The following is a 53,098-nucleotide window of genomic DNA, read 5'->3' on the forward strand; positions in this document are numbered from 1 at the left end:
CCAAGAAACCCGGTACGGTTCAATACAGGCGATATGCGCCATCATGAGGAAGTACCTGACCGGTCTGTGGAGCTGTATAAAACACGGTCAGGACTTCGATGCAACGAAACTGTTCAGCGAAAAACACCGGCAATCGTTTGACGCTTAACAGAGTATCTACGGCATGTTACATAACCTACCCACGACGCTGGAGCAGTTGGGGGTGAGGGGGGAGATTAACGGCCACCATACCATCGGAAGGGAATACGATGCCTGCCTTTATCGTTTCGTTGTGGCACCAGATAGTGCTGTCTTTACCGTTATTTGTGCTGATCGTGCTGGGATATGGCCTGATTCGTTGGGGAAAGTGGCCTGCCACCATTACCGACGGTCTGACCCGCTTTGTGTTCTCCCTCGCTCTGCCCGCCATGCTGTTTCGTATGATGTGTGACTTCTCGCAACGCCCGGCGGTGGACGCTCGCCTGCTAATTGCCTTCTTCGGCAGTTGCCTGATCGTGTTTGTCATTGGCCGCGTTACCGCCCGGCGGATCTTCAAGCTGGACGGCGTCTCGGGGTCGGTGTTTGCTCTGGGCGGCATTTTCTCCAACAACGTCATGCTGGGCTTGCCGATTGCTACCGTGATGCTGGGCGAGGAGGCCATTCCGTCGGTGGCCCTGGTGCTGGTATTTAACGGCCTGATTTTATGGACGCTGGTGACCATTTCCATCGAATGGGCGCGTAATGGCTCACCCACGTTGCAGGGCTTTATCAAAACGGCCCGTAGCGTGCTGACCAACCCGCTGATTATTGGCATCCTGTCTGGCACGCTGTTTAGCCTGACCGGATTGCCGCTGCCGGTGTTTGTCGATCAACCGGTCAGCATGCTGGGCCAGGTGGCGGCTCCGCTGTCGCTGGTGGTACTTGGCATGGGGCTGGCCGAATACCGCATCAGCGAAGGCTGGCAACTGAGCAGCGCCATCTGCTTCCTCAAACTGATTGTCCAACCGATGGTGGTCTGGTTGTTGGCCTGGTCAATGGATCTCCCCCCGATGGAAACCCGGGTGGTAGTCCTGCTGGGTTCAATGGCGGTGGGGGTGAACGTCTACCTGATGTCGCGTCAGTTCAACGTGCTGACCGGCCCGGCCGCCACCAGCTTGGTGATGTCTACCGCACTGGCGGCGATCACCACACCGTTAATCCTCACGATTATGGGGGTAAGGGTGTAGCGGGAAGCTGTGCCTGCGGGATTGCCGGAGCCGTCTGGTTAAAAGGATTTACAGGCTGACCGCCGTTTTGCAGCATCTTGCCATTGTTCATCTGTGGCTGCATGGGGTTGGGCGCGCCATTATCGGGCAGCATCTTTGGCTGGTTGGCCTTGAGCGGATAACCCTGCTGCTGGCGCTGCTCCATCTGTTGATTGTTCAGCATGCGCTGTTGCTGCCCCTGCTGGTCGCGCTGGTTAAGAAAATGCTGTTGCTGGCTGAGCGTAGTGACGCCGTTTTCCGCCATAGCCAGACAGGGCAGCCACAGCAGGGTGGCGATAATCAGCTGACGTTTCATGTTGGGACCTCCGATTCAATGCTTCCTCTTAAGCCTAACTCAGCCGGAAAAATTTGCTCGTTAGTTTGTTTTTTGTTCACACGTAAACCGCCTTTTCCCTACGTGGCTTGCCGCCTTCCGCTACAATCGCCCTTTCGGATCTTTTAGGGTGAATTTGACGTGCTGCTTCTGGTTATTACCACCATTTTATGGGCATTTTCCTTTAGCCTGATCGGCGAATACCTGGCAGGCAATGTCGACAGCTGGTTTTCAGTGCTGATGCGCGTTGGGCTGGCGGCGCTGGTGTTTCTGCCGTTCCTGCGCTGGCGTAACATCAAGCTGAAAGTGATCCTGCTGTATATGCTGGTGGGCGCATTCCAGCTTGGCATCATGTATCTGATCAGCTTCCGTGCCTTTATCTATCTGACCGTGTCGGAATTCCTGTTGTTTACGGTACTGACGCCGCTGTATATCACGCTGATCTACGATCTGATCAGCGGCCGCCGCCTGCGTTGGGGCTACCTGTTCAGCGCGTTGCTGGCGGTACTGGGGGCGGCGATTATCCGCTATCACCAACTGAGCGATCACTTCTGGTGGGGGCTGCTGTTGGTACAGGCGGCGAATATCAGTTTCGCTATCGGCATGGTGGGTTATAAGCGTCTGATGGAAGTGCATCCGTTGCCGCAGCATACCGCGTTTTCCTGGTTTTATCTGGGCGCGGCGGCGGTCGCGGTGGTCGCCTGGTTCCTGTGGCGTAACCCGAACCAGCTACCAACCACCAACCTGCAATGGGGCATTCTGGTCTGGCTGGGCGTAGTGGCTTCCGGGCTGGGCTACTTTATGTGGAACTACGGGGCGACGCAGGTGGATGCCGGGACGCTGGGCATCATGAACAACATGCATGTGCCTGCGGGCCTGCTGGTTAATTTTGCCGTTTGGCACCAGCAGCCGCATTGGACCAGCTTTATTATTGGTGGCGCGGTGATTGTGGCTTCGCTGTGGGTACATCGCCGTTGGGTCGCGTAACGGGCGCAGCATGCAGCGCCCCTACATTGTGAGACCGATGATGGAATGCCTGTAATTTAAGGGGCCCGTTTGCGGGCCCCTGTTGGATCTACCTGCGGCCTCCCATCCCGCCGTGGAAGCGGGGCTCATAGTTACTGCGATCGAACTGATGCTGCTCCGGCGCTCTTTGCTGCATGCGCTGCTGCATCTGTTGGTGCTGTTGCTGGTTTAAGCGCGGTTGTGCCTGCTGGGTAGGCGTTCTTTGTTGCAACCGCTGCTGCGCCTGTTGACGTTGCTCTTGATTCAGGCGCGGCTGCGTTTGCAAGGTCTGCGCCCGCTCGGTCTGGCGCTCATCGCCGCGTTGGCGGGCCTGCTGTGCGCTGCTGACCTCTGCCGGAGGTTGGCTTTTGACAAACTTGCCGCTGGCGTTCATCTGCTGCCAACTGCCGTTGTTGTACTTATAGACTTTGCCATCGCGCCCGGCGTACACGTGATCGGGGCCATTAACCACGCCACCATGCGTCACCTGGCCGGTTTCCTTGTTGTAATGCACGTAACCTGAACCCTGTGTCACCCCATTTTTCCCGACGGTGGTAAAGCTGCCTGCCTTGCCTGCCCCCTGCGGTGTGGTGCCACTGATGCTTTGGCTGTGGGTGACACGTCCGGTTTTGGTGTTCACGCTGTTGCGCTCTCCACCGGCGATACCGTTGCCGGTATTGGGGTTATATGCCCCGGCACCGTTGGCGGCGACGGCTCGCCCAGTCTGCGGATTGAAGCGTACGCCGCCCGCACCCGCATGGGTGATGCCGTTATTGCCGTTGGTATCGCGCCAGGCGTAACCAGCCCCGTGGCCGCCAGTAGCGTTGTTGTAGAAACTGCCGCGTACGTTGCTGCCGTAATGACCGTTCCACGGATTGCTCCAGTCGCTGCGCACGCCTTGCGCCACGGTGTTACCCCAGTGGTTATAAACGTTATACACCGACACGCCACCACCCCAGTAGCCAGGGTGATAGGGCGGGTAGTAACCGTACCAAGGGCCCCACCAAGGCTGGCTCCAGGCGTTACCCCAGATCCAACCGCTGACAAAGCCAAAGCTCCAGCCGATCGCCGGGTCCCAGGCAAAACTGCTGCCGTAACCGTAGGTGGCCGGGCAGCTGTACCAGACGTCACCCACCCAGGCGTTGCAAGGATAACCGGTGCCATAAACCACCACGCCGTTGCTGGCTACGGTGCCGTAATACCCCGGCGTATAGCCGACGTACACCACATCGTCGGTGCTGCCGTAGACGCGAACGTAGGTCACGTAATGCAGTGGGGAATTGGCAGGAATGGTGTAAATCACCGCCGGAACGTTGGCGGCAACGACCCACGGGCCTCTGGCGTACCTGGGATTGAGGCCAACACCGCGCTTTTTGGGCTATCGGATGGGATACGGCTGAAGTCTGCTGGCAGAGCGCTGCCGGCAACGTATTGCCATGGGCCATTGGTGGAGTCGGCACGGAACCAACGGCCAGACACCAGCACATACCAGCCGTTATTTTGCTGGGCATCGATAAACACGTCCGAAGGCGTATTCACCACGTAGGAGAGCTGGGTGCCGTCAATCGGCATAAACTGCGGGTCGCCGTCGATCTGGATCAGTTCGGCCGCTTCGGTGGCGACATAAATCTCTGCTGGCTTGGTAACTGACGTTTTTTCCTGTGGGCCAGTGGTGACCAACTTGCTTTTCACTGCGGCCTGCATGGCCTGGGTCAGCTCGATCGGCACCGTGAGCTTTTGCGTCCAGGGTCCGTTGAGATCGGGTGCGGTATACCACTGGTTGGCAAAGTAGATATACAGCGTGCCGTCTTTTTTCAGCAGTAATGAACGGGTATTGATAGCTCGTTCCACGCCCGCTTGCCCGCTAGCTTGCCAGGCAGGTTGCCCATCAAGTAACACCAGCGTTGCCGGTTGGAAAGCAAACAGGATTTTTGGCGGGGCGTTGTTCACCTTCACGTTCTGCTGTGGAGCCTGATCCTGAATGGCCAGATCGGATTCCAGCTGATCGAGGCTGACCAACAGGGTTTTAGCCGGAAGTTGCCGCAATAATGCCAGATAATGGTCTTGATTGGCGCTATCTGTCGGGAAGTTGACCTTTTCAATATTGAGGTTGTCCAGCGTGACTTGTCGTTGTTTCTTGTCGGTGCTGGTGCGTGCGCTGATCCAGGCGACGCCGTAACTGATTTTGTCCTGCTTTTTGCCGTTGGCATCGGTCAGGGTGCCGGTTTTCACCGCGACCACCATGCGGCCTTTCAGCAGGTTATCTTGCCAACTGTCGAGCTGCGGCTGGTGCAGCTCCATGGACGTACCGGAAAGGATCACGCTGTGTGGCCAGGGAGCCACCGCTTCTGCCGCCCATAAAGTTGGGCAGGCTAACAGCGTCAGAAGAAGAAACCATTGAAACAAACCACGCAGTGTTCGCATAAGCGCCTCGGAAAAGCCGATAATTTGTAGAGGGAATTGTCCCAATGAAATTACTGTAACCGCTTTTGCCGAATTTGCATGGTGCAGAGTGTGTGTAAAAATAGACTGCCAATCTACCCTAAAGGTTAGCTCAAGGATGTTAAGGGCTTGGCGTCTGCAATCGTACCCGCAGGCCTGGCGGCATCACGTACGAATGGCAGATGGTCGCAGGCGTGTTGGCGTGCCGAACGGATAAAGGCTTCAGTAACCGTCTGGCGCTGCTCGCCGTCGCGCGTGGCAGCATACAACCGGCTCCACAGCCCATCTCCGAGGGTTTTGGTCACCACCAAACCTTGGCGTTCAAAACTCTCCACTACCCAGTGCGGCAACGCGGCGATCCCCATCCGGGCTGACACCATTTGAATCAATAAAAGCGTGTTATCGACGTTTTTCAGCGCCGGGCTGATGCCTGCCGGTTGCAGGAAGTGGCGCCAGATATCCAGCCGCTGGCGCTGCACCGGGTAGATCATCAGCACTTCATCACTCAGATCTGCTGGCTCAATGTGCGGCTTATTGGCCAACGGATGATCGGGGGCCAGGATCAGCCGGACTTCAAAGTCGAACATCGGCGCATAGTGCAGCCCGCTGCGCGGCAAGATATCTGAGGTCAGCACCAGGTCCAGCTCCCCTTGCTGCAAGGCCGGTTGCGGATCGAACGTCACGCCGGATTTGAAATCCATCATCACCTGCGGGAAGTAGGAGCGGAAGTTGTCCAGCGCCGGGGTTAGCCATTGAATACAGCTATGGCATTCGATCGCGATACGCAGCGTGGTTTGGTGCGGTTCATGGCAGGCTTGCAACGCCTGTTGGATCTGCGGCAATACCTGCTCTGCCAGCTGTAACAGGATCTCCCCCTGGGCGGTAAAGCGCAGCGGCTGGCTTTTGCGAACGAACAGCTTAAAGCCCAGGCGCTGCTCCAGATCGCTGAACTGATGCGAAAGGGCAGATTGCGTCTGATGAAGCTGCGCGGCGGCGGCGGCCAGGGAGCCGGTATTACGCAGAGCTTGTAGGGTCCGTAAGTGTTTCAGTTCGATCATGAGAGTCCTTCACAGTGACAGTGAAAATATTGCGCTTGTGGATCATACAGTACCTGCGGATTATGGAAGTGTAAACATCTGGACGGCTAAATGGGAAATATGACGATGACAATTCTGAATCACACACTGGGTTTTCCACGCGTTGGTCTGCGTCGTGAACTGAAAAAAGCGCAGGAAAGTTACTGGGCAGGTAATTCAACACAGGAAGAGCTGTTGACGGTTGGCCGCGAGCTGCGCGCTCGTCACTGGCAGCAACAACAGCAGGCCGGGGTGGATTTGGTGCCGGTTGGCGATTTCGCCTGGTACGATCACGTGCTGACCACCAGCCTGCTGCTGGGCAACGTCCCGGCGCGTCACCAGAATAAAGATGGTTCTATCGATCTCGATACCCTGTTCCGTCTTGGCCGTGGCCGAGCACCTACCGGCGAGCCTGCGGCGGCGGCGGAAATGACCAAATGGTTTAACACCAACTATCACTACATGGTGCCTGAGTTCACTCAAGGCCAACAGTTCAGACTGGGCTGGACCCAACTGCTGGATGAAGTTGACGAAGCGCTGGCGCTGGGCCACAAAATCAAGCCGGTATTGTTAGGCCCGGTAACTTATCTGTGGCTGGGCAAGGTGAAAGGCGAGCAGTTTGACCGCCTGTCGCTGCTGAACGATATCCTGCCGGTCTACCAGCAAGTGTTGGCGGAACTGGCCAAGCGTGGCATCGAGTGGGTACAGATCGACGAACCTGCGTTGGTGCTGGAACTGCCACAGGCCTGGCTGGATGCCTTTAAACCGGCTTACGCCGCGCTGCAAGGCCAGGTCAAACTGCTGCTGACAACCTATTTCGACAGCATTGGCCACAACCTCGATACCATCCGTGCGCTGCCAGTACAGGGGCTGCATGTGGATCTGGTGGGGGGTAAGGACGATGCTGCTGCCCTGAATAACGCTTTGCCGAAAGAGTGGGTGCTGTCTCTGGGCGTGATCAATGGCCGTAACGTCTGGCGTGCCGATGTCAGCAGCTGGTTTGAACGTCTGCAACCGCTGGTCGGTAGCCGCCAGCTGTGGATTGGCAGCTCATGTTCGCTGCTGCACAGCCCGATCGATCTCAGCGTGGAAAGCCGCCTGGATGAAGAAGTAAAAAGTTGGTTCGCCTTCGCCCTGCAAAAATGTGCTGAGCTGGCGTTGCTGAGCGGTGCTCTGAATGCGCCGGGGGCAGATAAGCAGGCCGAACTGGATGCCTACAGTGCGCCAATCCGCGCTCGTCGCCAATCCAGCCGGGTGCATAATACCCAGGTAGAACAACGCCTGGCGGCCATCACCGCCAAAGATAGCGAACGTCAACGCCCGTATGAACAACGTGCCCAGGCTCAGCGCGATCGCTTTAACCTGCCAGCCTGGCCAACCACCACCATCGGCTCCTTCCCGCAGACTACTGAAATCCGCGGCCTGCGCCTGGACTTCAAGCAAGGTCGTCTGGATGGCAGCAACTATCGCACCAGTATCGGCGAACATATCAAGCAGGCCATTGCCGAGCAGGAACGCCTGGGGCTGGACGTGTTGGTGCACGGCGAAGCCGAGCGTAACGACATGGTGGAATACTTCGGCGAAAACCTGGATGGCTTCGTGTTCACCCAAAACGGTTGGGTACAGAGCTACGGTTCCCGCTGCGTGAAACCGCCGGTGATCATTGGCGATATTAGCCGCCCGGAAGCGATTACCGTGGAGTGGGCCAAGTTCGCCCAGTCGCTGACCGACAAGCCGGTAAAAGGCATGTTGACCGGCCCGGTGACCATTCTTTGCTGGTCATTCCCACGTGAAGACGTGACCCGTGAAGTGATTGCCAAGCAGATTGCACTGGCACTGCGTGACGAAGTGGCAGATTTGGAGAAAGCGGGTATTGGTATCATCCAGATCGACGAACCCGCGCTGCGCGAAGGTTTGCCGCTGCGCCAGTCCGATTGGGCCGCGTACCTCGACTGGGCGGTGGATGCCTTCAAACTGAACGCCGCCGTGGCGCAGGATGATACCCAGATCCACACCCACATGTGTTATTGCGAGTTTAACGACATCATGGATTCCATCGCGGCGCTGGATGCCGATGTGATCACCATCGAAACCTCACGTTCCGATATGGATCTGCTGGAAGCGTTCAAAGAGTTCGATTATCCGAACGAAATCGGGCCGGGCGTCTACGACATCCACTCACCGAACGTGCCAAGCGTCGAATGGATTGAAGCGCTGCTGCGTAAAGCGGCACAGAATATCCCGGCAGAGCGCCTGTGGGTCAACCCGGACTGTGGCCTGAAAACCCGTGGCTGGCCAGAAACCCGCCAGTCGCTGGCCAACATGGTGCTGGCTGCTCAGCGCCTGCGCGACCAGGTTGCCTGAGGTAACTATCAATAAATCGAAGGGCGCCGCGGCGCCCTTTTTACTGTAACAACTATTTCTCGGTGACCGCTCGTTTGCTTTGGGTCACGATGGCGCCGCTGAAGGGCAGCCCATCAATCGCATCGTGCATACGCAGACTCGATGGATGGATCCAGCGTTGTACCCGTGATGGCATATCGAAGCCGATCAGCAGGATGACCACAAACGTCAGGCTGAACGAGAGCGAACCCAGTGCGGTACCCAAACTGAAGTGTTGGGAGAACGCTGCCCCGAGGATCGGAGCCAGCGCGCCACCCAATGCCCCCACGTTGTAGGTGAACCCCAGGCCAGCGGCCCGTTGGTCGGTATCAAAATAACCGCCGAGCAGTTTTGGCAACAGGCCGGCAATGCCTTGCCCCAGCATCTGTTGTAAAAATAACAGGCCGCCCAGGAACAAGATGTTAGAGCCCTGGATGGCAAACAGCGGGATGATCAGCAGTTGGGAAAGCAGTAGGCTGGTCACATAGGCTCTGCGGGTACCCAGCCAGTCGCCAAGGAATCCGCCGACGCAGCAGCCTACCGCCGCCCCAAAGCCGCTAAAGAACAGCACGTTGCCCACGGTTTGCGGATCGTAGCCCAGATCGGTTTTCAGATAAGTGGGCAGCAACGCCTGGATTGGCCAGGAATAAAGGAAGGCGCAAAACACCACCAGCATCAGCATCACGCCCGTTGGCCAGCGTTTGCCGCTGGTTTGCACCATAAAGTAGATAAACACGGCGGCACACAGGACGCCGAGAATAGCCACGACCGGAGCCGTTACCATGCCGGTAAAGCACAGATAGAGCGCAGCGGCGGCAAAGATCGTCAGGCCAATGTTCAGATAGTTTTTAGCGCCGCGATAGAGAATATCGACCATGTTCTGGTTTTTCTGTTGTTTGGCTTCTTTATGCCGTAACTGCGATTGCTCCCAGTCCTCCGCTTCGGGCAGGTTTTTACGCAGCCACAGCGCAAAGATGATCGGCAGCAGGCCAATATAGAACAGCATGCGCCAACCAAACACCGGCACGATATGGCTGTAGGCCTGCGCCGCCACGACGGCACCGATGGAAAAGCCCGAGATTAGAAAGCCGCTGGCCTTGTTACGCATGTTTTTCGGCCAGCTTTCCATCACGTAGGTCGAGCTGGAGCCATACTCTCCGGCCATGCCGATGCCGATAATCAGGCGTGCGATAAACATCGTGGCATAGCCCGGAGCCAAACCGCAGGCCAGGGTTCCGCAGGAAAACAGCACAATGCTGGTGATCATTGCCAGTTTTCGGCCATAACGGTCGCCCATCGCCCCTAATACCAAACCGCCGAACCAGCGGGAGATAAAGGCCGCCGAGATCAGGCTGCTGGCTTCAAGCAGCGTCAGCCCGAATTCGTGTTTAATTTCGGTGAGCACCAGAGTGATGATGACAAAATCAAAGCCGTCCAGGGCATAACCGACCCAGGCGGCAATAAACGCCTTCCATTGCGGAGGGGTCAGCTGTTTGTACCAGCGGGGAGATTGGCCCCCGCCCGGCGAATATTTGGCTCCACGAGATGGTACTGAAGTGCTCATATCGTCGCTCTCTCTGTGCTCTGCCCGCTTGGATGACTGACAGAAATGGTTTCCCACGGCTTAGGTAATCATGGCATCTAATTGTTTATCATCATGTTATTACTTATTTTTTGATGATCCCTGCCACGCTCTGGATTTTGCTGTTTTACTCCAAAATAAAAACAATTTAGAAGTAAAGCTCCATTTGAGTGTATAAGATCATTCAGGCATTACAATCACCAAGTATCAAAAACGTGACTAACACGGCGAAATGCGGAGTTCGGCAGGAAAAGCAGCAGAATGCGCAGGCGATCTTCAGGATCGGACGAAGATCACCGCAATATGAGCGGTGATCTGGGGGAGATAGGGCTGTTAGCCCTCAGTTTGGCTGACGGCTTGGGTGGTTTTACGTTTGATATTTTCCGCTTTGGCCGGATCGGCTTTCACCACCAGCGCGTAAATCAGATCCAGCACAAACAGCTGAGCAATCTTGGTACCGATCGAGTCCCCTTGCAGTTGCCCCTGCCGGTTGCCGTTAATCAGCACGTAGTCGGCTAACTCGGTGATCCGCGACCCCATATTGTGCGTCAGCGCCACCGTGGTTGCACCGGCCTCTTTGGCCAGCTTCAGCGCTTGTACCGTCTCGGGGGAGGTGCCGGAATGGCTGATGCCGATAGCGACATCCCCAGGGCGCATCAAAGAGGCCTGCATGTACATAAAATGGTTATTGGTAGCGGCGTCCACCCGCAGGCCGATACGCATCAGCTTGCTCTTGGCATCTTCGGCGGTGATGCCGGAAGACCCCACGCCAAACAGGCAGATGCGATCCGCCGGGCGTAACAGTTTGACTACCTGTTCCACGCTCTCGAACGATAGCAGGTTGAGCGTTTCCGTCAGGACGTTGTTAATGGCCGATTGCAGCTTGCCGCCGATGGCCTGCGCGTTATCGCCGTCCTGCACGTCGCCGTCCAGCAGGCTTTCCCGGCTGGTTTGATTGGTGGCCACTTCGATGGCCAGATCCATTTTGAAATCCTGGAACCCTTTATAGCCCATAGTCCGGCAGAAACGAATGATGGTGGCTTCGCCAGCCTGGGTCAGCGCGGATAGCTCGGCCAGCGATAACTGAGTGACCTTGGCCGGTTCCGCCAGAATATATTCGGCAATACGCTGCGCGGAACGGGTCAGGCTATTTTGCATCGCCCCTAAGGCATCAAGAATTTTACCTGGCTTAAACAGGGGACCTGTTTTCACGTTAACACCTCAAGGGAAAGGAGACGGCTGACAAACCCACGCGGGTCTTACACGTAGGGGGCTGCATGCTGCGCCCACCTTGTTAATCAGTGGGTTGGCCAGGGTCGAACATGTTCGACCCCTACAAATTCAGCAACATCGCCACTTTGTCAGCAATCTGAAATGATAATACACAGCGCATTATCATTACATAGTTGCCCCGCCCAGTGAAGCGTCGTACTTACGCTCAGGATTGAGCTAGCAGGCTGTGATGGACTTTGACTACCGCCTTTTTGATGGTGCCTGAACCAGCGATCTGGCAGCCGGGTTTATGCGGCTCGCCGGGGAGAAAAATGGCAAACATGCCGGGCAACATGCGTAGTTGGCTCTTGTCCGGGATCTCGGCAATCAGCTGATAGTCGTCCTCAGGATGATAGTCTTCCAGCCCAGTCGTCGGCGTCAGCACCGAATATTCAATTCCTTCGATACCGCTGATCAACAGCTGTACATCGGCATAGGTTCGGTGCAGCTCTGCCTTTTTGTTCTCGGCAGGTTGTGCCTCAAACTCCATGACGTTCATAAACAGCAAATCGCCCTCGATCTCATGGCGGCCGCAGGTGAGTTCTGGCAGTGACAACCCGGCCAGATAGTCCAACACCCGTTGCAGGCTGGCCGGCAGGCTGCTGAAGCTGGCGGTTTGTGTCAGGGAACCGTTAATCATAAAGACCTCTGTTAACTTTGGGGAAGATGTTAGAGCGTGGCTCTGGCCCATAACGCGGCGCCGAGCAGGCCGCTGTCCTGGCGGTGATAAGCGGCCCGCACGGGAAGCCGATAGATGGCAGGCAGCAGGCTTTGCGCATGGGTCACCTGCTCCAGATAGCCTGCGGCCAACCCGACGCTGCCACCGAGAATGGCGGTTTCCAGATCCAATGCGATGGTCATGTCTGCCAGCAGATGGGCGATGGCCGTAGCCGAACGCTGCACGATGGCCTGTGCCTGGGTATCGCCGTCGCGTGCCAAGGCGAAAACCGTTGCCGCTGGGGCCGGGTGTGTCCACTCTTGGGTCGCCGTTCCAATTGCCGTACCTGAAGCGACGCTTTCGACACAGCCCCGGCGGCCGCAGCCACACCAAGGGCCGAGGGGATCGGACAGCGTATGTCCGATATGCCCTGCCAGCCCGCCGTTACCTACCAGTAGTTTTTTATTCAAGATGATGCCGCCGCCTACGCCGGTGGAAACCGTCACGAACACGGCGTTATCGCTGCTCTCTTTAAGCGGCTGATATTCCGCCCAGGCGGCGGCTTGGCCGTCATTAAGCAGCACACAGGGCAAATCGGCGATGGATTGCAGGCAGTCTTGCAGTGGAAAATCCGCCAGACCACCCAGGTTAGCCGGATTGAGTGCCGTGAGGCGGCCCTTGGCGATAATGCCCGTTGAAGCCACGGCGATAAAATCAACCTGATGACGATACGGGGCAATCAGCGTTTCCAGAGTGGCTGACAGCTGTTGGGTACCGCCGCGTGGCGTGGCAATCTGTTGACGTTGGATCAACGTTCCCTCTTCGGTGACGATGGCCGCCGCAATTTTTGTCCCGCCGATATCCAGTGCTAAACCTTTTCCCATGGTGCGTTCCTCAATGCTGCTAAAAAATGTCAGGGCGCTGCGCAGAAACTATGGCAACTCCTTAGTCAAAACTCCATTATTATTTTTATTTTGGAGTTTCGCTCCCATAAGTTATCCATAACCTTGAGCAGCCGCACAGATTTACGCTTGGACTGCGTTGCATAACCCGATCAAAAGTTTTACCATAATGGAGCAATGCTTCATTTTGTTTTAATTTCTGGAGTTTAAAGTCATGCGCAGTCAGACCGTAAACAATCAGGGCCATCTTCGCCATCAACTGCAAAATGGCCTTATCGTCTCATGCCAACCGGTGCCCGGTAGCGCGATGGATAAACCAGAGATCGTTGCGGCAATGGCTAGCGCAGCCGTCGATGGCGGTGCCGTGGCTTTACGTATTGAAGGTATCAGCAATATCTGCGCCGTACGTCAGGTGGTCAAGGTGCCGATTATCGGTATCATCAAACGCGATCTGGCCGATTCGCCGGTGCGGATCACTCCCTGGCTGGAAGATATTGACGCACTGAGCGAGGCTGGCGCAGACGTTATCGCTTTTGATGTTACCCGTCGGGCACGCCCGGTGTCGGTGGAAGAATTGTACCTGCGGGTGCGTGCCACCGGCCGTTTGGCGATGGCTGATGCCTCTTCTCTGGAAGACGGGCTGTTGGCACAGCGGTTAGGCATCGATTTTATTGGTACCACCCTGTCGGGCTATATTGACCCGCCGGTACCCAACGAGCCGGATATCGAACTGGTCAGGCAGTTGGCGCAGGCCGGGTGTCTGGTGATTGCCGAAGGGCGCTATAACTCGCCAACCCTGGCGGCGATGGCCATCTCAGCGGGGGCGTGCGCCGTCACCGTAGGCTCAGCCATTACCCGTATCGAACATATTTGCGGCTGGTTTCACACGGCGATTGCCCAACGTGAAGCCACCAAGCTGACAGAATTCTGATTGCGGCCTGACGCGGCCACCCACTATGCAAAGTCCTAAGGATGTACATGAAAAAGCTTACAGGTTTGATTGCTGCCCCCCATACGCCTTTTGATGAACAAGGTGAGGTCAACTACCCGGTTATCGATCAAATTGCCGAGCACCTGGTCAACGATGGGGTCACGGGCGTTTATGTTTGCGGCACCACTGGCGAAGGCATTCATTGCTCGGTTGAAGAGCGCAAAAAAATTGCCGAGCGCTGGGTCAAGGCCGCTCAGGGCAAACTGTGCATCACGCTGCACACCGGCGCGCTCAGCATCAAGGACGCGGTTGATTTATCCCGCCATGCGGAAACGCTGGATATTTTTGCTACCTCGGCCATCGGCCCTTGCTTCTTTAAGCCGGGCGACCTCAACGACCTGATCGCCTACTGCCAGGCGATTGCCGCTGCCGCACCGTCAAAAGGCTTCTATTACTACCATTCCGGCATGTCGGGGGTGAATCTGGATATGGAACAGTTCCTGATCAAAGCCGAATCACAAATCCCCAACCTGTCAGGGATTAAGTTCAACAGCGCCGATCTGTATGAGTATCAGCGTTGTCTGCGCGTCAGCGACGGTAAATTTGATATCCCGTTCGGCGTTGATGAGCATCTGCCCGGTGGTCTGGCCGTGGGGGCGATCGGCGCGGTTGGCAGCACCTATAACTATGCGGCTCCGCTGTTCCATAAGATCATTGCCGATTTCAACGCAGGCGACCAGGCTGCGGTAAAACAGGGCATGGACCAGGTTATCGCTTTGATCCGCGTTCTGGTTGAGTTTGGTGGCGTGGCGGCCGGTAAAGCAGCGATGCTGGTACACGGCATCGATGCGGGTAATCCGCGTCTGCCACTGCGCACACTGACCAAAGAACAGAAGCAAACGGTCGTTAGCAGAATGCGTAGCGCTATCGCGATCACTGCTCACCAGTAAGTAAAAACGTGGAGTTGGTTAATAAGGGCGCTTTGACGTCCTTATTCTTGGCTGATAGGTGTTACCATACTTCCAGGCCAAATGTTTTTTATCTGTTGTGTCAGCACCTGACTTAAAGCAGCAATGTCCGCTGTTGCCGTATCATGCATCGCCTCCATCACAATCAGTGCTTGGGTGGTGTATTGACTCACCGCAGAGTAACCACTTTGCCGATGTGTCCAGCGCCTGGCATGAGCATAGCCGGCAGCATCGGCAAAGATCACTTCACCCACCGAAGGTGACTCGGTGGTACCAGAGAACGTTTGGTAAATCTCATTCCCCTGCGCATAGCACACCTGGAGGTCACCGTTGATCTTCTGTCGATCGAATACGGCAATTGGAATGGCGAAGGCCAGTGAAAGCGCATTGCATAAATCGATCAGTGGAAAAATGGTTGGTAACAATCCCTCTTTTCGTAGGCGGCGCAATAGTGATTCCGCCGCGCAGCGATACTGGGTTGGTTTTAGTCCCATTAGCACGAAGGCGTGTCGCCAGGCTTGGATCTCTGTAAGGCCGCTTTCGGTACCACCACTTAAGCGGGCCACTGCCTGGCGGCTGAAGTCGATGACCGGCAGGCTGACATCTGCTTGCTGGTCGATCCCTTCAACCAGCAGGCAGCAAGATGCTAGAGCTGGGAAGGAGGAGCGTAGAGAATTGGCATAGTTAAAGTTCATGACTCACCATAAAAGCGTTAAGGTTATTTCCGCTACTCTGAAGCTCATTGTGTTCGGAGTCTTGAACGAAATTGCAGCCGTTCAGCATTGGCGTAGACGGCGGGCATAGAGGCCAGGAGAAATTCCCAGTGTGCGGGTAAACTGGCGTGTCATATGGCTTTGGTCGGCAAAACCTGCCGCTACGGCACTCTCTGCCAGTGAGGTGCCATTGGCAATCAACCGTCTGGCGAGCTGGATCCGGCGCTGGATCAGGTAAGCATGTGGGGTGATGCCGATAGTTTGTTGAAAGCTGCGGATCAGTTGATAACAGCTGATGCCGCAGAGCTGGGACAGCTCGCCAAGGGAAACCGGGGTGGCGGGATCGTCGTCAAGACGCTGTTGGGCCAGACGTAGCGTTGGCATGGTTACCATCGGTTCACGATGGTGAAATAACCGAGCTAACAGCAGGAACAGGGACTGCTCTTGAGCCAGTGGACTGCCCGGTTGCGGTTGGGTGATACAGCTAAACAGGCTGTGAAAACAGCTGGCGACCCTGTTATCGCTCAGGACAGGTAATGAAAACTCACTACCTGATAATTTGCCTGTCCCCAGTTCGCTGGTGGCTTGCGCTATCAGCTCTGGCTCCAGATAGAGCATGCGCCATGAGCGAGGCCCTTCACCCATGGGACGACCATCATGTACTTCACCGGGGTTGACCGTAATGATGTCACCCGATCCGGCTTCAACCAGCCCACGGCCACTGAGTGATTTTTGTGCCCCAGAGATGATCAGCCCGATGCCAAACTGGGTGTGAAAATGCTTTGGGTAACTGTGGCGAGTGGTGGCTATTACCGCTTCGATGCCCGGCACAGAAAAGGATGGCATACTGAATTGGGATGGCAATCGCTAGCTCCTCTGTGTCAGGTGTTTTAGCGCAGTATTGACAGCCTATCACCCTTCATGGCGACTGGCAGCGCCTTTTCTTGTTCTGCCCCCGCGTTTTCCTGCCCGCTATTGGTTATCATCAACTATCGCTTTTCACTTGGTTTGAAGGATTATCCCCGATGAAACATCCGCTGGTGGCCGTGTTGGCTCCGCTGCTCGATGATGGGCAGGGGATCCGGCAGGTTTATTTTGCCGGTAACCAACATCCGGCCCCGGAACTGGCCTATCAGGTAGGCTTTCCGCGCCTTGAGCTGGTGGTGGACGGGGAGCAGGAAATGGAGTGGGAAGGCAGCCAGGGGGCGCGGCATCGGCAGATATTGCTGCCGGGGGATGTGCTGTTTGTCCCAGCGCAAGGTTGGAACAGCCCGCGCTGGCAGCAACCCACTACCACGCTCAGCCTGTTGTTTGGCAAGCAGCAACTGGGATACAGCCTGCTGGGTTGGGACGGGGAAGGCACGCTGCTGCTGGGTAAAGACAATGTGGCGCGTCGCGGCCCGCGCGTAGGGTCGTTTATGTTGCAGGCGCTGAACGAACTCTCCTGGCATCAGAGCGATCAGCCCACCGCACGCTTTCTGGTGAAGGGTTTGTTGAGTCATGCGCTCGATCTGTTTGGCACCTCGGTGAGAACTGCCTCGCGTAGTCAGGCGCTGTTTGATGCGGTGCGCAGTCATCTGGAAGAGCATTATCGCGAGCCGTTAACCCGCGAGTCGGTGGCTCAGGCGTTCTATATCTCGCCCAATTACCTTTCTCACCTGTTCCAGAAGGCCGGTGGCATCGGTTTTAACGAATATCTTAATCACGTGCGGCTGGAGCAGGCCAAGCACCTGCTCAAACGCTATGACATGAAGGTGAAAGAGGTGGCGCACGCCTGCGGGTTTGTCGACAGTAACTATTTCTGCCGCCTGTTTCGCAAGAACACCGAGCGCTCCCCGTCGGAATACCGTGGCCAATACCACAGCGAGCTGGGCCCCTCTCCCACAGAGAAAGGGAATTAGTCCAGCGTCGTTGGCGGGTAATGCGGCACTGCGTAGGGGCAGCTGCATGCTGCGCCCGTGTTAAAACCAGATGTGGGAGTAAAATTTTGGCACGGTCGGTCCCCTCTCCTTGGGGAGAGGGTTAGGGTGAGGGAGATTACACCACGCGGATATGTGTTTCCTGGGGGGAGGCTGCGGCCTTGCGTACCGCACTGAGCGCCTTCTCCGGCGTACGCAGAAAGGTGTTGATGCCGATCTGCACGCAACGGTGATGCTCAAAACGCTCGCTTTCCGCCAGCAGGATGTCGCTGATCAACAGCACCACGTCGGCCTGGGCCAGATCGTCCGCCGTCAGCGAGTTTTCAATACCTAATGCCCCCTGCGTTTCTACTTTGACCGGCCATTTCTCCTGCGCACACAGTTTTTCCAGCCGTTCGGCAGCCATATAGGTATGGGCGACCCCGCTGATACAGGCCGTAACCGCTACGAGTTTTATCGTCATACCAGCCTCTTTATGTTCTGTTCAACCGCCAATGATGACCCGGTAACCCGCCTGCTGTGCCATCGCCTGCAAGGGGGCAACCTCTTGTTCTGTCGGGGCCGCGACCCCGCGCATGGCATATTCACGCCCTAAAAGAGTGTATTTTGCCTCGCCATACTGGTGAAAAGGCAACAGGTGGATCTCTTGTAGCCCAAAAGGTGCCAGGAACGCCAGCACCTGCGCCATATTCTCCGTGCTCAAAGTGTAGCCGGGTATTAACGGCAGGCGAGGGATCAGATTAACTCCGTGCTGTACCAGCGCGGTAAAGTTTGCCAACACCCGTGGCAGATTGATGTTCAACTGACTTTTAGCGGCGTTGGCATCCATGATCTTCAGGTCAAACAGGATCTGATCGCAGTGTTCCGCCAAGGCCAATACGTGGGCTTGCGAGGCATCCCCGGCGGTTTCGACGGCGGTATTGATACCTAGTGCCTGTAAGCGCTGCAATAGCTGGGTAGCAAACTCGGCCTGCATCAGCACTTCACCGCCGGAGAGCGTCACCCCACCGCCGGAAGTGCGATAAAACACCTCATCCTTGAGAATTTGCTGTAACAGCGCCTCCAGGGTAATGTTTTGGCCGATCAGCTCCATCGCTCCGCTTGGACACTCTTGCGCATCGTTCAGGCAGGGCTGGCAACGCAGGCACTTGGCCTTGCGCCGCACGCGGTGGATCTTGCCCGACATCGACTCTGGGTTAGCACACCATGGGCAGCTATGCGGGCAGCCTTTGAAAAACACCACGGTGCGGATGCCCTGCCCATCATTCAGCGAATAACGCTGAATATTGAAAATGCGGGCCTGCGGCTCGGTGTGAGTTGCCCGGGAAAACCCGGGCGTGATCAGGCTACAGTTGATGCGCTGTACGGCGGATGATGTCATCCTGGATCTCCTTCGACAGCTCCACGAAGAATGCGCTATAGCCGGCGACACGCACCACCAGCCCGGCGAAGTCCTGCGGCCTGGCCTGCGCTTCCTTCAGGGTTTCGGCATTCACGACGTTGAACTGCACATGCTGCAACTTGAGCTTGGTAAAGGCGCCGAGGAAATCCGCCAGTTTGTTCAGCCCCTGCTGGCCTTCCAGCGTGCTTGGGGTGAACTTCACGTTCAACAGCGTGCCGTTGGAAAGCAGGTAGTTATCCAGCTTGCTCACCGACTTCAGTACCGCCGTTGGCCCTTGGGCATCCTGGCCGAGCATCGGCGATAGCCCGCCGTCCGCCAACTGTTCCCCGGCATAACGTCCATCCGGCGTGGCTCCCACCACCGCTCCCAATGGCACGTGGGCGGAAACGGTATAAGACCCAGGCGTAAACTGCCCCCCACGCGGGTTGCGGTACTGCTCCACTTCTTTGCAGTAAAATCGCAGCAGATCGGCGCTGATCAGGTCGACTTCATCGATGTCGTTGCCGTATTTGTCGAAGCGATTGATCAGCCGTGCGCGGATCTTTTCCCCTTCCGGCGTGGCGAAGTTGGCCTTCAGCGTGGCCAGCAGTTCGTCAAAACTCAGGCGCTGCTGATCGAAAACCAGGCCTTTCAGGGCATACAGCGAGTCGCTCAGGTTGGCGATGCCGATGCCTTGTACGCCGGAGAAGTTATAGCGTGCGCCGCCTTCGGTGATGTCTTTACCGTTTTGCAGGCAGTCATCGATAAAGGAGGACAACAGCGGTACCGGAGCCCAGTCGCGGTGGCCGATATCGCAGATATTGCTGCCTTCGGCCATCAGCCGGACGTAATGACGGATTTTTTCGCGGATTTGATCCAGCAACTGCGGGTAGGTGAGGCTGGTATTGCCTTCGTTATCCAGCAACGTCAGTTCCATCACCTTCAGCAGGTTGAACATGGCAATGTCGTGCAGGCCGTAGGTACGCCCAGGGATCGACAGCTCAACGCAGCCCACCACCGCATAATCACGCGCATCTTCCAGCGAGACGCCACGGTTGAGGAACGCCGGAACCACCACTTCGTCGTTGAAGATTTGTGGAATGCCGGTGCCGAGGCGGATGGTTTCGGCGGTTTTCAGCAGGAATGGGCGATCGATAAATTCATTGACCCTTACGCCCAGGTTTGGCTGCGGCAGGCGGATATTCTGGTAGGCATCCAGGCACAGGAAGGACAGCACGTTGACCGCGCTGCGGCCGGTTTCCGTCAGGCCGCCCAGCAAAATGGTGTAGCCGGTCGGAAAGCCAGCGAAATAACGCGCACTGGAGGTAGAGCGCAACAGCACGATGTCGTTGCACTTCACCCACAGGCTTTCCAGCAGTTCCTTCAGGAAGGCCGGATCCTGTCCCTGATTGAGGGAGGCTTGATAGAACGGCAGCATGTACTGATCGAAACGGCCGAGCGACAGTGAGCTGGCGTTGGATTCATACTGCAAAATGATGTTCATGTACCAGAACAGCTGGCAGGCCTGATAGAAGTCCTGCGGCTTATGGCGGGCGTTGTGGCTGGCGATCTCGGCGATCCGCAGCAGCTCGGCGCGGCGAGTTTCATCGTTGCACTGTTGCACCATCTGACGGGCCAGGCTGGCATAACGCAGGATGTGGCGCTGCGAGGCTTGCAACAGCAGCAGTGCGGCGGTGTAGAACGCATTATCTGGTTGTTGCTCAACGTGGCTTTGCAACTCGGCCAGCAGGCTATCCAGGCCGTTATTCAACAGGCGTGGGTAATCGATGATGATATGTCCCTGACCCTTGTCCGTCTGGTTGACGCTGAAAATCTGGGTCTGGGTAGCGGCTTTAACTTCTTCGGACATCTGGCCGTTGATGAAATCCTTCATCGAGCGCTGTTCCCAGTAAGGATAAAGCTGCTCGCGGTACACCTGCTTGTCGGCTTCGGAAATGGTGAAGCGATCCTGCGGGCGCGTTGGGAAAGCATCCAACTCTTTCAGCAGCCAGTAAGGGTCCATCTCTGGCGAGACGATCCCGGCACGCGGCTTCACCGTGCGGTTACCGGCGATCAGCTCGTCTTCCCGCAGGGTAATTGCTACGTGATCGAGGATATAGGCGGTGGCCTTGGCACGGCGGATAATGGTGGGTTCTCCCTCGGTCTGCCGGTGGCTGGCGGTATAGAGCAGTGCGCGTTCGAGCGAAATTTCACGCGGGGCGGAGAACAGGGCGGCTTTGAGACGTTCGATCCGGGAGATCATCACATTTTCCTTTTGTGCGGTAATGGGGGCGGGAAAACCCGGCACGTGGTGCCGGGCTAGCCTTACGGTCAGGCCTTTTGCGCTAAATGAGCGGCAATTTTTTCCATGATGGCATCGGCACGTTTTACCGCGTCGCTGATGGCTACGCGCACCACGGTTTTCCCTTTAAAGCGTTCTTCAAACTTGATGCCGATATCCTTGGTCAGGATCACCACGTCGGCAGCGGCCACGTCTTCGGCCGTCAGTTCGTTTTCCAGGCCGATAGAGCCTTGGGTTTCCACCTTGCACTGCCAGCCTTGAGCTTTGGCGGAACGTTCAATGGCTTCGGCAGCCATGTAGGTATGGGCAACGCCAGATGGGCAAGCGGTAACAGCGATAATCATAGTCATGGCAAATTCCTCAAAAGTATTCGTTGTCTCTCAGGCCGTAGCCTGAGGGCGTATTGATTCAGTTAATTTCGAAATCCAGATCCAGATCGTCCTGGGCGGCTTTGGTGGCCTGTTTCTTGGCGGCAAAACTTTTCAGCAGGTTAACCAGCAGGGCGGTGACTACCATGCCGACCAGCAGCGCAGCAACGTAGCCGAGCTTGCCTTCAACCACTGGCAGCACAATCAACCCACCCCAACCGGCGTAGCACTGGGCACCGACCAATGCGGCGGTCACGGCGGCACAGGCGGAACCAATCATGATGGAAGGGATAACGCGCAGCGGATCGGCGGCGGCGAACGGGATGGCCCCTTCGGTAACGCCGACGCAGCCCATCAGCAGCGCGGCTTTACCCGCTTCGCGCTCTTCCGGGGTGTAGTATTTACGGCCAATCAGCGTGGCGAAGCCCAGACCGAGCGGTGGGGTGGCGATGGCAACGGCCGCGATGGCAACCACGGAGTAGACGCCCTGAGCGACGCAGATCAGCATAAAGGCGTAGGCCACCTTGTTGACCGGGCCACCCATGTCAAACGCCAGCATCAGGCCCATGATGATCGCCAGCACCACGATGCTGCCTTGCTGCATACCTTGCAGCCAGTGGGTCAGACCATTGGTCAGTGCGCCAACCGGTTCGCCCAGCCCCCACATCATGATGCCCGCGGTGAGCAGGGTACCAATGATGGGGATCACGAAGATCGGCATCACCGAACGCAGGATCTTCGGCACCGGGATCTTCTTGAGATAGAACACAATAATGCCGCCCAGCAGGCCAGCTATGATCGCCCCGAAGAAGCCAGCCCCGAAGGATGCGCCCACCCAGGCACCAATTGCCGAAGGAGCCAGCGCGGAGCGATCTGAAATGGAGTAACCAATATAGGCCGCGAGGAAAGGCACCATCAGCGTTAACCCGGCCACGCCGATATCGAACAGTTTTTTCAGGTTAGGGTCGGTTGCGGCATCGGGTACTGCCCCTTTACCGTACAACATCACGGAGATAGCCAGCAAAATGCCACCGGCGACCACAAACGGGATCATATGGGAGACGCCGGTCATTAAATGCTGGCGTGTGTTTCTTAGAATATTGAGTAGGTCTTTCATCGTTCACTCCCTGGCCGCGACCAGCGTGCTTCTGAGATAAAACCACCAGGGAATGACCCTTGATGGATAAAGGTTGTTGGCTATCACAATAGGCATCCGTCGCCACTATCAACAGTGGATAAAATTGCCATTTACTGGATTTTTGTATTGTCAGGAGAAAAGTGCGATCTAACTCAAAGTGTGCGACAGAAGAAACCGGGCTTGAGGGCGCAGGCTTTGTGAGCGACATCGCATTTATGCCGTCAGGATACATTTGTCCAGTGTTTGACATTTTTATCCGATAGCCCTGGGCCGCGCTGCGCTTCTATCCTTGTGACAAACCGGTGTTGTTCACCGCTGCTTTGGTATGAGGAAAGAGTGATGGCGAAAATTGTGACGTTTACCTGCGTGCTGCCCAACGGGGTGCATGCCCGCCCAGCCAGCCATATCGAAACCCTGTGCAACGGTTTCCGTTCCCGCTTTGAATGGCACAACGCGCGCAGTGGCCGTTGCGGTGATGGCAAAAGCGTGTTGTCGCTGATCGGGACCGATACTTTGCTGGGCGACGAGTGCCGGATCACCATCGAAGGGGAAGATGAGCAGGCCGCATTTGAGCGCCTGACCCAGTTTATCGAACATGAATTCCCGCACTGTGACGAAGCGCTGCCGCAGGTGAACGACCAGGCCGAGCAGGAACCTATCCCGCAGTCTTTAGCTAATCTGAACCCAACGTTGGTACGGGCCCGTTCCGTCAACCAGGGCACTGCCAATGGCAAATTGGTGCATCTGGCGCGGGTCGATTTAAACGCTCTGTCTTTGCCGCCCGCTCACTCTATTGAACAGGAGCAGCAGCAACTGGCCGAAGGGCTAACGCGCTTTGGCAAGGCGTTGGATTTGCAACTGATGGGCGGTAACGGTACTACCACGGCGGTGCTGGAAGCGCACCGTTCATTACTGCGTGACGGCGGATTCCGTCAACACCTGCTCGACGGTGTGCTGTCAGGGGAAAGTTGCGCCGCCGCGATTGTGGCCACCGCAGCCCACTTCAGCCAACAGTTGGCGCAGTCTGCCAGTGCCTATCTGCGGGAGCGCGAACTGGATATTCGTGATGTCAGCTTCCAGCTGTTACAGCAAATTTATGGCGAGCAGCGCTTCCCGGCACAACAGGCGCTGAGTGTCGACAGCATCTGTATCACCGATGAGCTGACGCCCAGCCAATTCCTGGAACTGGATAAACGCTACTTGAAAGGCCTGTTGTTGGGCAGCGGTGGCAGCACCTCGCATACGGTGATCCTGGCGCGCTCGTTCAACATTCCTACCCTGGTTGGCGTTGATGCCGCAGCCATGCTGCCATATCTGCATCAATCGGTGCAGATCGACGGCGATCTTGGGCTGGTGGCCTGCGATCTCAGCGAACCGGTACGTCGTTACTATCAGCAGGAGCAGTGGCTGAGTGAGCAGATCCGCAGCCAGCAAAGCGCCTATCTGGATCAGCCGGGGCGCACTGCCGACGGCGTAAGAATGGAAGTGGCCGCCAATATCGCCCATGCGGTAGAAGCAGAAGCCGCCTTCAGCAACGGTGCCGAGGCGGTGGGCCTGTTCCGTACCGAAATGCTGTATATGGATCGCCTGACCGCGCCTTCCGAAGATGAGCTGTACAACATTTATTGCCAGGCGGTGGAAGCGGCCGCAGGCAAGACGATTATCGTGCGTACCATGGACATCGGCGGCGACAAGCCGGTGGATTACCTGAACATCCCGGCCGAAAATAACCCGTTCCTCGGCTACCGGGCGGTACGTATCTATCAGGAATTCCTGCCGCTATTCCGTACTCAGTTGCGCTCGATCCTGCGTGCTTCGGCACATGGTCCGCTGAAGATCATGATCCCGATGATCTCCTCGATGGAAGAGATCCTGTGGGTGAAGGATCAACTGGCCGAAGTGAAGCAATCGTTGCGTGCCGGGCAGATCCCGTTCGACGAAAAAATTCCGCTCGGCATCATGCTGGAAGTGCCTTCGGTGCTGTTTATCATTGACCAGTGCTGTGAGGAGATCGACTTCTTCAGCATCGGTAGCAACGACCTGACGCAGTACCTGCTGGCGGTGGATCGCGACAACGCCAAGGTCATCAAACATTACAACAGCCTGAACCCGGCGTTCCTGCGTGGGTTGGATCATGCGGTGCGTGAAGTCCACCGCCACGGCAAATGGATCGGCCTGTGTGGCGAACTGGGGGCCAAAGGCTCGGTGCTGCCGCTGCTGGTGGGTATGGGGCTGGATGAGATCAGTATGAGCGCCCCTGCTATTGCCGCCACCAAAACCCGTCTGGCCAAGCTGGACAGCCGCGAATGCCGTTTGTTGCTCAACCGGGCCATGGCCTGCCGGACGTCGCTGGAAGTGGAACACCTGCTGGCTCAGTTCCGCATGGAGCAAAGCGATGCTCCGCTGATCACGCCGGAATGTATCGCCCTGGGGGCCGATTGGCGCAGCAAGGAAGAGGTTATCAAAGGCATGGCGGATAACCTGCTGCTGGCTGGGCGCTGCCGCTACCCACGTAACCTTGCCGCCGACCTGTGGGCGCGTGAGGCGGTATTTTCCACCGGGCTGGGTTTTGGCTTTGCCATCCCACATACCAAATCTGAGCATATCGAACAGTCCACCATCAGCGTAGCCAAGCTGGCGCAGCCGGTCGTCTGGGGCGATGAAGAGGCCCAGTTCGTCATCATGCTGACCCTCAATAAACATGCCGCCGGGGACCAGCATATGCGCATTTTCTCCAAGCTGGCGCGGCGCATCATGCATGAAGGTTTCCGAGACGCCCTGGTGAACGCGGCATCGGCCCAACAGGTAGAGGCGTTGCTGAAACAAGAGCTTGAACTGTAATTCATTCTTGGGCGCTGCGGCGCCCTTCATATTTAGTCTTGAGGAGCAATTATGGAACTCTATCTGGATACTGCTGATATCAATGCGGTGAAACGTCTCGCACGGGTATTGCCATTGCAAGGGGTGACGACCAACCCAAGCATTGTGGCCGCATCACGCACGTCACTATGGGAAGTGCTGCCTGCGTTGCGCGATATCATCGGTGGGGAAGGGAAGCTGTTTGCCCAGGTGATGGCCGCCAAGGCCGATCAGATGGTAGAAGAAGCGGTATTGCTCAACCGACGCGTTCCTGGCCTGGTGGTGAAAGTGCCGGTAACCGGTGAAGGACTGGCCGCTATCAAAACCCTGCGTGGCATGGGCATTCCAACGTTAGGTACGGCGGTTTATGGGGCGGCACAGGGGCTGCTTTCTGCTCTGGCGGGGGCGGAGTATGTGGCACCTTACGTCAACCGGGTAGATGCTCAGGGCGGCAATGGCATTGCTACCGTGCAAGAATTGCAGCATTTGCTGGAACTGCATGCTCCGCAGGCCAAAGTGCTGGCAGCCAGCTTCAAAACCCCACGGCAGGCGCTGGAGTGTCTGCTGGCAGGTTGTGAAGCTATTACCTTACCGGTCGATGTTGCCGAGCAGTTTATCAGTGCTCCGGCGGTGCAGGCGGCGGTAGAAAAGTTTGAGCACGATTGGCACGGCGCGTTTGGTACCTTGGCGCTGAGCTAAGCCCCTCACCCTAACCCTCTCCCACAGGGAGAGGGGACAGAATGAGCCACATCTTGGCTACGAAACTCTACATATATATCAAGGTAATACAGGCAGACTCTAAACTTGAATTCAGCACGGTACGGCTCCCTCTCCCTGTGGGAGAGGGTTGGGGTGAGGGGAGATTGTTACTTCACACCCGGCACACCATGCTGGCTGAACCACGCCAACATACGCTGCCAACCGTCGGCGGAAGCCTCTGCGTTATAGCTTGGCCGGTAATCGGCGTGGAAAGCGTGGCCCGCTTCGGGATACACCACGATTTCCGCATCGGCATTGGCCGCACGGATTGCCTGGCGCATGGTTTCCACCGTTTCTTGTGGAATGCTGCCGTCCTGACCCCCGTATAAACCGAGTACCGGCGCCGAAAGACCGATGGCGATATCAACCGGATGCTTGGGCGAATTCAGGGTTTTCTCCCCCACCAGCTTGCCATACCAGGCCACCGCCGCCTTCAGTTGCGGGTTATGCGCGGCATACAGCCAGGTGATACGTCCACCCCAACAAAAGCCGGTGATCGCCAACTTGCTGGCGTCGCCGCTGTGGCGCGTTGCCCAATGCGCAGCGTGGTCCAGATCGGCCAGAACCTGGCTGTCTGGCACTTTGCTGACCAGGTTTTTTACCAACTCACTGACTTCGCTGTACTCTCTGGCATCTCCCTGGCGGAAATAGAGTTCTGGAGCGATGGCCAGATAACCCTGTTTCGCCAGGCGACGGCACAAATCCTGAATGTGTTCATGCACGCCAAAGATTTCCTGCACCACCAACACGATCGGGAATGGCCCCTGATGGTGGGCCGGTTTGGCGATATAGGCTGGCAGATCGTCCCCTTGCGATGGGATGGTGGTTTCCCCTACGTGAATATCCTGTTCATCGGTCAGGATAGTCGAGGTAGCCAACGGTGCGACGGCCGGGGTGAATCCCCCTTTGGCCTGTTTTAATGTCATTTGTTGTTCTGTTTTCATTGATTGCAGGCTCCATGCGTTAGAGAAAAAAGCGCGGCAGTTAACTATAGGCAGATTACCGCTTATTGGCACGGCATGGCGAATTTTTGCTCAGGGCGGAAGCATGCCAGCATGAGCAGCATGCAGCGCCTCTACGAAGTAATTGGGTTAAACTTGGTGGAGATTTAGTCTCTTACTGAATTTTGATGTGACCTTAATCACACAAATAATGTAGATGAATGTCTGTTTCTTTGTTCAAAGTGATTATCGTCACGAAATTTGCCAGCAATTTTCAGTAGAGTAGTTATTTGTTCCTCCCAAAAACCGTATCTATGAGGAGTCCCCATGTCTCAGTCTGACGTTTTCCACCTCGGTCTCACTAAAAACGATCTGCAAGGCGCCACTTTGGCCATCGTCCCTGGCGATCCGCAGCGTGTAGAGAAAATCGCCAAGCTGATGGAAAACCCGGTACACCTGGCTTCCCACCGCGAATTTACCTCTTGGCGTGCCGAACTGGATGGCAAAGCGGTGGTCGTGTGTTCAACCGGTATCGGTGGCCCGTCTACCTCTATTGCCGTTGAAGAGTTGGCACAGCTGGGTATCCGTACCTTCCTGCGCATCGGTACGACCGGCGCCATTCAGTCCAATATCAACGTGGGCGACGTGCTGGTCACTACCGCTGCCGTCCGTCTTGATGGTGCCAGCCTGCACTTTGCCCCGATGGAATTCCCGGCAGTGGCGGACTTTGCCTGTACTACGGCGCTGGTTGAAGCCGCCAAGGCCAGTGGCGCGACCACGCATATCGGCGTCACCGCCTCTTCCGATACCTTCTACCCAGGCCAGGAACGTTACGACACCTATTCCGGCCGTGTAGTGAACCGCTTTAAAGGTTCCATGGAAGAGTGGCAGTCGATGGGTGTGATGAACTATGAAATGGAATCCGCCACCTTGCTGACCATGTGTGCCAGCCAGGGCCTGCGTGCGGGGATGGTTGCCGGTGTGATCGTTAACCGCACCCAGCAAGAGATCCCAAATGCAGAAACCATGAAGAAGACCGAAAGCCAGGCGGTGCAAATCGTCGTTGAGGCGGCTCGCCGTCTGCTGTAATCCTAGTTAAAAGTAGGCCGTTTGAGACTACTGACAAATCTTCGCTGGTCTCACATGTTGGGGCGTTACATGCTGCGCCAACCTTAATAATCAGTGGGTTGGCCAGGGTCGAACATGTTCGACCCCTACAAATTCAGCAACATTGCCACTTTGTCATCAATCTGAAGCGGGCCGTTTGACGGCCCGTTTCTCCATCTGTTACGGTTATCCCCCCCTACGTCATACTGCTGGCCTGCCGTTGTTGGTGTTTTCCGATTACCGGCTGGTGTGGCGGTCTATCCCAAGACAATCAATATAAGGACGTCTAATGACCACTCAGATTTCACTCCATCCCTCACTTGCGCCGCTAGACGGTGGTATCAATTTCCGTGATTTAGGCGGTAACACCGTGGCCGATGGTCGCCGTATCAAACGCGGGCTGCTGTTTCGTTCCGGCGCTCTGGATCGGTTGAGCGAAAACGACTGTAGCTACCTGGCCAAGATGCCGATGCGCTCGGTGCTGGATTACCGTGATATTGACGAAGTGCAGGCCAAACCGGACGTGTTATGGGCGGGAGCCGATTATTATCACGTGCCAGCCAACCCGCTGAGCAGTGAAGTCAACGCCAACCTGGATAAACTCACTGACGAGACGCTGGCCAAGTTTGATGCCCGGGCCTTTATGCTGGAGCTGTATCGCCGCTTGCCATTCAATAACGCTGCCTATCGCCAACTGGCGCAGCTGTTGGCCCAGCCTGAAGGTGGTGCGATTGTGCAGCACTGCGCAGTAGGCAAAGACCGCACCGGCGTCGGTTCTGCGATGGTACTGCTGGCTCTGGGGGCGGATGAGGCCACGGTGATGGAAGACTATCTGCTAACGCAAATCACGCTGGCGAGCTTCCGTGATCATATGTTGGAACAGCTCTCTAGCCGGTTGAACGACGCCTCGGTAGCGCAGTTTGCCTATGTACTCGGTGCTCGTGAAGAGTTTCTGGTCACCGCGCTGGGCTGCATTCGTCAGCAATATGGCTCTGCCGATCGCTGGTTGGAGGCCGAATATGGGCTGGGGCAAAGCCAGCGCGAGGCAATCCAGGCGTTCTATCTCGAATAATGGCAGCATGTTTAGCTCAGGTTTAACCCGCGCAGCAGGGCATTGCGTATCCTTGGATCAGGATCCATTCCCTAGGGGAGAAAATCATTGAGCCTCAATGACATCATTGACTGGGTTGGGGAAGTGGTGCGCCAGCATCAAGCCTGGGCGATACCGATCGTCTTCTTCCTGGCCTTTGGCGAGTCGTTGGCATTTCTTTCTTTGCTGTTGCCTGCAACGGTTATTCTGCTGGGGCTGGGGGCACTGATTGGCGAGAGCGGCATTGCTTTCTGGCCGATTTGGGCGGCCGCCGCTGCGGGTGCCTTCTTTGGTGACTGGCTCTCCTATTGGGTTGGTTATCACTATCAGCAGCGTGTAGCCCATATGTGGCCGCTGTCACGTAATCCACAGTTGCTGGTACGTGGCCATGCGTTTTTTGAGCGCTGGGGCGTGCTGGGCATCTTCTTTGGCCGCTTCTTCGGGCCGTTGCGTGCCGTGGTGCCGCTGGTGGGTGGCATTTGTGCCATGCCGCAAGCCTCGTTCCAGATTGCCAACGTGGCCTCGGCGATGGTCTGGGCCTTCGGCATCCTGGCTCCAGGAGCCTTTGGCATCAAATGGCTTACCCAGTGGATAGGTTGAACCCATTCTCAATAGTAGGGGCGCTGCATGCTGCGCCCTTCTTTATCTGGCCACAACCGGATGCTTTTTAAATTATTTGGGATAGAGTGAGAAATTGATCACGAATTTATCCTTATCTGGCGATTTTTAATTCCCTTATTTTTTCAGCAGTGTTACTTTCCTAACAAGTGGATTGTTACTGTGAATAAACAGGCAAAACCCAAACCCGTCGACAAACTAATGTCATGGGTTTGGGTTTTTTTTTGCCTCTAATTTACCGGGCGATCGACAAATGATTAAAAAATAGTCCTGTAGGCATCATTTTTCACTAAGGAATAGTCAATGAAAATTAAAACCTGGTTGCTGGCCTCTGTCCTTGCCGTTTCCTCTGCTGCGGCCTTCAGCGTATCTGCGGCGGAAAGCGACAGCGTGGATATTTATTTTGCCCGCCACGGTAAAACACTGCTCAATACCTACGATCGGGTGCAGGGCTGGGCTGACTCACCGCTGACACCGGTCGGGATCGAAACCGCGCGCTATCTGGGTGCCGGGCTGAAGGGGATCCCTTTCGACAGTTTCTACACCAGTGATGCCGGCCGCCAGCGTGAAACCATGCAGGTGATCCTCAAGGAAATGGGCAAGTCGGATGCCAAGGTCACGGAACTGACCGATCTGCGCGAAATGTTCTTCGGCGGTTTTGAAGGGCGTGCTAACGCCGAAATGGCCGGCGCGGCTGCCAAGAAAATGGGCCTGGCCTCTGGCGCCGAAATGTTCAAGCAGATGGGCGAAGGCAAGATCAGCCTGATCCCGATGGTGGATGCCATCACGCAAAGCGATGACAAAAAAGAGGCGGAAAGCGCGCTACAGGTGAAAACCCGTATGCAGCGTGCACTGAATACCATGGTGCAGAATGCCTTGAAGAACGGTGATAAAAACATCCTGGCGGTCTCTTCTGGGCTATCGATGCAGATGATGATTTCCGATATGACCGATAACCCGAACAAAAATAAGCCACTGACTAACGCGGCGGTGGTCAAGATGACTTATAAAGATGGAAAATATACCGTAACCGATATTGGCGATATGACTTATGTCGAAAAAGGGAAAACGTTATTAAATAAAGCACCTTGATTATTACCCAATAAAAAATAACTAACCCCTCTGCTGGGGGATATTAGCCGAGGCAATAATAAATTGCCTCGGCAGGGATTCTCTATACCCGTCGTCTTTCAAGCTGCAGCGTTGTTACCTGCACTTACTCACCCCAGTCACTTACTAAAAGTAAGCTCCTGGGGATGAGTAAGTTTGTCGCCTAGCTGCAACTTGAAATCCATAGGGTAAATACCTTTTTCGGGGATGAAAATAATGAAACCTTCTGTATTAAGCTGCTTAGTCGCTATTTCGCTATTATCCACCACGGCCCAGGCCAGCGTTGATGATGTGCTGGATTCGTCCTTTTTCAGCGACAGTCATGCTGAACTGTCGCTGAAAAACTACTGGAAGTATCTCAAGGAAGATGCCGCCAACCCTAAGGAAGTGCATAACGCCTGGGGGCAAGGGCTGGCACTGGGCTATCAGTCTGGCTATTTTGCTGACTTTATCGGCGTGAATCTCGATTACTACAGCGCGGTGAAACTGGGTGCCAGTGATTACTTCAATACCCGTGGGGTGTTGTATAACAATGGCCCAGGCAACAGCAAAGAGAATGCCGCCGGCTACAGCAAGGTGGGCCAACGCTATATCAAGCTGAAAGGCGATGTGGGTGGTGCAGCACTGAATGCCCAGGCTGGTTGGCAGGTGTTACGTAACTACGGCGTGATTTCCACCTCCACTCGACTATCCCCTACGACTTACCTGGGATGGTCCGGTGGAGTATCCGGTGCCGGGCTGTCTTTACGCGGCGCGTATGTTGAACGTTCTATGGATCGTAACTCACCCGACAGCCTGCGTTTACAGACCAGCGATGGCCGCTATATCAACCATCTCGCCAGCGCTGAGTTGGGCTATGAGAATAAAGCATTTAACGGCCAATTAGCCTACGGGGAATCACAGGATTATCTGCGTCGTCAGATCTTGCGTGTGAACTACAAAGCCGATGAGAAACTCACCCTGGGCAGCCAGATTTATACCACTCAGGCGCTGGACGACTATAAACAGATGGCACTGAGCAAGCGCAACTTCGATCATAATGCCAACCACTATGCGCTGGATGCCAAATGGCAGGAACCACTATGGAGTGTCAAGGTCGGGATTGCCCACACGCGGGCACCGAAGGGGGATGGTCAGCTTGGCTTCTACCCGCGCCATATGTCCAAAAACTCACGCGGTACCTTTACCTCGATGGCCTATGCCGGTGAAGACTATATGCGTGATGGTGAAACCATGCTGGCAACCATGGCCGAATACCGCATCACGCCGGAATTTACTGCCGGACTGGCGGGCAACGTGGGCCAGTTCAGCTATCAGGGCGCAGCGGTGCGTACCGGTGAAATCAACGTCTTTGGCCGTTGGGCACCCTCCCATCCCAAGCTGAAAAATCTGACGGTGTTCGCCATGGCCGGACCGGGCTGGTCCTATAAGAACAGCAATAAAACGCCAATACTGGTGGATGGCCATTCCCAGATCTCCCATTCGCTGTCCGGTGAGTTTATCGCTGAATACCGCTTCAAACTGTTTTAACCTGTCTTATCAGCGCGGTACTGTTGAAGATACCGCGCTCACTTCATCATAAAAACAGACTGGACATCCATACAGGCTCCCTTTAACGTGGCAGGCAACAGGCGCAAAACGCGCCGGAACCGCATGTTTGACAGGAGGCAGGGTGGATACCAGTTTGGTTTACGGTATTGGTGGCGTGGCGATAGGCTTACTGCTGGGGTGGCTGATCGCCAGCCTGCGCGCGCAACAGCACGCTGCGCAGCATGAAACCGACATGCGCCTGCTGGAGCAGTCTTTGCAGCAGGCCCAGCTTGAAACCACTTCCCGCCAAGAGACGCTGCAACGCCACGAACAACTGCTGCGGCAAAACGATCTGGAACTGCGCACCCTGCACAGCCAACTGGCCGCCGGGCAGGAGAGGCTGCAACAGCTCAACCACTGGCGCAATGAATGCGAACTGCTGAACCAGGAGCTACGGGCACAGCGCGAAGTCAACAGCGCTCAGGAAGCCGAGCTGCGTGAGGTGACCATCCGCCTGGAGGAAACCCGCATGGCCGCAGAAGAGAAGCAGCGGCTGCTGATCAGCAGTGAACAACGCTTGACCACCCAGTTCGAGAATCTGGCCAACCGCATTTTTGAAAGCAGCGGCCGCAAGGTGGAAGAACAAAATAAACAGAGCCTTGATAGCCTGCTGCTGCCGCTACGCGAGCAGTTGGACGGTTTCCGCCGCCAGGTGCAGGACAGTTTTGGCCAGGAAGCACGCGAACGCCATACGTTGACACATGAAATCCGTAATCTACAGCAGTTGAATGCCCAAATGGCTCGCGAGGCGATCAACCTCACCAAGGCACTGAAAGGCGATAATAAAACCCAGGGTAACTGGGGTGAAGTAGTGCTGAGCCGCGTGCTGGAAGCCTCTGGCCTGCGCGAAGGGCATGAGTATGAGACACAGGTTAATGTGCGATTGGATAGCCAAAGCCGTATGCAGCCAGATGTGATCGTGCGTTTGCCGCAGGGTAAAGACGTAGTTATCGACGCCAAGATGTCGCTGGTGGCCTATGAGCGTTACTTCAACAGCGAAGATGATTTCGAGCGCGAAGCGGCCTTGACCGAGCATATCACTTCACTGCGTGGGCATATTCGTGTGCTGGGCCGGAAAGATTATCAACAGTTGCCCGGCCTGCGTTCGCTGGATTATGTGCTGATGTTTATCCCGGTGGAGCCGGCCTTCCTGCTGGCCATCGATCGTGAGCCAGAGCTGATTAGCGAGGCGTTGCAACATAACATCATGCTGGTCAGTCCAACGACCCTGCTGGTGGCGTTACGCACTATTACCAACCTGTGGCGTTATGAGCACCAGAGCCAAAACGCCCAGCGTATTGCCGATCGCGCCGCCCGGCTGTATGACAAGATGCGGCTGTTCGTTGACGATATGTCGGCCCTGGGGCAAAGCCTGGATAGGGCGCAGGGCAGCTATCACCAGGCGATGAATAAACTGAGTGAAGGCCGTGGTAATCTTATCGGCCGGGTCGAAGGCTTCCGCGCGCTCGGGGTTGAAATTAAACGCCCCATCAACCCGCTTTTGGCGCAGCAGGCCGCGGAACAGCAGGACGATGAACTGCTCGGCGAAGCCGACGAGGAGATAGCCTCGTTACCTGGGGAAGACGACGACGATAGCTCCGAACAATCGCATCGCGCATCGCACGGATGATGCCGCTGCAAGGTGGGGTATTACGCCGCTTTCTGGTACACTCCACGACACTAAATTGACTGAATGGCAGGCAGGACAATGGCAGATCAAGCGCAGGAAACCACCGATTTTGGCTTTCGTACCGTAGCAAGAGACGAGAAGCAGGCCATGGTGGCTAACGTTTTTCACTCGGTAGCGGCAAAGTATGACGTGATGAACGACCTGATGTCGTTTGGCATCCATCGTATCTGGAAGCGTTTTACCATCGATTGCAGTGGCGTACGCCGCGGCCAACGCGTGTTGGATCTGGCCGGTGGTACAGGCGATCTGGCTGCTAAGTTCTCCCGTATGGTGGGTGAGCAGGGGCAAGTCGTGCTGGCGGATATCAACGATTCCATGCTCAATATGGGGCGCGAAAAACTGCGCGACCACGGCATCGTTGGCAATATCAGCTACGTGCAGGCCAACGCCGAAGCGCTGCCGTTCCCGGATAACTATTTCGATTGCATCACCATTTCCTTTGGCCTGCGTAACGTCACCGACAAAGACAAAGCGCTGCGCTCGATGTTCCGCGTGTTGAAGCCGGGTGGCCGCCTGCTGGTGCTGGAGTTCTCCAAGCCGCTGCTGGAGCCGCTGAGCAAGGCCTATGACGCCTATTCATTCCACGTGCTGCCAAAAATTGGCGAGTTGGTGGTGAAAGATCCAGACAGTTACCGCTATTTGGCCGAATCGATCCGTATGCACCCCGATCAGGAAACTCTGAAGGGGATGATGGGCAATGCCGGCTTCGAGAACGTCAACTACTTCAACCTGACCGGCGGCATCGTTGCGCTGCACCGGGGTTTCAAGTTCTGATATGGAAATGCCGATGCTGTTAACCCCGTTACTGACCGGCGTGCTGGAAACCTCACTCAATAGCCTGCTGTTTCGCGATCGCAGCATGAAAGCGGCCCGCCAACGGTTGGTGGGCAAAGTGCTGCGTATCGAGTTACAGGAGCTCTCTTCGCCGCTGGTGCTATTGTTTAGCGAACAGCGTGTGGACGTACTCGGCCAGTCTGAAGATAGCGCCGACTGTACGGTACAAACCCGGGTGCCGGTGCTGCTGAAATTGCGCGATCGTCAGCAGCTTTCCCCGCTGATGCGTAGCGGCGAGCTGATTGTCGAAGGCGATATTCAGGTGGTGCAACAGCTGGTCGGTTTGCTCGATCTGGCGGAGTGGGATCCAGCGGAATGGTTGGCGCCTTATGTGGGTGATATTGCCGCGCAAGGGATGAGCCAGATCGTAGGCAAAGGCCTTGGTCTGCTGAAATCCGGCTTGCAGAGCCAGCAACGCTATGTGGCGGAAACGCTGACCGAAGAGTGGCGCATGGCTCCCGGCCCGTTGGAAGTGGTGTGGTTTAACGAAGAGGTTGATGCCACCGTTCGCAGTGTGGACGCACTGATTGCCCGTATGGACCAGTTGGAGGGTAAACGATGACCCCTGGCGAAATTTGCCGCCTGTATTTGATCGTGCGCGTTTTCCTTAGCTATGGTCTGGATGAACTGATCCCCAAGATGCGCTTGACCCTACCGTTGCGCATTGGCCGCCGCTTGCTGTTCTGGATGCCGAACCGTCATAAAGATTTACCGTTGGGCGAACGTCTGCGTCTGGCGCTGCAAGAGCTGGGCCCGGTGTGGATCAAGTTCGGCCAGATGATGTCGACCCGCCGCGATCTGTTCCCGCCGCATATTGCTGACCAACTGACCCTGTTGCAGGATCGGGTTGCACCGTTCGATGGTGCACTGGCGCGTAAGCATATCGAATTGGCGATGGGCGGCCCGCTGGAAACCTGGTTCGATGACTTTGACCAGCAGGCGTTGGCGTCGGCTTCGATTGCCCAGGTGCATACCGCCCGGCTGAAAACGACCGGCCAAGAGGTGGTACTGAAAGTGATCCGCCCGGATATTGGGCCGATTATCAAAGCCGATGTGCGCCTGATGTATCGCCTGGCAGGCTGGGTGCCTAAGCTGATGCCGGACGGTCGCCGTCTGCGTCCGCGCGAAGTGGTGCGTGAATATGAGAAAACCCTGCTCGATGAGTTGAACCTGCTGCGCGAAGCGGCCAACGCCATCCAGCTGCGCCGTAACTTTGACGGCAGCCCGATGCTTTACGTGCCAGAGGTTTATTCCGATTACTGCCGTGAAAGCGTGTTGGTGATGGAACGGATTTACGGCATCCCAGTGTCGGATATTGCGGCTCTGGAACAGCAGAATACCAATATGAAGCTGCTGGCAGAGCGTGGCGTCCAGGTGTTCTTTACCCAGGTCTTCCGCGACAGCTTCTTCCATGCCGACATGCACCCAGGCAATATTTTCGTCAGCTACGAGCACCCGGAAGATCCGTGCTATATCGGCATCGACTGTGGCATCGTGGGTTCGCTGAACAAAGACGACAAGCGCTACCTGGCGGAAAACTTTATCGCCTTCTTCAACCGCGACTACCGTAAGGTGGCAGAACTGCACGTCGATTCCGGTTGGGTACCGCGTGATACCAACGTGGAAGATTTTGAATTTGCCATCCGTACCGTCTGCGAGCCGATTTTTGAAAAACCGCTGGCAGAGATTTCGTTTGGTAACGTGCTGTTGAACCTGTTCAACACCGCGCGTCGTTTCAACATGGAAGTGCAGCCGCAGTTGGTATTACTGCAAAAGACGCTGCTGTACGTAGAGGGCCTTGGCCGTCAGCTCTACCCACAGCTGGATCTGTGGACTACCGCGAAACCGTTCCTGGAAAGCTGGCTGCGGGATCAGGTCGGAATTCCGGCGGTGATCCGTGCGCTGAAGGAAAAAGCGCCGTTCTGGGCGGAAAAACTGCCTGAATTACCTGAATTATTTTATGACAGCCTGCAACAGCATAAACTTTTGCAGCAAAGCGTCGATAAATTAACCGGTCAGATGCAGGCGCAACGCGTTCGGCAAGGTCAATCACGGTATTTATTCGGGGTTGGCGCTACACTGTTAGTAAGTGGTACGATTTTACTGCTGGGAGGCGTAGAGGTGTTTCCTGCCTGGATGATGGCTGCAGGCGTTGTAGCCTGGGTAGTCGGTTGGAAACGCACCGCCTGAATTGAATAAAACCAGGAACACAGTTGCCGTAGTCGCCCCACCAAAAGGGGCATATCCAACACAAAGATGAAGGGTATATAATGCGGCAACTCAAAAGATGCTCCGTGCATTTCAATTGTGAAAGGCGATGGGCATAACCCCTTTATACTAGAGGTAATTGTTATGGGCGGTATTAGTATTTGGCAATTGTTGATCATCGCGGTGATCGTGGTGTTGCTGTTTGGTACCAACAAACTGCGTACGCTGGGTTCCGATCTCGGTGCATCAATCAAAGGCTTCAAGAAGGCGATCGGCGATGACAACAGCGCTGCGCCAACCAACACGACTGAAAAAACCAGCCACGACGCGGACTTTGCGGCCAAGCCTATCACCGATAAGCAGCCGGAAGTCAAAGCAGCGGAAGAGTCGAAGAACAAAGAGCAGGTATAAACCGTGTTTGACATTGGGTTTGGTGAACTGCTGCTGGTACTGATTATTGGCCTGGTGGTACTCGGGCCAGAACGGTTACCGGTGGCGGTCAGAACTGTTGCGGGCTGGATCCGAGCGCTGCGCTCTCTGGCGGCATCGGTACAGAATGAGCTGACGCAGGAATTGAAGCTGCAAGAGTTGCAGGAAAGCCTGAAGAAGGCCGAGAAGGCTGGCTTGCAGAATTTGACGCCAGAACTCAAAGCCTCGATGGATGAGCTGAAGGAAGCCGCTGAGTCGCTGAAACGTTCTTATCACGTCGATAAGGATGAGCCGCCGCATACCATCCACAACCCAGTGGTCACGGATCCCGAAGCTCTGCATGACGGTGTGACACCGGCGGATGCGGCGACAACGGCTTCTGCACCCGTTGCGGCACCGCAGTCCGCTGAACCCGCGCCAGTAGTGCATAGCGAACCTGTCGCTCAGGCAACGGCAGTGGATCAGCAAGCCCCTGCAAAGCAGGCCCCCCAAGAGCCTGTGGCGGATAAATCCCCTGCGTCTCAACAACCTAGTGGCGAACGTTAAAACATGGCCGTTGAAGATACCCAACCGCTTATCAGTCATTTAATTGAACTGCGTAAGCGGCTGTTGAATTCGATCATCAGCGTGCTGGTGATCTTTATCGTGTTGGTGTTTTTCGCCAATGATATCTATCAGATCGTGTCTGCACCGTTGATCGAGCAATTGCCCGCTGGTGCGAGCATGATCGCCACCGACGTGGCTTCCCCGTTCTTTGCTCCGATCAAGCTGACAATGATGGTTTCGGTGATCGTTGCCGCTCCTTTCATTCTCTATCAGGTCTGGGCCTTTATCGCTCCAGCGCTTTACCAGCATGAACGTCGCCTGATGATGCCGCTGCTGTTCTCCAGCAGCCTGCTGTTCTATCTGGGGATGGCGTTTGCCTACTTCGTGGTGTTCCCGCTGGCCTTTGGCTTTTTTGCCAAAACTGCGCCAGTCGGCGTCACGATCGCGACGGATATCAGCAACTACCTGAGCTTTGTCATGGCATTGTTTATGGCGTTTGGCGTGGCCTTTGAGGTGCCGGTTGCCATTATTCTGCTGTGCTGGAGCGGTGTTACCACGCCAGAGGACCTGAGAAAGAAGCGCCCATATGTGTTGGTTGGGGCTTTCGTGGTCGGCATGCTGTTAACGCCACCAGATGTGTTCTCGCAAACCCTGCTGGCTATCCCAATGTACTTGCTGTTTGAGGTCGGGGTGTTCTTTGCCCGCTTCTATGTAGGGAAGCGACGTAAACCGCTAGAGGAAGAAGAGGAAGGCGAAGAGCCACCGGCCTCCTGATCCCCGTAACCCCTCACCCTAACCCTCTCCCACAGGGAGATGGGACCGAACGTGCCACAAATTAACTCCTGTACCTGAATACGGCACCGTACTAGCTCCCTCGCCCTTTGGGAGAGGGCTGGGGTGAGGGGATCAATCGATTGCCGGTTCTTGCTTTGGAAAAACCATGTTTGATATTGGCGTTAACCTTACCAGCTCACAATTTGCCAAAGATGTTCCGCAGGTGGTTGAGCGTGCGCAGGCAGCAGGCGTGACAGGTATGCTGATCACCGGCACCAATGCCCAGCAAAGCGAGGCGGCCAGCCTCCTGGCGCAACAGCATCGTGGCTATTGCTGGTCTACTGCGGGTGTACATCCGCATGATGCCAGCAGTTGGCATGATGAGGTCGCGCAGCAGATCCACCAACTGGCTTTGCGGCCAGAAGTCGTTGCCATCGGCGAATGCGGGCTGGATTTTAACCGCAACTTCTCCACCCCGGAACAACAGGAAGCGGCATTCAGCGCCCAGTTGGCAATGGCGGCCGAACTCAATCTGCCGGTATTCCTGCATTGCCGCGAGGCACACGCACGTTTTGTTGCACTGCTGACTCCCTGGTTGGATAAACTGCCCGCCGCGGTGGTGCACTGCTTTACCGGCAGCGCCGAAGAGTTGCAGGATTGCCTGGCGCTGGGTTTGTCGATCGGTATCACCGGTTGGGTTTGTGATGAGCGCCGGGGCCTTGAACTGCGGGCCTTGTTACCGCACATCCCGGCCGACCGTTTACTGCTGGAAACCGATGCCCCCTATTTGTTGCCCCGGGATTTAGATCCGAAACCGGCATCTCGTCGCAACGAACCCTGTTTTCTGCCCCATATCGTTCGTCAGGTAGCTATCTGGCGAGAAGACGATCCCGAGTGGCTGAGCCAGAAAACTGATGAGAACGCCCGCCGGATTTTCCGGTTGGTCTGAGTTAGGAGAAAACTATGAGCTATGCATTTCCGGGCACCTTCCCTGGTCGCCGTATGCGCCGCGTGCGCCGTCATGACTTCAGCCGCCGTCTGGTCGCAGAGAATCAGGTCACGGTAAATGATCTGATTTACCCGGTGTTTGTCATGGAAGGCAGCAACCGCCAGGAAGCCGTTTCCTCTATGCCTGGCGTATCGCGCATGAGTATCGATCTGTTGATCAAAGAGGCGGAAGCCATCGCCAAACTCGGCGTGCCGGTGATCTCCCTGTTCCCGGTGATTGAGCCTGGCCTGAAGTCACTGCATGCCGAGGAAGCCTATAACCCACAGGGTTTGGTACAGCGTACCGTGCGCGCGCTGAAAGACGCGGTGCCGGAGCTGGGGATCCTGACCGACGTGGCGCTCGACCCGTATACCACCCATGGGCAGGACGGGGTGATCGACGAGCAGGGTTACGTAATCAACGATATCAGCAAAGAAATCCTGGTACGTCAGGCGCTTTCCCATGCCGAGGCTGGCGCAGAGATTGTTGCCCCTAGCGATATGATGGACGGCCGTATTGGTGCCATCCGCGATCAGCTAGAACTGCAAGGCCTGGTTAATACCCAGATCATGGCGTATTCCGCCAAATATGCCTCATGCTATTACGGCCCGTTCCGCGATGCGCTCGGCTCCACTGGTAACCTGAAAGGCGGCAACAAAAAAACCTATCAGATGGATCCGGCCAATGGTGACGAAGCTTTGCAAGAGATTGCGCAGGATCTGCAAGAAGGCGCGGATATGGTGATGGTGAAGCCGGGGATGCCGTATCTGGACGTGGTACGCCGTGTCAAAGATACCTTCGGGGTGCCCACCTTCGCCTATCAGGTGTCGGGTGAATATGCGATGCACATGGCGGCGATCCAGAACGGTTGGCTGCAAGAGCAACCGGCGGTGATGGAGTCTCTGCTGTGCTTTAAGCGTGCCGGAGCCGATGGTGTGCTGACCTACTTCGCCAAGCGTGTCGCCCAGTGGCTGCATGATGATGCGATGCGCCGTTAATATCGGCCGCAGAGACAAAACAGGCACCCTCGGGTGCCTGTTTGCGTTAGAGCTTCTGGAACTGCCGGTTATCGATGCTCTGGTTAATCTGCTTGTTGATCAGATTCAGCAGCAGCATGGAACGGGCTTCACCATCGGGTTCAGTGTAGATCGCATGCAGGCCCTCGAACACGCCATCGGTGATCAACACCGTATCGCCTGGTTGCGGGGTCTCTGGATCCACATAGTATTCTTCACTATGCGTCTGAAGCTCTTCGATGACCTGTAAAGGTATCTGAGTCGGTAACGCGCCAAAACGCACAAAGTGGCTGACACCACGGGTTGCGCTGATCGTGGTGGTGTGAATACGCTCTGGATCGAATTCAACAAACAGGTAGTTGGGAAATAGCGGTTCGCTAACGGCGGTACGCTTGCCACGCACGATTTTCTCCAACGTAATAATTGGGCTCAGGCAGTTGACGGCTTGCCGTACCAGGTGTTCCTGTGCCCGTAAGAGCTGGCCGCGCTTACAATAAAGTAGATACCAAGATTCCATAGTTTCACATGCCTTTCTGTCAGCCGCTAAGCATACCAAAAGCCACTACGGATACCTAGTGACGCAAGTATCCAACTGTTGCCATGAGTTGCAGCAATCCCCCGTAGCCGGCATAAAGTCACACATTTGTTGGCCGGGTTCAGGTATAACAATAGGCCTAAATTTGTGACTGTCACAACATGGCGGGCAAGCCTGACGCTCAATGTGACGTATTTATCATTTTTGCACTGAGGGAGAGACATGGAGCTATTTTTACTGAGCAACGGCAAGCTTTCCGGCGAGGCCGAACTGCTCGGCTATGCCAAGAGCCAACTGTTGGCGATGATTGAACGCCGTAACATCACGTCAGCCGTATTTATTCCTTATGCCATGATCCGTGGGGATTACGACCAGCGGGCAGGGGATCTGGCGCAGACGTTGGGCATCAAGGTTACCAGTATCCACCATGCCGAGTGCCCGGCAGAGGCGATCGCCCAGGCGGAGTGTATTCTGGTCAGCGGTGGCAATACTTGGATGCTGAACCAGATGCTGCATGAAAATGGGCTGATTGTGCCGATCCAACGTGCCGTGCGTGAACGTGAAGTGCCGTATGTGGGCTGGAGCGCTGGCTGTAACGTGGCGACGCCGAGCATTCGCACCACCAATGACATGCCGGTGCGCAACAGCGTGGTGTTGCCTGCACTGGGGTTGTTCCCGGTACAGATTAACCCACACTATATCGATGCCCATATCAGCGGCCACATGGGCGAAACCCGTGATGAACGCCTGGCAGAGTTCTGTGCGGTGAATCCAAGCGAGTCGGTTGTCGCGCTGCGCGAAGGCAGCCTGCTGCACGTCTGTGGTAACGATCTGCGCTATTTCAGCGCCAGGGAGCAGGGCTTCAAGGTGTTCCGCCATGGGGTTGAGATACAGGAATATCAGGATACTTTGGCGCTGCGCTCGTTAGTGCCGTTCAACTGTCATTAATGCGATAACGGGCGCAGCATGCGGCGCCCTTACGGCAGAACATGTTCGCATCCCACCAATTCAGCAACGTTGGCACGTTTTCGTCAGTCTTCTTGGTGGTGACAAGCCAAACTAGTAGCGCTAATGTGGGCAGATTGACTAGAATTTGTTAATCTATCGCTTTGCTGTGAAACGCCTTAAAATCAGCCAGTTAATTAAACGTCGAAGCGCATTGTGATTTTGCTGGTTCGGCGTTTAAATCTTCTACAAATCAATGGTGTAATGGCTTGCATGAAATACCGTGACCTACGCGATTTCCTCTCGTTGCTGGAAAAGAGAGGGGAACTAAAGCGCATCAGCCAGCCGATTGATCCCTATCTGGAAATGACAGAAATTGCCGATCGTACCTTGCGTGCGGGCGGCCCGGCGCTGCTGTTCGAAAACCCGAAAGGCTATGATATGCCGGTGCTCTGTAACCTGTTCGGCACGCCCAAGCGGGTGGCAATGGGCATGGGGCAGGAAGACGTCAGCGCGCTGCGCGAAGTGGGCAAGCTGCTGGCGTTCCTCAAAGAGCCGGAGCCACCGAAGGGCTTCCGCGATCTGTTCGACAAGGTTCCCAAATTCAAACAAGTGCTGAATATGCCGACCAAGGTACTGGGCTCAGCTCCGTGCCAGGAACAGGTATGGCAAGGGGAAGATGTCGATCTCGGTCGTATTCCGGTGATGCACTGCTGGCCGGAAGATGCTGCTCCACTGGTGACCTGGGGGCTGACGGTAACACGCGGCCCGCATAAAGAGCGCCAGAATCTGGGGATCTATCGCCAGCAGGTGTTGGGCAAGAACAAGCTGATTATGCGCTGGCTCTCGCACCGTGGTGGGGCGCTGGATTATCAGGAGTGGTGTCAGCAGCATCCGGGTGAACGTTTCCCGGTGGCCGTTGCGCTGGGGGCCGATCCGGCGACTATATTGGGTGCGGTGACACCGGTGCCTGATAACCTGTCTGAATATGCCTTTGCCGGGCTGTTGCGCGGCAACAAGACCGAAGTGGTCAAATGCCTGTCTTGCGATCTTGAAGTCCCGGCCAGCGCGGAAATTGTGCTGGAAGGCTATATCGAGCAAGGGGAACTGGCGCCGGAAGGCCCGTATGGCGATCACACCGGTTACTATAACGAAATCGATCACTTCCCTGTGTTCACCGTGACCCACATTACCCAGCGGCGCAACGCGATCTATCACTCGACCTATACTGGCCGTCCGCCGGATGAACCTGCGGTGATGGGGGTGGCGTTAAACGAAGTGTTCGTGCCGATCCTGCAAAAACAGTTCCCGGAAATCGTCGATTTCTACCTGCCTCCAGAAGGGTGTTCTTATCGTCTGGCGGTGGTGACCATCAAAAAACAGTACGCAGGACACGCCAAACGCGTAATGATGGGGGTCTGGTCTTTCCTACGCCAATTTATGTATACCAAGTTTGTCATCGTCTGCGATGACGACGTGAATGCACGCGACTGGAATGACGTGATTTGGGCGATCACCACCAGAATGGATCCGGCAAGGGATACCGTGTTAGTAGAGAATACGCCAATAGACTATCTGGACTTCGCCTCGCCGGTTTCCGGGCTGGGATCGAAGATGGGCCTGGATGCCACCAATAAATGGCCGGGAGAAACCCAACGAGAGTGGGGCCGTCCGATCAAGATGGATGAGAAGGTGCGCGCGCGCATTGACGACATCTGGGATGAGCTCGCCATATTAAAAGAACCGACGCTCTAGCGCCAGTGATGACCCGACAGAGGAACGCATGACAATCTTGAGCTGTAAAGTGACCTCCGTAGAGGCCATTACCGATACCGTTTATCGGGTACGTTTGGTGCCAGAGGCACCGTTTTCATTCAAGGCAGGGCAATACCTGATGGTCGTGATGGATGAGCGCGATAAGCGCCCGTTCTCTGTGGCCTCGACGCCAGCGCAGCAAGACTATATCGAGCTGCATATTGGGGCTTCTGAACTGAACCTGTATGCCATGGCGGTAATGGATCGCGTGCTGAAAGAGCAGGCTATCACCGTAGATATTCCGCATGGTGAAGCCTGGCTGCGTGAAGAGGGCGAGCGTCCGCTGGTGTTGATTGCCGGCGGTACCGGATTCTCTTACGCACGTTCGATTTTACTGACGGCGCTCGAACAGCAACCCAATCGCGATATCTCGATCTACTGGGGTGGGCGTGAGCTGAAGCATCTTTATGATCTCAGTGAATTGGAGGCGATTTCGCTGCAATACCCAAGCCTGAAGGTCATCCCGGTGGTTGAACAGCCGGAAGAGGATTGGCGTGGCCGTAGCGGCACGGTGCTGAGCGCGGTGTTGCAGGACTTTGGTTCGTTGGCTGAGCATGACATCTACATTGCCGGGCGTTTCGAGATGGCGAAAATTGCCCGTGAGCGTTTCTGCGCCGAGCGTGGTGCCCTAGAGGCCCATATGTTCGGCGATGCTTTCGCATTCATCTGATTGAATACGCAGTAGTCAAAATGGGGTGGCCAAGTGCTGCCCCGTTTTTATTGGCGCGCTAGAAATAAAAAACCCGCCCCTGACAGGCGGGAAGTACGGCAAAAAAACCTTTTGGGATGCTCCAGGGAGCATCCAATCAGACTCAGCTAGATGCGTTCAAACACCGTGGCGATCCCCTGACCCAGGCCGATACACATGGTTGCCAGACCAAACTGCACGTCGCGGCGTTCCATATTATTCAGCAGGGTGGTAGAGATACGCGAACCGGAACAGCCCAGTGGGTGGCCCAGAGCAATGGCACCACCGTTGAGGTTGATCTTGTCGTCCATGCTATCCAACAGCCCCAGATCTTTAATGCACGGCAGCGACTGGGCGGCAAAGGCCTCATTCAATTCAAACAGATCGATGTCCTGCACGCTCAGACCGGCACGTTTGAGCGCCAGTTTGCTGGCTGGCACCGGGCCATAGCCCATGATGGAAGGATCGCATCCCACCACCGCCATGGAACGGATGCGGGCACGAGCTTTCAGACCTAGTGCCTTGGCGCGGGATTCGCTCATGATCAACATGGCGGAAGCGCCGTCAGACAAGGCGGAAGAGGTGCCTGCGGTGACGGTGCCGTTGACCGGATCAAACGCCGGGCGCAATGCAGCCAGGCTGGCAACGGTGGTTTCCGGGCGGATCACTTCATCATAATCGTAACGAGTGAGTATGCCGTCTGCATCATGGCCAGTGGTCGGGATGATTTCATTTTTGAAATAACCGGCTAACGTTGCAGCGTGAGCACGCTGGTGGGAGCGGGCGGCAAACTCATCTTGCATCTCGCGGCTGATATTGTGCATTTTGGCCAGCATTTCTGCGGTCAGGCCCATCATTCCGGCCGCTTTTGCCACGGTACGGCTCAGGCCCGGGTGGAAGTCTACGCCGTGGTTCATCGGGACGTGGCCCATATGTTCCACACCGCCGATCAGGCTGACCTGTGCGTCACCCACCATGATAGCGCGAGCGGCATCATGTAAAGCCTGCATCGAAGAGCCACACAGGCGGTTCACCGTGACTGCCGGTACGCTATGCGGGATCTCAGCCAGCAATGCGGCGTTACGGGCGATGTTGAAGCCTTGCTCCAGCGTCTGCTGTACGCAGCCCCAGTAAATATCATCAATTTCAGCGGCATTCAGCGCCGGGTTACGGCTCAGCACGGCACGCATCAGATGAGCGGAAAGGTCTTCCGCGCGTACCTGGCGGAAAGCGCCGCCTTTTGAGCGGCCCATCGGCGTACGTACGGCATCAACAATAACTACGTTTTCCATCTTTATAACCTCATGCCGGTTGGCCAGTGGCAATGTCAGACAGCGCTGCTGTCGCCACCGGGTAATAGCTTTCATTACGCTCTGCCTTGGCTCGCAGACCGGCTGGCACCTGATACAGCGCCCCCAAATCGGCGTAACGTTGAGCCATTTCGACGTAATTGGCGGTGCCGATGGTATCCAAGTAACGGAATGCGCCACCGTGGAACGGCGGGAATCCGATGCCGTAAACCAGCGCCATATCCGCTTCTGCCGGGCTGGCCACGATGCCTTCTTCCAGGCAGCGTACCACTTCGTTGATCATCGGGATCATCATGCGGGCGATGATCTCTTCACTGCTAAAGGCCTGTGCCGATGCGCTTACGCTTGCCAGCAGCGTGTCGGTTTTCTCGTCGTTATCTTTACGCGGCTTGCCTTTACTGTCTTGGCTGTAGCGGTAGAAGCCCAACTGGTTTTTCTGCCCGAAACGCTGGTTATCGAACATCACGTCGATCGCATCACGGTAATCTTTGCTCATACGTTCCGGGAACCCGTTGGCCATCACCGCCTGGGCGTGGTGAGCAGTATCAATACCGACCACATCCAACAGATACGCCGGGCCCATCGGCCAGCCAAACTGTTTTTCCATCACTTTATCGATCTGACGGAAGTCGGCACCGTCGCGCAGCAACTGGCTGAAACCGGCGAAATACGGGAACAGCACGCGGTTAACGAAGAACCCAGGGCAGTCATTGACTACGATCGGCGTTTTGCCCATGCGAGTTGCGTAGGCCACCACGGCGGCAATGGTGCTGTCGCTGGTGTGTTCACCACGGATAATCTCAACCAACGGCATGCGATGCACCGGGTTGAAGAAGTGCATGCCGCAGAAGTTTTGCGGACGCTTCAATGATTTTGCCAGGTGATTAATCGGGATGGTTGAGGTATTGGAGGCCAGCACGGTATCTTCGCCGATCAAAGCTTCCACTTCAGACAACACTGCCGCTTTCACCTTAGGATTTTCAACTACGGCCTCGACAATCAGTTGTGCGCGTTCGATCCCGGCATAGTCCAACGTGGGTTGGATGGTTGACAGCACCTGCGCCATCTTCAGACCATCCAATTTACCGCGCTCCAGCTGTTTATTCAGCAGCTTGGCCGCTTCATTCATGCCGAGGGTCAGGGATTTGTCGCTGATGTCCTTCATGATCACCGGCACGCCTTTCAGCGCAGATTGATAGGCGATACCGCCGCCCATAATCCCGGCCCCCAGAACAGCAGCCTGTTTCGGGGCATCAACGTTCTTGGCCAGCTTTTTCGCCTGGCTTTTCACGAACTGATCGTTAAGGAAAATGCCCACCAGGGCGCGCGCTTCGTTAGAACGGGCCAAAGGCACAAAGCTGGCGGTTTCCAGTTTCAACGCGTCGTCGCGGCCTAACTTGGCGGCTGCCTCGATGGTTTTGACCGCAGTCATCGGCGCAGGGTAATGTTTGCCCGCGGTTTGCATCACCATGCCTTTGGCGGTGGTGAAACTCATCGCTGCTTCGATCGGGCTAAGCTTCAGCGGTTCCAGCTTCGGCTGGCGGTAGGCACGCCAGTCTAGCTGACCGTCGATCGCCTGTTGCAGCACTTTCAGCGCGGCCTCTACCAGTTTTTCCGGTGCGACCACGGCGTCGACCAGGCCGACCTTCAGTGCGTCTTTCGCGCCGATATCTTTGCCGGCAGCAATGATTTCCAGCGCACTGTCGTTACCCAACAGGCGTGGCAGGCGCACGGAACCCCCGAAACCTGGCATGATGCCCAGCTTGGTTTCCGGCAGGCCGATACGTGCATCTGGAGAGGCGATACGGAAATCGGTCGCCAGGATACATTCGCAGCCGCCGCCTAACGCATAACCGTTAATGGCGGCAATGGTCGGCACCGGCAAATCTTCCAACCGGTTGAAGATGCTATTGGCAAACACCAGCCATTCATGCAGTTTTTCAGCCGGGGCGGCAAACAGCGAGAGGAACTCGGTGATGTCGGCTCCCACGATGAATGCGGATTTGTCAGAGCGCAGCAGCAGCCCTTTCAGCTCGGTTTGCTGTTCTAGCACCTCGAGTGCGGCACCCAGGCTGGCAACGGTGCTGGTATCCAGCTTGTTGATTGGGCCTGGTGCGTTGAACACCAGCTCGGCGATGCCGTTGTCGAGCCAGTGTACTTGTAATGTTTCGCCTTGGTAGAGCATGTCGATCTCCTGAATCAGCGCAGATGATCTGGTATGACCAGATGATGAGGAGTGTGGTTTTTATGTTAATAAATTGCAAATAATAGATTGCATATTTGCAAACCGGATCACAGGGTAGAAAGCTAATTCATTGATAAAAAATCAAGTTATTTTTATGTGTCTATCGGCAAACTTTGTCAGGTTGCGCAAGGATGTAATCTGGTTGCAGTGGTTTGCGAAGCAGGCCTCATGCAAGAGGAGATGGGGTTGGAGCATGGGATCAGTGTGTTAAGATGGCTCATTCCGTTCTGAGGCATAAGGGTATTGTGATGGAAACGCTGGCTTCTTTGTACAACGACCACCTGGCAACACTGCAACAACGAGCTCGTGAAGTATTAGAGCGTAACAAACTGGATGCGTTGCTGATCCATTCAGGAGAACTGCAACGCGTCTTCCTGGACGATCACCATTATCCGTTTAAAGTGAACGCCAACTTCAAAGCGTGGGTGCCGGTAACGTCGGTACCGAACTGCTGGCTGTGGGTGGACGGCGTTAACAAACCAAAGCTGTGGTTCTACTCCCCGGTGGATTACTGGCATAGCGTTGAACCACTGCCCAGCAGTTTCTGGACCAAATCCATCGACCTGCTGCCGCTGGCCAATGCCGACGATATCGCCAGCCAACTGCCGCAGCAACGCGAGCGTGTGGGCTATATCGGTTATGCACAGCAACGCGCGCTCTCTCTTGGTATTGCGGCCGAAAACATCAACCCGCAAGCGGTGCTGAATTTCCTCGATTTCCGTCGCTCAATCAAAACCGGCTATGAGCTGGCCTGCATGCGCGAAGCGCAGAAAACGGCGGTGATGGGGCATCGCGCCGCTCATGAAGCCTTCCAATCAGGCATGAGCGAGTTCGATATCAATCTGGCCTATCTGACCGCCACTGGCCACCGTGATACCAACGTGCCTTATGACAACATCGTGGCCCTGAATGAGCATGCGGCGGTGCTGCATTACACCAAGCTGGATCATCAGCCGCCAGCCGAAGCCCGCAGCTTCCTGATCGATGCGGGGGCTGAATACAATGGCTACGCCGCCGACCTGACTCGCACCTATGCGGGCCAGAGCGATAATGCGTTTGCCCATCTGGTGAAAGATCTTAATAGTGAACAGCTTGCGCTGATTGATACCATGAAAGCCGGGGTGCGCTACACGGATTATCATGTCCAGATGCATCAACGTATCGCCAAGCTGTTGAAAAATCATAAGCTGGTCACTGGCATCAGTGAAGAGGCGATGGTTGAACAAGGCATTACCTGCCCGTTCTTGCCGCATGGTCTGGGTCATCCACTGGGTTTGCAAGTGCATGATGCTGCAGGTTTTATGCAGGATGAGAATGGCACTCATCTTGCCGCTCCGGCAAAATATCCGTTCCTGCGTTGCACGCGTATTATGCAGCCTGGCATGGTGCTGACTATTGAACCGGGCCTGTATTTCATTGAGTCCCTGTTGGCCCCTTGGCGTAGTGGCGAATTCAGTAAGCACTTCGCCTGGGATCGCATCGACGCGCTGAAACCTTACGGCGGTATCCGCATTGAGGACAATATCGTGATCCATGAAAAGCGTATTGAGAATATGACGCGCGATCTGAACCTGGCCTGATGCAGCCTTACCCCATTCCTGGCGCTGTGATCAGCGTCAGCGAAGAGATAAAGAAAAGCCGCTTCATTACGCTGCTGGCGCCAACCTGCGGGGTAGAGGCGGCAAAAGCCTTTGTCCAGCAGATACGCGAAGAGCATCCAACGGCTCGGCACCACTGCTGGGCCTTTGTTGCCGGTGCGCCTGATGATTCGCAGCAACTGGGGTTCTCTGATGATGGGGAACCTTCTGGTACTGCGGGTAAGCCGATCCTGGCGCAGCTTATGGGCAGTGGGATGGGTGAAATAACCGCAGTGGTAGTGCGCTACTATGGCGGGATCAAGCTGGGGACCGGTGGCTTGGTGCGTGCATACGGCAGCGGTGTACAACAGGCACTGAAGCAGTTGGTTGTCAGCTATAAAGTGCCGCAGCTCGAATATACCTTGCAGTGCGACTATGCTCAGCTGGCGCTGATAGAAAATTTGCTACAGCTTAGTGAAGGGCAGATTGTGCATGGGGAATATGGTGCCGCCGTGGTGTTGCATCTCGCGTTACCGGCCACGGGCATTGAGGCATTCGGGAATAAATTACGCGATCTCAGCCGCGGAAGTTTGCAATTAGTCCCTATATCGCAATAATCCCCACCAACTGAATTGTTAAGGATCGTGCTGAAATGCATTTTCGCGCCATAACCCGTATCGTGGGTCTGCTGGTTATCCTGTTTTCCGGGACAATGTTTATTCCTGGCCTGGTGGCATTGATATACCGTGACGGAGCGGGGCGGGCATTCAGCCAGACCTTCTTTGTGGCCGTGACCATTGGCTTGATGCTGTGGTGGCCAAACCGTAAACAGAAGCATGAATTAAAACCGCGTGAGGGTTTCCTCATCGTGGTGTTGTTCTGGACCGTGTTGGGCAGCGTGGGGGCATTGCCTTTCCTGTTTTCCGAACGGCCCAACCTTTCTCTGACGGACGCCTTTTTTGAATCCTTCTCTGGTTTAACCACCACCGGTGCGACCACCCTGGTAGGGTTAGACTCATTACCCAAAGCCATTTTGTTCTACCGCCAGATGCTGCAATGGATGGGGGGGATGGGGATCATCGTCTTGGCTGTCGCGATACTGCCTATTCTCGGCGTCGGGGGTATGCAGCTCTACCGTGCGGAAATGCCTGGCCCCTTGAAAGACAATAAAATGCGTCCACGTATTGCCGAAACGGCCAAAACCCTGTGGCTGATTTACGTCTTGCTGACGGTAGCCTGTGCGTTGGCGTTGTGGGGCGCCGGAATGTCGGTGTTCGATGCTATCGGCCATAGTTTTTCAACTATCGCTATTGGTGGTTTCTCTACGCACGATGCTAGCGTGGGTTACTTCGCCAGTCCGACCATCAACACCATCATCGCCGTTTTCCTGCTGATCTCCGGCTGTAACTACGGCCTGCACTTTGCCTTACTCAGCGGGCGTAGTTTGAAAGTGTACTGGCGCGATCCAGAATTTCGCATGTTTATTGCCGTACAGTTCACCTTGGTGGCGGTGTGTACCGTCGTGTTGTGGTGGCACGGTATATATAGAAGCGGCATGGAAACCCTTAATCAGGCTTTCTTCCAGGTCGTATCAATGGCCACCACCGCAGGCTTCACCACCGACAGTATTGCCAAATGGCCGCTGTTCCTGCCAATGCTGCTGCTCTGCTCTGCCTTTATCGGTGGTTGTGCAGGTTCAACCGGCGGTGGCTTGAAGGTGATCCGTATCTTGCTGTTGTATCTGCAAGGGTCGCGAGAGTTGAAACGGTTAGTGCATCCGAATGCGGTTTACACCATCAAGCTGGGTAACCGCGCGTTGCCTGAACGTATCCTTGAAGCCGTGTGGGGATTCTTCTCCGCCTATGCACTGGTATTCATCGTCAGCATGCTGGCCATTATTGCCACCGGTGTGGATGAGTTCTCAGCCTTTGCCGCGGTAACGGCTACGCTTAACAACCTGGGGCCAGGCCTCGGTGTTGTCGCCGATAACTTTACTACCATGCCGCCACCGGCCAAGTGGGTGCTGGTCTTGACCATGCTGTTTGGTCGTCTGGAAGTGTTTACGCTGCTGGTTCTCTTCACACCGACCTTCTGGCGTGAGTAATTCTTTCTACCCTATGGATTTCAAGCTGCAGCTAGGCGACAAGCTTGCTCATCCCCAGGAGCTTACGTTTTAGTAAGTGACTGGGGTGAGCAAGTGCAGGTAACAACGCTGCAGCTTGAAAGACGACGGGTATATAACAGGGGTAACGCCATGAAGGCATTGATTCTCTATTCGAGCCGCGACGGACAAACTCAATCTATTGCTTCTTATATAGCTAACAAGTTGCAGGAGACCCTGAGCTGCGACGTTATCGATCTGCAACAGGCCGATAATATCGAGCTTGGGCAGTACCAACAGGTACTTATCGGGGCTTCGATTCGTTATGGGCATTTCAATACGGCTTTACACCGGTTTGTGAAGCAGCATGCTGAGCAACTGAATCAAATGCCGAGTGCGTTCTTCGCGGTTAACCTGACGGCACGCAAACCGGAAAAGCGTTCACCACAAACCAATGCCTACACCCGCAAGTTCTTATTGTCCTCACCTTGGCAGCCGAAGCAGTGCGCCGTGTTTGCCGGCGCGCTGCGTTATCCGCGTTATCGCTGGATTGACCGCGTCATGATCCGTCTGATTATGAAAATGACCGGTGGCGAGACGGATACCAGTAAAGAAGTGGAATATACAGATTGGCAGCAGGTGGATCGTTTTTCCCAGGAATTCAGCCGCATCCAGTACGAAAAGTGATAGAAATGCTGCCTTGTGCAGCGTTTTGCCGAAAAAAGCC

At 55.8% G+C, this 53,098-nt stretch carries 48 protein-coding genes; 29 read left to right on the forward strand and 19 right to left on the reverse strand.

The genetic code is table 11. The features are described from left to right. The first annotated feature begins 248 nt into the window (after positions 1 to 248). The gene (locus U869_RS0100230) at positions 249 to 1,205 is read left to right on the forward strand and encodes an AEC family transporter (protein ID WP_025121848.1); all 957 of its coding nucleotides are present in this window, start codon (positions 249 to 251) and stop codon (positions 1,203 to 1,205) included. Here U869_RS0100230 and U869_RS0100235 read toward each other — a convergent pair. Beyond that, on the reverse strand, positions 1,186 to 1,539 hold the full coding sequence (locus U869_RS0100235) for a hypothetical protein (protein WP_025121847.1): 354 nt from the start codon (positions 1,537 to 1,539) through the stop codon (positions 1,186 to 1,188). The genes U869_RS0100230 and U869_RS0100235 overlap by 20 nt on opposite strands. Before the next feature lie 159 nt (positions 1,540 to 1,698). Between U869_RS0100235 and U869_RS0100240 the strand changes: the two genes are divergently transcribed. Beyond that, positions 1,699 to 2,544, forward strand: coding sequence for a carboxylate/amino acid/amine transporter (locus U869_RS0100240; RefSeq protein ID WP_029987817.1), 846 nt, complete (start codon positions 1,699 to 1,701; stop codon positions 2,542 to 2,544). An 88-nt stretch (positions 2,545 to 2,632) separates the two neighbouring features. Here the strand turns inward: U869_RS0100240 and U869_RS29935 are convergent, their stop codons facing one another. From U869_RS29935 to metR, 3 genes are all read right to left on the reverse strand, one after another. Continuing rightward, a complete protein-coding gene (locus U869_RS29935; RefSeq protein ID WP_051588675.1) occupies positions 2,633 to 3,865 on the reverse strand; it encodes a hypothetical protein in 1,233 nt (410 codons plus the stop codon). Beyond that, complete coding sequence (locus U869_RS29940; RefSeq protein WP_157834705.1) at positions 3,862 to 4,986, reverse strand: hypothetical protein; 1,125 nt, start codon at positions 4,984 to 4,986, stop codon at positions 3,862 to 3,864. The genes U869_RS29935 and U869_RS29940 overlap by 4 nt, the downstream gene beginning before the upstream one ends. A 125-nt stretch (positions 4,987 to 5,111) precedes the next feature. After that, the gene (gene metR / locus U869_RS0100250) at positions 5,112 to 6,062 is read right to left on the reverse strand and encodes an HTH-type transcriptional regulator MetR (protein WP_025121846.1); all 951 of its coding nucleotides are present in this window, start codon (positions 6,060 to 6,062) and stop codon (positions 5,112 to 5,114) included. Between the two features lie 105 nt (positions 6,063 to 6,167). On the opposite strand from metR, the gene metE reads away from it, so the two are divergent. After that, complete coding sequence (gene metE / locus U869_RS0100255) at positions 6,168 to 8,444, forward strand: 5-methyltetrahydropteroyltriglutamate--homocysteine S-methyltransferase (RefSeq protein ID WP_025121845.1); 2,277 nt, start codon at positions 6,168 to 6,170, stop codon at positions 8,442 to 8,444. A 52-nt stretch (positions 8,445 to 8,496) separates the two neighbouring features. Here metE and U869_RS0100260 read toward each other — a convergent pair whose 3' ends face one another. The 4 genes from U869_RS0100260 to U869_RS0100275 all read right to left on the reverse strand — a co-directional run bounded on the left by U869_RS0100260 (position 8,497) and on the right by U869_RS0100275 (position 12,858). Next, positions 8,497 to 10,026, reverse strand: coding sequence for an MFS transporter (locus U869_RS0100260; RefSeq protein WP_025121844.1), 1,530 nt, complete (start codon positions 10,024 to 10,026; stop codon positions 8,497 to 8,499). A gap of 351 nt (positions 10,027 to 10,377) precedes the next feature. Beyond that, entirely contained in the window at positions 10,378 to 11,256 is an 879-nt protein-coding gene (locus tag U869_RS0100265) for a MurR/RpiR family transcriptional regulator (RefSeq protein ID WP_025121843.1), read from the reverse strand. 226 nt (positions 11,257 to 11,482) lie between these two features. Beyond that, complete coding sequence (gene nanQ / locus U869_RS0100270; protein WP_025121842.1) at positions 11,483 to 11,956, reverse strand: N-acetylneuraminate anomerase; 474 nt, start codon at positions 11,954 to 11,956, stop codon at positions 11,483 to 11,485. Between the two features lie 29 nt (positions 11,957 to 11,985). After that, positions 11,986 to 12,858 (reverse strand): N-acetylmannosamine kinase, encoded by an 873-nt coding sequence (locus U869_RS0100275; RefSeq protein ID WP_025121841.1) that lies wholly within the window; start codon positions 12,856 to 12,858, stop codon positions 11,986 to 11,988. Between the two features lie 232 nt (positions 12,859 to 13,090). Between U869_RS0100275 and U869_RS0100280 the strand changes: the two genes are divergently transcribed. Further along, positions 13,091 to 13,807 (forward strand): N-acetylmannosamine-6-phosphate 2-epimerase, encoded by a 717-nt coding sequence (locus U869_RS0100280; protein WP_071998185.1) that lies wholly within the window; start codon positions 13,091 to 13,093, stop codon positions 13,805 to 13,807. Positions 13,808 to 13,854: 47 nt separating this feature from the next. Further along, positions 13,855 to 14,757, forward strand: a complete 903-nt coding sequence (locus U869_RS0100285; RefSeq protein ID WP_025121839.1) for a dihydrodipicolinate synthase family protein — start codon at positions 13,855 to 13,857, stop codon at positions 14,755 to 14,757. Positions 14,758 to 14,798: 41 nt separating this feature from the next. Here U869_RS0100285 and U869_RS0100290 read toward each other — a convergent pair whose 3' ends face one another. Together U869_RS0100290 and U869_RS0100295 are read right to left on the reverse strand one after the other, a co-directional pair. Further along, positions 14,799 to 15,470: a B3/4 domain-containing protein gene (locus U869_RS0100290; RefSeq protein WP_025121838.1), complete on the reverse strand. Its 672-nt coding sequence runs from the start codon at positions 15,468 to 15,470 to the stop codon at positions 14,799 to 14,801. Between the two features lie 81 nt (positions 15,471 to 15,551). Next, positions 15,552 to 16,352 carry an AraC family transcriptional regulator gene (locus U869_RS0100295; protein ID WP_232785313.1) on the reverse strand — a complete coding sequence of 267 codons (801 nt, stop codon included), beginning with the start codon at positions 16,350 to 16,352 and terminating at the stop codon, positions 15,552 to 15,554. 161 nt (positions 16,353 to 16,513) lie between these two features. Here U869_RS0100295 and U869_RS0100300 point away from each other — a divergent pair, with 161 nt between their 5' ends. Then, positions 16,514 to 17,389, forward strand: coding sequence for an AraC family transcriptional regulator (locus tag U869_RS0100300; RefSeq protein ID WP_025121836.1), 876 nt, complete (start codon positions 16,514 to 16,516; stop codon positions 17,387 to 17,389). Between the two features lie 136 nt (positions 17,390 to 17,525). Here U869_RS0100300 and U869_RS0100305 read toward each other — a convergent pair whose 3' ends face one another. From U869_RS0100305 to U869_RS0100325, 5 genes are all read right to left on the reverse strand, one after another. Continuing rightward, positions 17,526 to 17,870 (reverse strand): PTS fructose-like transporter subunit IIB, encoded by a 345-nt coding sequence (locus U869_RS0100305; RefSeq protein ID WP_021807973.1) that lies wholly within the window; start codon positions 17,868 to 17,870, stop codon positions 17,526 to 17,528. A 21-nt stretch (positions 17,871 to 17,891) separates the two neighbouring features. Continuing rightward, on the reverse strand, positions 17,892 to 18,788 hold the full coding sequence (locus U869_RS0100310) for a [formate-C-acetyltransferase]-activating enzyme (protein ID WP_025121835.1): 897 nt from the start codon (positions 18,786 to 18,788) through the stop codon (positions 17,892 to 17,894). Further along, entirely contained in the window at positions 18,754 to 21,051 is a 2,298-nt protein-coding gene (locus U869_RS0100315) for a formate C-acetyltransferase (RefSeq protein ID WP_025121834.1), read from the reverse strand. The genes U869_RS0100310 and U869_RS0100315 overlap by 35 nt, the downstream gene beginning before the upstream one ends. A 68-nt stretch (positions 21,052 to 21,119) precedes the next feature. Next, a complete protein-coding gene (locus tag U869_RS0100320; protein ID WP_021181481.1) occupies positions 21,120 to 21,440 on the reverse strand; it encodes a PTS fructose-like transporter subunit IIB in 321 nt (106 codons plus the stop codon). 58 nt (positions 21,441 to 21,498) lie between these two features. Continuing rightward, positions 21,499 to 22,575, reverse strand: a complete 1,077-nt coding sequence (locus U869_RS0100325) for a PTS fructose transporter subunit EIIC (protein WP_025121833.1) — start codon at positions 22,573 to 22,575, stop codon at positions 21,499 to 21,501. Between the two features lie 360 nt (positions 22,576 to 22,935). Between U869_RS0100325 and ptsP the strand changes: the two genes are divergently transcribed. Continuing rightward, positions 22,936 to 25,437: a phosphoenolpyruvate--protein phosphotransferase gene (ptsP, locus tag U869_RS0100330; protein ID WP_025121832.1), complete on the forward strand. Its 2,502-nt coding sequence runs from the start codon at positions 22,936 to 22,938 to the stop codon at positions 25,435 to 25,437. Positions 25,438 to 25,488: 51 nt separating this feature from the next. After that, positions 25,489 to 26,154 (forward strand): fructose-6-phosphate aldolase, encoded by a 666-nt coding sequence (fsa, locus tag U869_RS0100335; RefSeq protein ID WP_025121831.1) that lies wholly within the window; start codon positions 25,489 to 25,491, stop codon positions 26,152 to 26,154. Between the two features lie 167 nt (positions 26,155 to 26,321). Here fsa and U869_RS0100340 read toward each other — a convergent pair whose 3' ends face one another. Continuing rightward, positions 26,322 to 27,158 (reverse strand): dienelactone hydrolase family protein, encoded by an 837-nt coding sequence (locus tag U869_RS0100340; protein ID WP_025121830.1) that lies wholly within the window; start codon positions 27,156 to 27,158, stop codon positions 26,322 to 26,324. 324 nt (positions 27,159 to 27,482) lie between these two features. Between U869_RS0100340 and udp the strand changes: the two genes are divergently transcribed. The 14 genes from udp (at position 27,483) to hemB (ending at position 41,137) form a co-directional block, all read left to right on the forward strand. Continuing rightward, positions 27,483 to 28,244, forward strand: coding sequence for a uridine phosphorylase (udp, locus tag U869_RS0100345; RefSeq protein ID WP_025121829.1), 762 nt, complete (start codon positions 27,483 to 27,485; stop codon positions 28,242 to 28,244). 307 nt (positions 28,245 to 28,551) lie between these two features. Further along, positions 28,552 to 29,334 carry a tyrosine-protein phosphatase gene (locus U869_RS0100350; RefSeq protein ID WP_025121828.1) on the forward strand — a complete coding sequence of 261 codons (783 nt, stop codon included), beginning with the start codon at positions 28,552 to 28,554 and terminating at the stop codon, positions 29,332 to 29,334. Between the two features lie 87 nt (positions 29,335 to 29,421). Further along, positions 29,422 to 29,952, forward strand: coding sequence for a DedA family protein (locus U869_RS0100355; RefSeq protein WP_025121827.1), 531 nt, complete (start codon positions 29,422 to 29,424; stop codon positions 29,950 to 29,952). Positions 29,953 to 30,273: 321 nt separating this feature from the next. Beyond that, positions 30,274 to 31,062: a histidine phosphatase family protein gene (locus tag U869_RS0100360; protein ID WP_051588673.1), complete on the forward strand. Its 789-nt coding sequence runs from the start codon at positions 30,274 to 30,276 to the stop codon at positions 31,060 to 31,062. Between the two features lie 225 nt (positions 31,063 to 31,287). Continuing rightward, a complete protein-coding gene (locus tag U869_RS0100365; RefSeq protein ID WP_037408715.1) occupies positions 31,288 to 32,610 on the forward strand; it encodes an OprD family outer membrane porin in 1,323 nt (440 codons plus the stop codon). Between the two features lie 142 nt (positions 32,611 to 32,752). Then, positions 32,753 to 34,300, forward strand: a complete 1,548-nt coding sequence (gene rmuC / locus U869_RS0100370) for a DNA recombination protein RmuC (RefSeq protein ID WP_025121824.1) — start codon at positions 32,753 to 32,755, stop codon at positions 34,298 to 34,300. A 78-nt stretch (positions 34,301 to 34,378) separates the two neighbouring features. Continuing rightward, positions 34,379 to 35,134 carry a bifunctional demethylmenaquinone methyltransferase/2-methoxy-6-polyprenyl-1,4-benzoquinol methylase UbiE gene (ubiE, locus tag U869_RS0100375; RefSeq protein WP_025121823.1) on the forward strand — a complete coding sequence of 252 codons (756 nt, stop codon included), beginning with the start codon at positions 34,379 to 34,381 and terminating at the stop codon, positions 35,132 to 35,134. Positions 35,135 to 35,147: 13 nt separating this feature from the next. After that, positions 35,148 to 35,756: an SCP2 domain-containing protein gene (locus U869_RS0100380; RefSeq protein WP_025121822.1), complete on the forward strand. Its 609-nt coding sequence runs from the start codon at positions 35,148 to 35,150 to the stop codon at positions 35,754 to 35,756. After that, positions 35,753 to 37,384: a ubiquinone biosynthesis regulatory protein kinase UbiB gene (gene ubiB, locus U869_RS0100385; protein WP_025121821.1), complete on the forward strand. Its 1,632-nt coding sequence runs from the start codon at positions 35,753 to 35,755 to the stop codon at positions 37,382 to 37,384. Before U869_RS0100380 ends, ubiB begins: the two co-directional genes overlap by 4 nt. A gap of 162 nt (positions 37,385 to 37,546) precedes the next feature. Then, positions 37,547 to 37,813, forward strand: a complete 267-nt coding sequence (gene tatA / locus U869_RS0100390; protein WP_025121820.1) for a Sec-independent protein translocase subunit TatA — start codon at positions 37,547 to 37,549, stop codon at positions 37,811 to 37,813. A gap of 3 nt (positions 37,814 to 37,816) precedes the next feature. Then, positions 37,817 to 38,377 carry a Sec-independent protein translocase protein TatB gene (gene tatB / locus U869_RS0100395; RefSeq protein ID WP_025121819.1) on the forward strand — a complete coding sequence of 187 codons (561 nt, stop codon included), beginning with the start codon at positions 37,817 to 37,819 and terminating at the stop codon, positions 38,375 to 38,377. 3 nt (positions 38,378 to 38,380) lie between these two features. Next, positions 38,381 to 39,151: a Sec-independent protein translocase subunit TatC gene (tatC, locus tag U869_RS0100400; RefSeq protein WP_025121818.1), complete on the forward strand. Its 771-nt coding sequence runs from the start codon at positions 38,381 to 38,383 to the stop codon at positions 39,149 to 39,151. Positions 39,152 to 39,317: 166 nt separating this feature from the next. Beyond that, entirely contained in the window at positions 39,318 to 40,100 is a 783-nt protein-coding gene (tatD, locus tag U869_RS0100405; RefSeq protein ID WP_025121817.1) for a 3'-5' ssDNA/RNA exonuclease TatD, read from the forward strand. 14 nt (positions 40,101 to 40,114) lie between these two features. Continuing rightward, positions 40,115 to 41,137: a porphobilinogen synthase gene (gene hemB / locus U869_RS0100410; protein WP_025121816.1), complete on the forward strand. Its 1,023-nt coding sequence runs from the start codon at positions 40,115 to 40,117 to the stop codon at positions 41,135 to 41,137. Between the two features lie 46 nt (positions 41,138 to 41,183). On the opposite strand, the gene rfaH is transcribed toward hemB, so the two are convergent. Further along, positions 41,184 to 41,672: a transcription/translation regulatory transformer protein RfaH gene (gene rfaH, locus U869_RS0100415; RefSeq protein WP_025121815.1), complete on the reverse strand. Its 489-nt coding sequence runs from the start codon at positions 41,670 to 41,672 to the stop codon at positions 41,184 to 41,186. A 240-nt stretch (positions 41,673 to 41,912) separates the two neighbouring features. Between rfaH and pepE the strand changes: the two genes are divergently transcribed. From pepE to fre, 3 genes are all read left to right on the forward strand, one after another. Further along, positions 41,913 to 42,638 carry a dipeptidase PepE gene (gene pepE, locus U869_RS0100420; RefSeq protein ID WP_025121814.1) on the forward strand — a complete coding sequence of 242 codons (726 nt, stop codon included), beginning with the start codon at positions 41,913 to 41,915 and terminating at the stop codon, positions 42,636 to 42,638. Positions 42,639 to 42,899: 261 nt separating this feature from the next. Beyond that, complete coding sequence (gene ubiD, locus U869_RS0100425) at positions 42,900 to 44,390, forward strand: 4-hydroxy-3-polyprenylbenzoate decarboxylase (RefSeq protein ID WP_037408714.1); 1,491 nt, start codon at positions 42,900 to 42,902, stop codon at positions 44,388 to 44,390. A 28-nt stretch (positions 44,391 to 44,418) separates the two neighbouring features. Continuing rightward, positions 44,419 to 45,120: an NAD(P)H-flavin reductase gene (gene fre, locus U869_RS0100430; protein ID WP_025121812.1), complete on the forward strand. Its 702-nt coding sequence runs from the start codon at positions 44,419 to 44,421 to the stop codon at positions 45,118 to 45,120. A 146-nt stretch (positions 45,121 to 45,266) separates the two neighbouring features. Here the strand turns inward: fre and fadA are convergent, their stop codons facing one another. Further along, positions 45,267 to 46,430 carry an acetyl-CoA C-acyltransferase FadA gene (gene fadA, locus U869_RS0100435; RefSeq protein ID WP_025121811.1) on the reverse strand — a complete coding sequence of 388 codons (1,164 nt, stop codon included), beginning with the start codon at positions 46,428 to 46,430 and terminating at the stop codon, positions 45,267 to 45,269. A 10-nt stretch (positions 46,431 to 46,440) separates the two neighbouring features. After that, positions 46,441 to 48,633, reverse strand: a complete 2,193-nt coding sequence (gene fadB, locus U869_RS0100440) for a fatty acid oxidation complex subunit alpha FadB (RefSeq protein ID WP_025121810.1) — start codon at positions 48,631 to 48,633, stop codon at positions 46,441 to 46,443. Positions 48,634 to 48,941: 308 nt separating this feature from the next. On the opposite strand from fadB, the gene pepQ reads away from it, so the two are divergent. The 4 genes from pepQ to hemG all read left to right on the forward strand — a co-directional run bounded on the left by pepQ (position 48,942) and on the right by hemG (position 53,058). Next, on the forward strand, positions 48,942 to 50,273 hold the full coding sequence (gene pepQ / locus U869_RS0100445; protein WP_025121809.1) for a Xaa-Pro dipeptidase: 1,332 nt from the start codon (positions 48,942 to 48,944) through the stop codon (positions 50,271 to 50,273). After that, positions 50,273 to 50,887 carry an IMPACT family protein gene (locus tag U869_RS0100450; protein WP_025121808.1) on the forward strand — a complete coding sequence of 205 codons (615 nt, stop codon included), beginning with the start codon at positions 50,273 to 50,275 and terminating at the stop codon, positions 50,885 to 50,887. Before pepQ ends, U869_RS0100450 begins: the two co-directional genes overlap by 1 nt. A gap of 35 nt (positions 50,888 to 50,922) precedes the next feature. Further along, a complete protein-coding gene (gene trkH, locus U869_RS0100455) occupies positions 50,923 to 52,374 on the forward strand; it encodes a Trk system potassium transporter TrkH (protein WP_025121807.1) in 1,452 nt (483 codons plus the stop codon). Positions 52,375 to 52,524: 150 nt separating this feature from the next. Continuing rightward, positions 52,525 to 53,058, forward strand: coding sequence for a menaquinone-dependent protoporphyrinogen IX dehydrogenase (hemG, locus tag U869_RS0100460; RefSeq protein ID WP_025121806.1), 534 nt, complete (start codon positions 52,525 to 52,527; stop codon positions 53,056 to 53,058). Positions 53,059 to 53,098 lie beyond the last annotated feature (40 nt).

The sequence above is a fragment of the Serratia sp. H1w genome (assembly GCF_000633355.1).
In the GTDB taxonomy this organism is placed as follows: domain Bacteria; phylum Pseudomonadota; class Gammaproteobacteria; order Enterobacterales; family Enterobacteriaceae; genus Chania.

Bases quoted from the DNA above. Each gene is read 5' to 3' on its own strand.
- U869_RS0100230 (WP_025121848.1), top strand. From the start codon at position 249: ATGCCTGCCTTTATCGTTTCGTTGTGGCACCAGATAGTGCTGTCTTTA.
- U869_RS0100235 (WP_025121847.1), bottom strand. From the start codon at position 1,539: ATGAAACGTCAGCTGATTATCGCCACCCTGCTGTGGCTGCCCTGTCTG.
- U869_RS29940 (WP_157834705.1), bottom strand. From the start codon at position 4,986: ATGCGAACACTGCGTGGTTTGTTTCAATGGTTTCTTCTTCTGACGCTG.
- metR (WP_025121846.1), bottom strand. From the start codon at position 6,062: ATGATCGAACTGAAACACTTACGGACCCTACAAGCTCTGCGTAATACC.
- metE (WP_025121845.1), top strand. From the start codon at position 6,168: ATGACAATTCTGAATCACACACTGGGTTTTCCACGCGTTGGTCTGCGT.
- U869_RS0100260 (WP_025121844.1), bottom strand. From the start codon at position 10,026: ATGAGCACTTCAGTACCATCTCGTGGAGCCAAATATTCGCCGGGCGGG.
- nanQ (WP_025121842.1), bottom strand. From the start codon at position 11,956: ATGATTAACGGTTCCCTGACACAAACCGCCAGCTTCAGCAGCCTGCCG.
- U869_RS0100275 (WP_025121841.1), bottom strand. From the start codon at position 12,858: ATGGGAAAAGGTTTAGCACTGGATATCGGCGGGACAAAAATTGCGGCG.
- U869_RS0100280 (WP_071998185.1), top strand. From the start codon at position 13,091: ATGCGCAGTCAGACCGTAAACAATCAGGGCCATCTTCGCCATCAACTG.
- U869_RS0100285 (WP_025121839.1), top strand. From the start codon at position 13,855: ATGAAAAAGCTTACAGGTTTGATTGCTGCCCCCCATACGCCTTTTGAT.
- U869_RS0100290 (WP_025121838.1), bottom strand. From the start codon at position 15,470: ATGAACTTTAACTATGCCAATTCTCTACGCTCCTCCTTCCCAGCTCTA.
- U869_RS0100300 (WP_025121836.1), top strand. From the start codon at position 16,514: ATGAAACATCCGCTGGTGGCCGTGTTGGCTCCGCTGCTCGATGATGGG.
- U869_RS0100305 (WP_021807973.1), bottom strand. From the start codon at position 17,870: ATGACGATAAAACTCGTAGCGGTTACGGCCTGTATCAGCGGGGTCGCC.
- U869_RS0100310 (WP_025121835.1), bottom strand. From the start codon at position 18,788: ATGACATCATCCGCCGTACAGCGCATCAACTGTAGCCTGATCACGCCC.
- U869_RS0100315 (WP_025121834.1), bottom strand. From the start codon at position 21,051: ATGATCTCCCGGATCGAACGTCTCAAAGCCGCCCTGTTCTCCGCCCCG.
- U869_RS0100320 (WP_021181481.1), bottom strand. From the start codon at position 21,440: ATGACTATGATTATCGCTGTTACCGCTTGCCCATCTGGCGTTGCCCAT.
- U869_RS0100325 (WP_025121833.1), bottom strand. From the start codon at position 22,575: ATGAAAGACCTACTCAATATTCTAAGAAACACACGCCAGCATTTAATG.
- ptsP (WP_025121832.1), top strand. From the start codon at position 22,936: ATGGCGAAAATTGTGACGTTTACCTGCGTGCTGCCCAACGGGGTGCAT.
- fsa (WP_025121831.1), top strand. From the start codon at position 25,489: ATGGAACTCTATCTGGATACTGCTGATATCAATGCGGTGAAACGTCTC.
- U869_RS0100340 (WP_025121830.1), bottom strand. From the start codon at position 27,158: ATGAAAACAGAACAACAAATGACATTAAAACAGGCCAAAGGGGGATTC.
- udp (WP_025121829.1), top strand. From the start codon at position 27,483: ATGTCTCAGTCTGACGTTTTCCACCTCGGTCTCACTAAAAACGATCTG.
- U869_RS0100350 (WP_025121828.1), top strand. From the start codon at position 28,552: ATGACCACTCAGATTTCACTCCATCCCTCACTTGCGCCGCTAGACGGT.
- U869_RS0100360 (WP_051588673.1), top strand. From the start codon at position 30,274: ATGAAAATTAAAACCTGGTTGCTGGCCTCTGTCCTTGCCGTTTCCTCT.
- U869_RS0100365 (WP_037408715.1), top strand. From the start codon at position 31,288: ATGAAAATAATGAAACCTTCTGTATTAAGCTGCTTAGTCGCTATTTCG.
- ubiE (WP_025121823.1), top strand. From the start codon at position 34,379: ATGGCAGATCAAGCGCAGGAAACCACCGATTTTGGCTTTCGTACCGTA.
- U869_RS0100380 (WP_025121822.1), top strand. From the start codon at position 35,148: ATGCTGTTAACCCCGTTACTGACCGGCGTGCTGGAAACCTCACTCAAT.
- ubiB (WP_025121821.1), top strand. From the start codon at position 35,753: ATGACCCCTGGCGAAATTTGCCGCCTGTATTTGATCGTGCGCGTTTTC.
- tatA (WP_025121820.1), top strand. From the start codon at position 37,547: ATGGGCGGTATTAGTATTTGGCAATTGTTGATCATCGCGGTGATCGTG.
- tatC (WP_025121818.1), top strand. From the start codon at position 38,381: ATGGCCGTTGAAGATACCCAACCGCTTATCAGTCATTTAATTGAACTG.
- tatD (WP_025121817.1), top strand. From the start codon at position 39,318: ATGTTTGATATTGGCGTTAACCTTACCAGCTCACAATTTGCCAAAGAT.
- hemB (WP_025121816.1), top strand. From the start codon at position 40,115: ATGAGCTATGCATTTCCGGGCACCTTCCCTGGTCGCCGTATGCGCCGC.
- rfaH (WP_025121815.1), bottom strand. From the start codon at position 41,672: ATGGAATCTTGGTATCTACTTTATTGTAAGCGCGGCCAGCTCTTACGG.
- pepE (WP_025121814.1), top strand. From the start codon at position 41,913: ATGGAGCTATTTTTACTGAGCAACGGCAAGCTTTCCGGCGAGGCCGAA.
- ubiD (WP_037408714.1), top strand. From the start codon at position 42,900: ATGGCTTGCATGAAATACCGTGACCTACGCGATTTCCTCTCGTTGCTG.
- fre (WP_025121812.1), top strand. From the start codon at position 44,419: ATGACAATCTTGAGCTGTAAAGTGACCTCCGTAGAGGCCATTACCGAT.
- fadA (WP_025121811.1), bottom strand. From the start codon at position 46,430: ATGGAAAACGTAGTTATTGTTGATGCCGTACGTACGCCGATGGGCCGC.
- fadB (WP_025121810.1), bottom strand. From the start codon at position 48,633: ATGCTCTACCAAGGCGAAACATTACAAGTACACTGGCTCGACAACGGC.
- pepQ (WP_025121809.1), top strand. From the start codon at position 48,942: ATGGAAACGCTGGCTTCTTTGTACAACGACCACCTGGCAACACTGCAA.
- U869_RS0100450 (WP_025121808.1), top strand. From the start codon at position 50,273: ATGCAGCCTTACCCCATTCCTGGCGCTGTGATCAGCGTCAGCGAAGAG.
- trkH (WP_025121807.1), top strand. From the start codon at position 50,923: ATGCATTTTCGCGCCATAACCCGTATCGTGGGTCTGCTGGTTATCCTG.
- hemG (WP_025121806.1), top strand. From the start codon at position 52,525: ATGAAGGCATTGATTCTCTATTCGAGCCGCGACGGACAAACTCAATCT.